We start from the raw sequence: 53266 nt of genomic DNA on the forward strand, positions 1-53266 counted from the left end.
GATCAATCGAGCCGGGCGTTTGGTGAATAATGCAGGCAAAGCTATTCTGGAGATCGGAATCAACCCAAAACTACTGGTAACCTTCCAGGCATACGAGCGATCCGCTCAAAACGCGGCGTAGTTTTTGTCACATTGAGGTTAACGATGGACTGCCTTGGCTTTGAATAATTCAAGCCGAGGTGGCAGAGTGCCAGGTAGAGTCGACGACTGGCGCGGTGACGAGTTGGCATATTGCCAAGATCTCCTCAACGCTCCTGCAGCTTGACCGGAAACTCACGTCAATGCATCTCGTGCTCACTCAACGACACCGAGAACCCCGGCACTTGTCGACGCCCGCTCTCAGTCACCCCTAACGCTATCAACAAAGCACAATCGACGACTCGACACACCGTGTCGAACTGTCTGATACCGGGCATCGAGAAAGGCATAGGGAGTCAAGCCCAGTGGCCGCTTTCGCTTGTTGATAGACCTCATCACGCCTAGCCATTAATTCAATGTCTTCTCCACGGTGACGCTGAGCGGGAGCAACAATCTTCAAGGCACTGTGCTTGTGCTTGTGCTTGTGCTTGTGCTTGTGCTCGTGGTTGTAGCAGTACATGAACTCGTTAACCCATTGTCGAGCAGCGTCCAGGCGTTCATGGGAATGGCGTGGCATTGCGTTGCTTCAACACCGCCCCCCCGGTGATTCCGGGTTTGGCGAGCAACTGTACTGACGTAAACACGCCTGTCATGAAAGTCGGGTATTTTCCCGAACTCTTTTACGACTCTGGTAACCGGTTTCATGGAACTCAAAGCACTACCGTATGCCTGCATGCTGGCACTGGCGGGAGTCACCGCCCTGCCCGCCAGCGCAGGCAGCACTGTTTTTCATTCTCAATTCGCAGATACTTACGATGAATACTGCGGTGAAGACAACGGCGACGAAGGCTGCGCGGAAATAGGCGCTTATGATGCGAGCTCCGGCCGGTTTTTCACCACCAATGCAGGCGGCAATGCACTGCGTGTACTCAGCATCAGCAGCGAAGGCAGCATCAGCGATGTTGCGAAGTTACCGCTCGAGAGTTACGGCGCAGGACCAAACAGCGTGGCCACGTTCAACGGCATGGTTGCCGTAGCCATTGAAGCTGACAACAAACAGATGCCAGGTTCTATCGTATTGTTTGATGCGATGACGCTGAACCTGCTGGCCAATATCACCGCCGGTGCTTTGCCGGATATGGTGACATTTACCCCGGATGGCAAGTATTTGCTGGTTGCGAACGAAGGCGAGCCTAGCGACGACTACACTGTCGATCCTGAAGGCAGTATCACCATCATCGATATGGCCACGTATGCCGCTCGCACCGCCACTTTTACCGCTTTCAACGACAGCTACGATGCTGACATCCGCGTGTTCGGCCCGGGCGCCTCTCTGGCACAGGACCTTGAACCGGAATACATAGCCGTCTCCAGAGACTCCGGCACAGCCTGGGTCAGCCTGCAGGAAAACAATGCATTTGCCATCGTTGACATCGCCTCAGCGACCGTTACCAGCGTTGTGGCACTGGGCAGCAAGGACCACAGCCTTGACATCAACGCGCTTGACAGCAGTGACCGCGTCGGTGGAGAACTGTGCGCCACAACGCTCGAAGATGACGAGCAGTGCATAAACATTGGCCCACAGCCGGTCAAGGGTTTTTATATGCCGGACGCGATTGCCTCGTATGCGGTTGATGGTCAGGACTACATTATCTCCGCCAACGAGGGTGATGCGCGCGATTATGACGGCTACTCGGAAGAAGCCCGTGTCGGAGATGACGAGTATGTGCTTGATGAGAGTATTGTCAATGCCGATCTGCTCAAAGACGACAGTGTACTGGGGCGCCTGAAAACCACAATCGCCAATGGCGATACGGACGGTGACGGTGATTACGACGTTATCTATTCGTATGGTGCTCGTTCATTCTCGATCTGGAATGCTGCCGGTGAGCTGGTATTTGACAGCGGCGATCAGTTTGAACGACAACTGGCGACACTGCAGGAGGCTGGTTTCGATGTCTGGACAGACAATCGCAGTGACGACAAGGGCCCTGAGCCTGAGTCAGTCACTATCGGAGAGCTTGCAGGAAAACCGGTAGCGTTCATTGGTCTGGAGCGAACCTCTGGTGTTTTTGTTTATGATGTCAGCACGCCGACATCACCGGCGTACCTCGGCTATATCGATACCAAGCATGCCGGTGACGTCTCTCCAGAAGGGCTGGTATACATCGCCAGAGACGCCAGCAATGGTGTGCTGGTGGTTACCAACGAGCTGAGCAACACCACGTCCACCTACAAGGTCAGCCTCTCCGCTGATGCGGATGCAGGCGGTTCCGAAGCGCCCATGATTGTCGGCAATACCATTCTGTGGGAATCTGACGACTATTACCAGGTGCAGACAGTCGGCGACTACCAGAGTGTCTGCGAAGGCAGCAATCTTGGCAGCTGTGAAGTCAGCAACGGCACATACAATGTCATCAACCTGACAACCGGTGAACGTTTTGAAAACATCGTGGTTGCCGGCAGCAGTCAGAGCGAACCACAGGTCTCCGGCAATGTGATCAGCTGGCAGTCCGCCGACTACTACCAGGTGCAGTCAGCCGACACCTACCAGAGTCTCTGTGAGGGTGCAGCGCTTTATCAGTGCACGGTAGCAACCGGCACATACCATGTCATCAACCATACCACTGGCGAGCGTTTTGAGAACGTTATTGTCGAGGGTGATTCCACTGGCGGATCCGATGCCTTTTCCTTGAAAATCCTGCACATCAACGATCACCATTCACATCTGGAAGCCGATGGTTTGACACTGGACATCAACGGGGTGGAAACGGATGTTGAATCCGGCGGTTTTCCTCGTGTTGTTGGCAAAATCAAACAACTGGAAAGTACCTCGGATTCTGTGTTGAAACTGCATGCTGGCGATGCCATTACCGGCTCTCTGTACTACACGCTGTTTCAGGGAGAAGCCGATGCCGCGCTGATGAATGAAGTCTGTTTCGATGCCTTTGCACTCGGCAACCATGAATTTGACGATGGTGATACAGGGCTTGCAGGCTTTCTTGATTTCCTCAACGCGGATGACTGCAAAACTGACGTACTGGCAGCGAATGTGGTTCCCGAGCTGGGTGTTTCTGCGCTGACGCAACACAGCGCAACCGACTATATCCAGCCTTATACCGTGAAAACCGTAAACGGGGAGAAGGTTGGAATTATCGGAATTGATATTGCCAACAAAACCAAGAACTCATCCAACCCGGATGAAACCACACAGTTTCTTGATGAAGCCACAACGGCTCAGCAGTACATCGATGAGTTGCAGGCCGATGGCGTCAACAAGATCGTATTGCTGACACACTACCAGTATGCCAATGACGTGGCACTGGCCGCAAAACTCAACGGCGTGGATGTTATTGTCGGTGGTGATTCGCACACGCTGCTGGGCGAAGGGCTGGCCGGTCTTGGCCTGAGTCCGCAGGGTCCGTACCCAACGCATGCGACCAGCGCTGATGGACACCCTGTCTGTGTTGTACAAGCCTGGCAATACAGCCAGATTGTCGGTGAACTGGACGTGGTGTTTGACAGCAACGGCCATGTTACTGCCTGTGACGGAATACCGCATCTGATGCTCGGTGATACGTTCGAGCAGGAAAACGACGCTGGAGAATCAGAAGTTGTCAGTGGAGATGCGCTGGCGGCGCTGCTGGCAGATATCGACGCAAGCCCGGAAATGTCCGTGGTCGAACCCGATGCAGACAGCGCTCTGACTCTGTCGATTTACGCTCACGCTGTTGAGGAACTGAGTCTGGAAGTCATCGGCACTGCCAATGATGATCTGTGTCTGGAGCGCATACCGGGACAGGGACAAAGTCAGATTTGTGATGTCAGTGAGACGTTCAGCCAGGGTTCGGATATTTCCAACCTGGTGGCACTTGCCTTCAAAATGAAAAGCAATACGTCCGATATCGCGATTCAGAACGCTGGTGGTGTTCGCATCGACATTCCGGCCGGTGAAGTCACGATTGCCGATGCCTACACGTTGCTGCCGTTTTCCAACACACTGCTGGAGATGGACATGACCGGTCAACAAATCATCGACACACTCGAAGACGCCCTGGATTTTGCATTGAGTGAAGACGGTTCCACCGGCGCCTATCCGTATGCGTCAGGTCTGCGTTGGAATATCGACGCCAGAGAGCCCAAGGGGTCTCGCTTCAGCGCCGTGCAAGTCAAGCTCAAAGACGATGCCGAATGGTCTGCAATTGATACCGATCGCATCTACAAGGTCGTTACCAATGACTTTATTGCCGGTGGGCAGGATGGCTACACCACTCTTGGCGAAATCAGCGATGACCTGAAAGTGGATACATTCCTGGATTATGCCGAGTCGTTTGTCAGCTATGTCAAAGAAGTCGGCACGATTGAAAGACTGCCTCTCTCAGACTACAGCACTCAGTCCTATATCAATCAGGATGGTGAGCTGCAGTAAGCTGCCAGAGCTGAACCGGTTTCCGGGAGGACGCAGCAGCACTTGCTGCTGCGTCCTCCCGGGCGCTGCGAAGAGAACATTCCCTGGGCGGCCTCTCATTCGCGCATCACCTACCGCTTCGAGCACACCCTGCTCAGCCTCTGCAAGAGCATGACCCGGAAAGCGGCAGCGTAGCTGCTCCAGACTGTTCCTTCAACGCTCTCGAATCTGCTGCATCGAAGCATCGAGCAACATCGTCACGGTCACAAGATCCGAGGCTGCGCACTCTCGGTATCGCCGAGATCTCCTACCAAGAGCGACACAAGTATGCGACGCTGATCTACGGTCCGGATACGTCCAAGGTGGTCTGGATCGGCAAGGGCAGAGTCCGAGACACGATAGACCGTTTCTTCACCGAAGCGCTCAGCCCCTGGCATCGCCAGCAGGTCCGTGCCGCCTGCTGCGAGGAGAGCCGGAACTCGGGATTGAGCTGATTGTTCCTGCCTTCGGATCAGGTTGTAGCAATACAACCTACACATCTCACGCAATTTGTCTCAATGCCTTGACTGAAACATGTGACTTCCCTTTTGCGGCAAGTGATACCTGTCAGTAACAGCGTCTGAAGTGGACGGTGCGGCTCTTTGGATGAACTGCCGCGCTGGCAGTTCAACACCGGGACCCACCTTCGACTCGGCTTCTATCGGCCTGACACTGCGCGAATTCAGTTGAGGGTTCAGTGCAGGCGAACCAGAGCCGCTGATTTGGGTATCTCCAGCATCTTGTAATTGTGTCATGGCTCGACAATCCTCCTTGTCACTGTGGCTGACATTCCCTTGGTGGTTTCTGATGTTGCTTGCCGCCATTGTTTATGCGATCGGTGTCTTTGGGTTGCCGAGCCTTCCGATTGAGCAGCCATTGCTGGCAGGACTGGCCAGCCGAATGCCATCACTGGCGAGGCCATTGTGTGTGGTGTTGTTGCTACTGAGCGCAGGTTCGGCAGTTCGCTCGATGTTCATGCGCCAGCAACGACGAAAGCTTCTGGCCCGGCAAAGCGGAATCGAGTCGATCCGCTCGCTCTCCTGGAACAAGTTCGAACAGCTCGTTGGAGAAGCTTACCGGCAGCAGGGCTATCGAGTGAACGAGAACGGACGGTCTGGGCCTGATGACGGCATTGACCTGATCCTGACGCGTGCAGGCATACGCACGCTGGTGCAGTGCAAGCATTGGCGCTCGAACAAGATCGGCGTACCGATTGTGCGTGAGCATCTTGGCGTCATGACCGCTTGTAAAGCAGATCACGGAGTCATCGTGTGCAGCGGGGAATTTACTGCTCCGGCAATTGCCTTTGCCGTCAACAACGGCATCGAGCTGATAGACGGGGCGGCACTGATCAAACTGGTCTCGCATGTGCAGGGCAAAACGCCCAGGGTAAATGCCGACAAGCCTCCAGTGCCCGCCAACCACTCGCAGTGCCCTTTGTGCAAGGCAGACATGGTAAGGCGCGTTGCCAGACGAGGACCCCGTGCAGGCAGCGCCTTCATGGGTTGCTCAACCTACCCTGCTTGCCGTGGAACGCGCGATATCAGAGTGGCTTGACAACTGCTAAGCGAGCTCGGTGAGCGAAACAGCCGCTGAGTGATCTTGGCGAAGTTGGTGGTCTTTGCATACAGGCCAGACGATCAATCGGAACCAGTCAGATCTTCAGCCAACATCATCGCATTTCCATCAGGGTCATAGAAGGTTGCAATACTCACCATACCTTCCATGGTTATCGTATCGCCATCGAATTTCACCGACTGTTTTTCTAGCGACGATCGAGCTTCGTTTATATCGGAGACACCAAATACCGGTACGCAGTTTCCTGGGGAAGCTTTGTCAGTGTCTCCCAAACCAAGGGTGACGCCTGGTACTGTGGTTTTCAGCTCCGTCCAGCCAGCCTCATCGATGGATACCATTTCTTCAAAGCCCAGGTGGGTGCAATACCATTCTGACGATCGAGCGCGGTCTGTAACCGATATCGACAAGGTTAGTTGATCATTGAGCTTTACAGTGGCCATCGTAGCTTCCCTCGGTTGATGGTTATAAGGTATAGTAACTATATAAAATGGTCAACAACGAATTCATACAACTCTGCTCAAGAGCCTGGGCGCTACGCATTCTGTCTTGTCTCGGACAGGGAGTTGATGCGCGTATCTCTCCTCTGTCGCACACTCTCTCGGCGGGTCGCACTGCAATCACTGCCTCAATGGAGTATTTGATTGAGCTTGGGTATGTGCAAAGAACCAGAGGTCATGGGCATCCACTCCGACCAGCGTTCGAACTGACCAGAAAAGGTGAAGTCGTAGCTGAATGGGCGATTGAACTGGACAGCATTCTCATACCGGAGAATTGGTTCATTGCCGCGCGAACCTGGTCTCTGCCCGTCATGCGACTGACTGATTCAACACCAAGATTCGGGGAGTTGCGATCGGAGTTGAAACCCGTGACAGACCGTGCCCTATCCCAGACGTTGAAAATACTGACGAAACACGAATGGGTAACCAGGGGTGTCAACACTGAAGCCGCCCCGCCCGAGGTGTCCTACGCGCCAAGTGGTATTGGCGAGATCTTGATACCGTGTCTGGAAAGGAGTTTTGATCTGTAGCGTGCTCATGCAGGGATGGTGCTGATGCGTACAGACTGGGCAAGCCCTTGCCTCTGCCAGCACAATGACGCGACCTGGTCAGGCCATGTGGCGTATAGCTGTTCAAACGCAGGTACAGCTGCTCCCTGAGTGACGTTCCACGTCAGAATAAGCATGGATAACGGTCACTGGCCAAGTATTGAAATGTGTCTCAGAAATAGCACAGTTGTTGTTGCCACTGTGCTCTGGAAAGATTGATTGGTTGATCAGGTAGACATTACGCACAACGGTTTTCAGTCAAGCGGTTTGGTTATTATCGAGTGCAGTATCAGGTAACTGGTTGCCCTGAACTATCCTGCTCAACGACATGCAAAAGCATACAGGTGAATATTGAAGGCTCCAGGTCGTCGGGCGTGGTTTCTACTTGAGTCACGAGCAGGATACAAGGTGAGCAGAACCCACTGATAAAGAGACTACGACTATTTCACAACCGCACACGCAATCAAAGGAAGGAAGGTAATGAGCAACAGGACTGCCCCGAACCAGGAAACTGAAGTGGTGAGTGAGGAACTCATAGTTCCCGTGGTTGCAGTCAATCCATTGTTCATCGGTCGAGTCATGTCACTGGTTGTGTTCGTCTTGATTCTGGCTAGCACGGTTTCCATGTATCTTGATAGTAAGTTGGAGGGGTATTCTGCAAGGCTGTTCCTTTTGGACAAAGAAGGCAATATTCCTACCTTGTATGCCGGCTTGTCACTGTTTTTCTGTGCAATTTTGCTGGCGATTGAATACTGGCTAGCGGTAAAACAGATCTCGCCGCAAAGATTCTACTGGTTAGGCCTGTCCGTCATTTTTTCGTTGTTCGCTGTTGACGAGATGTGCAGCATTCATGAAATATTTATTGCACTTCGACCCGTGTTGGGTACCAGTGGCTTTTTGTACTTCGCATGGGTCATCCCAGGGGCCTTGTTTGTCGTCGTCGTTGTTGGAATCTACTGGAAATTTGTGCTCTCATTGCCAGAGAAAACGCGGAACCTTTTTTTGATTGCCGGGGCTACCTATGTCTCCGGAGTGCTCGGTGTAGAGATGATCGGCGCTTATTGCGCACAGTACGGCAGCGAACATCTCGTATACCTCGCCATAACGACGATAGAAGAAACACTGGAAATGACAGGCATAATCATCTTCAGCTATGCGCTGCTCAATCACATATCATCACAACTTGATTCACTGAAGTTCAAATTGGTATTCGAGGAGTCCTGAATAGCATTGCTGCTCGCCCGCGCGCACTAAGTTCAGAATTTTGCAATTCCATGTATGAACCAATCCCTGACATTTCGCAATGTCAGTTTGTCATCAAATCGAGACTGTAAAGCAGTTTTTCCTGAATTCATGGGGGCCTTTTGAACGTTGAATTCTTGAGGGTGATAACCCGAGAAAAATGGTGTCATAGGTGTTCCCTTGCTGATACCTGCATCGAAGATTGGTCGCACTGAATCAATTCGAGAAATCGCGACAAACACAACTGGAACGCACGACGAGTGCGAGTCGTTGCATGTTCAGAAGTAGGCGAAAACATGATCTGGCAACTCGAACTTGCGATTTCTGACGATGAATAGATTTCAGCAGCTCATGGTCACTGGTTCGAGCTTGCACTTTCTATCTGAGAGTGCTTCGAACTCACCACCTGCTCTCTCTACTGATTGAACGGCGTGATCAGTTGAACATTCTGTCGAGTAGGGTCAATCGGATCGCTTGCCAGTAAACCGACGAAGCAATCGACGAACGCCGCGCCAGATGGCAGCGAGCAGTATCGTACCGCAGACAAACGCTGTGGCGACAATGTAACTGCTCTCGATCTGCACACCCAGCAAGCCAAGCGTTGTGAAGGAAACGGTTGCCACCAATGCCAGGATTATCGCGGTGTTGATGGTCAGGAATTTCAGCATGACTGTGCCTTCAGTTGGAATGTAGTGACGTTCGTAACGATCAGCCTCTTGCCTTCTGGTTCAGTGCATTCTTCCAGGTATGACCGACGATCGAGGATTGTTATTGGCAGTCGCGTTCTACCAGCAACTGCACAAACTTGCAATTGACTGACTTCCAAAGCGTCCGGGGCGTGCCTGCCATTTGGCTTCCCGCCACTTCTCCGCTATCATGTTGAGTCAGAGGCGTATCAGAACGCACCCGATCCGCGGGAAGGGCCAAGCCCATCTGAGGTCAGATTGCACACCATCGAACCACCTTCTTTCTGGTCCGAGGGCGCGGATACCGGATGATGGAAGGAGGAAACATGTCTGAACTCCCTGCACGACCCTCACTCGAGCACCTGAAGAAGCAGGCCAAACGGTTACTGGCCGCCGCCGGAGCCCATGATCGCGAAGCCTTGATGCGGATCGGTCCATATTTCGGCAAGCCAGACGACATCACGTTGCAGCAAGCCCAGCTCGTCATCGCTCGCGATCATGGCTTCTCCAGCTGGACTCGGCTGAAGCGTTATGTGGAATCCGGTGCTGGATCTGACGCATCAACCGAACAGCACGCGAATCGCTTTCTGGATCTGGTCTGTCTGCACTACGGTCCTGACGATCGAGGTCCTGCCCAGTTCGAGCAGGCCGCAGCCCTGCTCGAGGCGCACCCGGAGATCGCGTCGCATAGCTTGCACACCGCAGCCGCCGCCGGTGATGTGGAAGCTGTGCAACGCCTGCTGGCAAACCAACCAGACCAAGTGGATACGAAAGGCGGCCCGTTCCAGTGGACGCCATTGATGTACGCAGCCTATGCGCGCCTGCCGGGCGTCTCCACCTACCCTGCCGGCAGAGTCTTGCTGGATGCCGGTGCGGACCCGAACGCGCACTACTTCTGGGACGGCACCTATCGCTTTGCGGTACTCACCGGTGTTTTCGGGGACGGTGAAGGCGGCATTGTTCGACTGCCCCCGCACCCGGACATGGAAGCATTTGCCCGTGCCCTGCTGGATGCCGCGGCCAATCCCAATGACAGCCAGGGAGCTTACAACCGCTGCTTCAGCCCGGACGATACCCACCTGAAACTGATGCTCGAATACGGCCTGAAGGACAGCGACCCCTCGGACTGGTGGTTGCAGGATGAAGGGCACAAGCCGGAGGAGCACCGCACCATGCACTTCCAGCTGATCATCGCCTTGCGCTGGGGATTCGCCGATCGTGCTCGCCTGCTGATCGAGCACGGAGTGGACATCGATTCGCCGGACAATAATTATTATCCGACCTACACCGTAGGCCATACCCCCTATCAGGTGGCGATGATGCGCGGCATGCCCGAGATTGCCGAGCTCATCAAATCAAGGGGCGGGTCCGCCGAACCGCTGAGCGGCTACGAATCCTTTCAAGCCGCTTGTATGTGCGGCGATCTGGACGCGGCAAAGGCACTGGGAACCGATCACCAGGGGATCAAGCCAGAGAAGGATCGGGAGTTGTTGCGCGAGGCCGCCGGCAATGGCAACTGCGATGCCGTCAGAACGATGATCGCTCTCGGATTCGAACTCAGTCCGCGTGGCACATGCACACCTCTGCATGCCGCGGCATGGAAGGGCCACCTCGATGTGATTCGCTTGCTGGTCGAGGCCGGAGCTGACACGGCGCTTCGCGACCCGGACCATCATTCACCGCCGATCTCGCATGCCCTGTATGGCCACCAGACCGCCGTCGTGGACCTGTTGATGGAACAACCCATGGACATCTTCACTGCAGCTGCACTGGGACGCCTGGACCATCTGGAAATCACGCTCAACAACAATCCGGAACTTGTGAATGCCCGCTTTCGCAGCGTTCGTACCGGCTCACAGGAGCAACATCCGAACGACTGGGCCACACCTTTGTGGTTTGCCGTTGTGAATAACCGAATTGATACTGCCAGAGCTTTGCTGGCAAGAGGCGCGGAGCGAACGGTCAGCGATGCCGAAGGGCGCAGTATAGTCGATCTTGCCGTCATATCCGGGAATCAGGACATACTTGCACTATTGAAATCGTGATTCAACGGGCTGGGCAGTCATCACACGAGCGGACGCCGCCTTGCCATTGTCCGCTGCAATATCCACAAAGGTTTCGTAATCTGACAACCTGAGCATCTCGACTCCAATGTTGCTTGCCACGGATGGAAAACTCGTGCTGTCTTCCAGCGGCACAACGGATATAGATGTATCTTCCAGTGGTAAATCGGTAATCGGATCCGCCCCGGGAGCGGCCGGATCGACGGATGATCAATTACGCCGTTCAAGGATGATGCCGGCGTGCAAACGCAAGCTGGATGAGATCAGCCAGAAATCCATTCAAACGCTGAACCAATCACCAGAAACTTCCGTAACGCTGAGTGTCATTCAAATCGGTGGCACGCAGGCCCCCAAACACTCCTTGAAACGGACAGAAACCAACATGGCAAAACTCGTAGTTGTCGGCGGTAGCAGTGGTGTCGGGCTTGCGTGCGTGAAGGATGCGCTGTCGCGTGGGCATGAGGTCACCCTGTTTGCACGTTCCGCAAGCAGCACCGGGCTCTCCCACGAACGATTACAAGCCGTGGACGGCGACGCGCTGGTCAAGGCTGACGTGCTACAGGCTCTGTCAGGTGCGAACGCGGTGTTGCAGACGCTGGGCGTACCCTTCGACCTGAAACTCTTCACCGGTCCGATTACGCTGTTTTCAGAGAGTACGAAAGTGCTGTTGGATGCCATGGGTTCTACGGGAGTGTCTCGACTTGTCGCACTGACCGGTTTTGGTGCCGGGGATTCAAAATCTGCTGTAAGTGCGCTTCAACGTCCGGGATTCAACCTGGTGTTTGGCAAGGCTTATGCTGACAAGAGTGAGCAGGAGCGGATGATCAAGGCATCGGGGCTCGACTGGACGATGGCACGCCCGGGTGTGCTTCGCAACGGTTCGAAGACCGGCAAGTACCGTGTACTTGCTGATTCGGAGGAGTGGCGCAATGGTGTCATCCGACGTGCAGACGTCGCTGATTTCATGGTCGGGGCAGCAGATTCCAACGAGTATGTACATCAGGCACCTGTCCTGATATCGCACGGTTTGGTGCCTTTCACATAATCCGCAACGACAGATTATGGCCTTCCAAACCTCATCATCCGCTGGAGCCTCGTATCACGTTCCCGATTATCTGGGCAACCCCAGCTTCATTGACGACAACCGAGAGCTCCATACTTCTTTTGAACGTGAGTGGCACCGGCCATCCAAAGGTGAGGTTCTGAACAGGGCCACCCTTCAGAAGAACAAGCCCGTAGGGGTTGTCTTGAGTGAGCCCCAGGTTACTGGCCGCGGCAAAAGACAGATTCACCACGCTTTCCCCGTCAATTTCGAGCGATACGAACGTGAGGTCATTCGCCCCACCCTGTTTCGAGACATGTCCGGCTAGAAACAAGCCTGGCCCCTTTATCGATACCAGTTTGTGAGTACTTCCCTTCTTGATATTGGACTTGAGGCCCTGAACCCTTTGAGGATTGCACATGCCAACTGCGCAGTGCGTTCTCGATTCGTCGGATATTCTGGATTTGTCCGATTTGGTTTTCTTCTTGGTTGCCATTGTTTATCTCCTTGCGGTCTTGTCGCGTACGAAGACAGCGACCGCGTCTGGTCTATCCAATGACAACCCTACGCCGGAGACTTTCACAGGTAAAGTTACTGACGCCTATATTCGACCTATGCATAGTGGTTCAGATTTTTATCCATCGAAGCAATCAGGCGAAAGGCGATAGCTCGGTAAGCGCACAGCAGATCATCGTAGTCAGCAAAATTGAGTCCGCCAAGACAGCAATCGCTACACTGTGCGCCCCTCGCCGTCTTCCTCCTCCGTACGCCCGTCACGAATATGATAGAACCGCTTGGACGTCATGATGAACTTTTCGTCGTGTGTGACCACGATGTTCGGCTTGACCGCCAGAACAGGCAGCAATGGGACATTGTCGGCGACGTCCGGAATCAGAACGTGCTTGGCAAATATTGGCGCCCGGACCATGGCGGAGCTCTTGCCGACCTGGAATCCGATCAAGCCGAGTCTGACGGCCTGTTGCAGGATCATCGCCGGGCGTGTGTGCCGATTGGAATTGCTGGCCCTGGCGTACAGGCATGGCCGTTCTTTACCACTGGCAGCACAGTGTTTGACCTGCGCTGCCAGTTCCATTTCTTCAACGGGCCGGAGAAGGACCTGCCCTGAGCACGCTGTCCCAATCGGACCATGGCTTGTCGAAACTCTCGAGCTGACCATCATAGGCAAGCGTCACACGAGCGGACGTAGCATCGCCATTGTCCGCTTCTATCAGAACGCTGCTGCCATCCGACGCGGTGATACGCAGAATCCCGCTGCTATAGAACCAGTTTCGCGGGCTGTAGTTCAGGTCGTCGTAATCCAGCCGATCCGACTGCAGCGCTTCCACCGTTTGTACTTGCACGATGTAGTCTTCGGTCGTCAACGTGAAACCGCCGCTCATGTTGTGGGCGAAGCCGCCGTCGATTCGGTAGCTCGTGTTCGCATTGCTTATCGCAAATTCGATCTGGTCTTCGGAACTGACTGACCAGTTCAGTTCACTGGCGCCCCACCAACGTTCACTGCTGCCACCGTAGTTGTTGCCATCTCCATAGCCCACACCGCCAGAAAAGGATTTCGTACTACCTTCTCCCGTAATGGTCAGCCCGGACGAGACGACACTGATATTGTCGTATTCCAGTGTTTGAAACTCACCATCGAGCACCAGCGTGTCGTATTGGCAATTATCAAAGAACGCCTGGCGGTCGTTCAATATGACGCGTGAGCCACTCCAGCTCAACGAGATATTGGCAGAACCACCGTTGTCACACACTTCGGAGATAGAGGTGGAGCTGTCGTTGTAATCACCACCGATTTCCAGTGCCCGAAACCCCGGGTATGGCGGGAGTGCAAGTACTTCGCTGCCATAGGCAGCGCCGGTGAAGACAGCGAACACCTCATCTACGACCGAGTCGTAGTTTGATGGCGATAACATCGCGACTTCACCGCTGCTTGCCGCGGCAGGAACGCTTGAGCCGTCATCCAACTGCACAACGGCTGGAGAAGCCTCTTCCAGTGGTAAACCGGTAATCGGATCCGCACCGGGAGCGGTCGGATCGGCGAACGACTCATTGTCGGATTGACAGGCGACCAGGTTGCCAGCCAAAACAGTAGCGATTGCGAGAAACAGGGGTGTCTTGGTGTTCATGTATGTCCCTTGAGGGACTCCTGAAATAGGGTGATTGCCGGCCTCTGCCGGCGCGCGGATTATGCGCGATCGTGCGTGAAGCTCAAGGGGGTAAAACGTCTTTTTCGAGATATTTTTAACCCCGTGCCAGACACCCGCCAACGTCTCGGTGACGGTTGGGCTGTGATCTGAGCAATCACGCAGGGCTGTCTATCCAGCAACCCGGACAGCCATGCACACCTGCGAGAATACAATCTGACGACTTTGACCGACCCTCTCTCCTTCGGACCATGCAGATCCATGACCAATCTGACCAGACGCAGATCCTGTATGAGATTGTATGTATATAGCCTTGTCGGTGATGATCAGGCAGGCGGACCACGTAGCTCTGCAGCGCCTTTGATAGGCGGGATGACACAGAGCTTCATGAAGGAGTTTTCTGAGATGGGCGATACTGCAGTCTTCGAAGCCACTATTCCTACACTATCTCCAATGCATGAAGCGGCTTCTGACAAGGATATCGGACGAGCACGAACCGTTGCTTGAACAGCGACTCTCGACTCATGCGTTCACCGCGTCCGAGCACTTGCAGGCTGCGATTGGTTTCGTCCCTCCCAACTTTCTTTGCCACTTCTTCATGGTATTCACGATTTTTCGGCAAGGTGGTGCGAAAATCGGCAAGGCAGATTTCGACGAGCCACACCGCAACGCGGCTGACCTTCACATCCGACCAGATCTGCGAACATCTGCATCTCCCGTTCCCTATTGACGGTCCACTGAAAGTCCCTCAAGGCTCTCCCACAGCGCTGTTGCTACCGGACCGATGACAGGTCGAGGCTGCCGGAAGGCAAAGATCTTCGTCTCAGAGGGCAGATGCGTGTGAGGGAGGGAGATCTCCTGCAGGCCGTCTTCGGCAAGCTCATCGACAATCATGTGCTCCGGCAGGCGACCCCACCCCAGCCCAGCGACAAGGAGTGCCTTCTTGGTGTGCAAATCACTGACATACCAGCGACGCTGACCCTTCTGGACTCCGAGTTCGCGATTGAACAGTCCGGCGGCCTGGCCACTGTCGCGGACGATCACCTGAGTAAAGCGGCGCAGCTCAGACAGTCGTTCCGGTTCGTTCATCGAGTCGATCATCACCGGGGCAGCCACATTGCGAAGAATGACCTGGCCAATACGCATATGATCGAAGCCCTCCTCTTCCAGCATCACCGACAGCATCGGCGCAATGGCAAGTACGGCCTCTCCAGAATGCAACGCCCCGATAGCACCCGACAGCATCTCGGTTTTCAGCACCACCCGCGTTTCGGGAAATTTTTCTTGTAGTGCCGCCATCACTGGCATCAAGAGGGAGATATCAGTGCTCGCGTCAATGGCGATGGCGATTGTCTCCTCTTCGCCCCTCTCGAAATGACGCACCAGCTGTGACAGATCCTCTGCTTCCGCCAGCACGCGTAGCGACTGGAGATAGACTCGCTGCCCGACGGGGGTCAGTTCGAGTCGGTATCCAGTGCGGTCGAACAGCTCTGTTCCGGTCAGATGCTCCAGCGCCTTGAGTCCTTGGCTCACCGCCGGCTGTGTGCGGTTGAGCCGCTCGGAGGCTGCCTTGACCGAGCCGGTCTCGACGACGGCGCGTAGCACCTTCAATTGATCGAGCTTCATCCAGTCATCCTGTTAAGTGATTCTTATGATGATAATCGGAAAGTATAAATATCAATGCGACCGTTGTGTTCCTACTATTCGTCCCTACACCAGAAACAGACATCCTTCCATGACCCAACAGATCGCGATCGTTGGCGGCGGCTATATTGGCGCCGAGCTAGCCAGATCCCTCGACGCCAGGGCCGACGTGGTGCTGGTCGAACCGCGCAGTCACTTCGTCCACGCTCCGGCGATGATCAGAGGTGTCGTCGATCCCACCTTGATGAGCCAGGCACTCATCCCCTACGACAGCCTGCTGACTCGAGGCCGCGTGGTGCGCGCGCGTGCCGCATCGGTCGATGATGCGGGCATAACGCTTGGAGACGGTAGCCGAATCGTTGCCGATCAGGTGGTGGTTGCTACCGGTTCCGGCAATGCCACGCCCTTCAAACCCAAAGGGGATGACATCGCAGCCTTTCGCGCCGAAAGTGTCCGCATTCACGCACTGTTGACGGCCGCCGACAATGTAGCCATCGTTGGTGGCGGCGCCGTCGGTACCGAGCTTGCTGGTGAGATCGCCCATGCGATGCCCGGTAAACGGGTCACACTGATATCCGCTCAGCCCCGGCTGTTTCCCGACAAGCCGTTGGCCTTCGGGGATGCCCTGACGAAGAAACTCGAGCGGGCTGGCGTGCGGCTGGTACTCGGGCACAGGGCTCAGAACCTCCAGAGCCTGACCGAGCCCTTCGCAGGCAGCCTGAGGCTTCAGGACGACTCGGAGCATGAATTCGACCTGATATTTCCAGTCATCGGCGCGCGGGCCAACGGGGAGCTGTTGCAGGCCCTGCCCGGGACCGAAACCAGCTCGGCAGGTCGGATCAAGGTCGACGCCTGGCTGCGACCCTCTACCTCCTTTCCCAATGTCTTCGCCGCAGGCGACGTGGCAGATGCCGGTGATGCAATGACCATCGTTGCTACGAGTCGGCAATTGCCCTGGCTGAAGAACACCTTGCTGGGCCTTGGTAAAGGCAAGTCTATCGAGCGGATGAAGCCCTATGCACCATGGGGTAGCAAAGCCCCGATCATCGTGCCGCTTGGACCGGACCGAGGCAATTCCTTTCTTGGCTTCATGACTGTGGGCAATCTGATAACACGGAAGTTGAAAGGTGAAAACCTGTTCGTGCGCAAATACAGAGCATTGTTTGGGCAATCCTGAAGCTCAAGCGTGGGTCTCGACTTCTCTCACATCCATCTCTCTTGATGAGCTCAACCACGATACACTGCTCGAAGCTTGATTATGGCCTGCTTGTTCATCAGAAGAATGGTGGGGCCATCATTTCTGATTGACCAACACTTGGATGAATGGGCGAAGTCATGGTCTGTGACGTACTGCAGCGACACTGGTTTCCATGAAAAAAAGCGTCGCCATCCATTCAAGGCCAACCATTGATCAGGGCAACGATCATGATACTTCAAAATATCCCAAACACACGCTGCATCCAGATCATCAAGAGCCCATCGGCGTCCTATTTCATGCATGGAAAGTTTTGTTGCTGCACTGGTGGGACTGGCGTCAGGTTGAACCTCCTCAATGAGATTATCTGAATTTTTCAACTGGCTGACAATTGAATCAAGAAGCTCGTATCCCTTCTCGCCCTCAAGTCTTTGAAGCAGTTCCTGACGATGAGCTCCATGTGGTCGAAGCTCCTTGTGCTGTGCCAGAATCGAACCAGCGTCATAGTGTTCTGTGAGTCGGTGCACCGACACCCCCATATACTCGACTTGATCGACTACCTGCCAAATCAAGGGGTCTGCTCCTCGGTATGCCGGTAACAACGAGGGATGGAGATTGACCCCTCCAAATCGAGTTGCGTGTAGCGCCTGCACAGGTACCCAAGGGCATCCGGAAGTGATTACGAGATCAGGCTTCCAGCTGGCCAGAATGTCGTGTAGCGCTCGGTGTTGGCTCTTTTGAATGTTGGCGTAGAGCAGATTGTTTTCGCTGCATAAATGTGACAGTGACGCATACGCTCGTCGCCGAAGGCGGGCATAGAGAGGAGCGAGAAACCTCGATTTTTCAATGTACTTGACCAAGCCACCTGATTCCGCACCGTACCAGGAGACGATTCCGATCGGGTTTCCTTGCAGCTCCGCGAATCGATAGGTTAAAGGACGCAACCCATTGGTGATCAATACCAGCCGGGGAGACTTGCTTTCACTGGAAATGTCGGGAGTCTTCACTGTTGTGTTCAATTCAGCCCTGCCTGAACATGCCTATGCATCTCGCAACTTCCTCCGTAGTAAATATCTGATTACCAGAATGACTTTCTCGCACTTGCACAAGAACAACGGGAAGCTTACATTTCAACTTCAGTCTGCATTTGACAAAGTACGACCGAATTGTTTGCAAGGCATTCATTATAGCAATGGATCGATTACACAAGGAACGTTGTTTTGGCCGTTGTTACCCCCTTGAACAGCCGATCAGGTCAGGCGTTGGTGGCATAAATGCACAGCTGTGATGGGAGCATCAAGACAAGGGTGAAGCTTGCTGAGATCTGATGCAACTGGCCAGGTTCGGTCGTCTTTCTGTGGGGGCACTCTTCTGCCCACCTGACAGCACGTAGTCCGCTACCCCCTGACAACGCACGCAGGCCCTCACGACCCGAGTGCAAGTCAATGAAGCAATCACTTCAGTGGGTTTTCATCTTCGTGACGCGAACCGAGAATGGTGAAGATCAAGTGCCGAGTCGATTGAGCAATTGACTTGATCGAACTCAACAAGGTTTCCACGCGGAGTAATGTGAACGTAATCCCACTGATCGCTGCTTGTTAACCGCGCGCGCTAACCTGCTGCAAGCGGCGACGAGTTAACCAGAGTCTGCCGTCATGAACAACTTTCGAGTTGTATTACCAGAACCCTTGAATATACCAATACGCCACTATGAAACTGTTCATCGCTGTGACATTACTTGCCTTGTTTGTGACGTTCGGCAATACCTACGCATCACATGAAATTGTACAAACCCCGATCCAAAAAGATCCTGTTGATACTCATATTTCATGGCATGAGTTCAGGCACGATCTGGGATCCTATCCGAGTGTGAACGCAACCATGGATAGTAGCGGTATCATCACATTGTCAGGACATACAGACAGTGTTTATGAGAAAGCCCAACTGGGAAGACTGGCCATGCGTGTTCTGGGAGCTTCCGACATCAGAAACATGATCTTTACAGACTAGTCGATCTCCAGAGTCATGCTCGTAAAAAATGATCCTGCTGGCAAACAGGCAGGACCATGGGATTTTCGCAGTCTTTGCTATCACTCTGCTGCAGGCAAGGTACCTGCCGGGCGACAGAGCGACGCTCTCCACATTGACAGAATTTCAGAGTGCCCCGCTTTCACTTCATCCTCGTGTGGTTCGTGACTGGTGGGGCATCTGAATGATGATACCCCAACAGCCAGATTACTTTTCTGTTATCCGTGTGAACTGTCGAACGATGATCGCATTGCACATGTCGCTGCAGGAGTGATTGTCAGCAATTTGTAATCTCGCTGGAGCTGAAATGTAAGGTGATTGCGCCAACATCATTTGCCTTGCTATCGCCATGAGTTGGCAATGAGCAGCAGCCCTGACGGCGTACCCCTGAATCATCAAATCAGAAACCAAACGGACCCATATTCTTGACAATGCCTAAAAAAATTCCGATCAATTATTCAGGAACCGCGTTCATGCTCACACTGTCGATTTCCGCCTTCGGAACCTCGGGGATCATGCCCGTGTACGCGGACGCGCATGAACCAACACCGACCGCGTCTGGTGGGCTCGGTTATGAATCCTCCTTGATTGGTTACAGAACGCTGGATGGTGGCGAGCGTAGCAGCTGGAAGGAATCCAATGACACCGTGGGTGAGATCGGTGGATGGCGTAGCTATGCAAATGAGGCCTACCAGGCAACTCAGGCTGAGGCTAACGCGAAGAGCGAAGTCGAGGCGCATGTTGAGAGTGAGGCGATGGAAGCCGCTGTTGTAACCACCCCCATCCCCGCGGCAACTGCCAAGCGAATCGACTCCACTGACACGGCCTTGACGATGGAAACAGCGGTCAACAAGAATGCTATTGCACAACCAATGACATTGTCCTACCAGTCGGCCACAAGCGGTCATCGTTTTTATGATGACAACCCGCCTGGGGATTGGAAAGCCGCCAATGATCGCGTTGGTGAGATAGGCGGTTGGAGAACCTACGCGAAAGAGGCCTATGAAGCTACCAGGCGTAATGTTCAGAAGGATGCTGAAGTCGGGAGCCCGGAATGAACCTTTCACGGAATCGAGTTGTAAAACCACTGACCGTCGCATTCCTGACGACTACCGTATTGAGTGGTTGTGTCACCTTTGATGTGAATGAGTCGATTGCATGGACAAACGATGAGGCTTCGGTTTTCACGGGTGGAAATCTGGAGCTGGCGCGTACGAATCGCCAAAGGATTGCAAGATCTGACACTGCGAATGCCTTGTTGGCTGAACCACTGACACGCGACGGTGCAGTACATTTGGCACTTGCGAACAGCCCCTCCATCCAGGCATTGATCGCACGAGGATGGGAAAGTGGTGCGAGCGCTGCTCAGTCGGGTCGCATTCCCAATCCGATATTTTCATTTGAACGCCTTGTGTCAGACGATAATGCAACCAAGGATGTAGAGAAATTCATGGCTTTTGGTTTGTTGGACGTGCTTTTGCTACCGATGAAACAAGGTGCGGCGAAACGTGGTGTGGAGCGTGCTCGAATTCAGTTGACTGCAGATGTTGTGTCCGAAGTGACGGCCGTGCGACAGGCATGGACACAAGCTGTAGCGGCCAAGCAAGTCGCTGCATTTGCGGAGCAAGTCAGAACCAGCGCTGACGCATCGGCTGAGATGGGCCGCAGACTGGAAAGCGTTGGCAACTTCAGCCGTCTGGAAAGGGCTCGACAGCAAGTGTTCTATGCTGATGCCACAATGCAGTTGGCCACCGCACGGCACGAGGCTGTAGCGGCCAGGGAGAGGCTGGTCAGGGCTTTGGGACTGGATGATCTGCAGGCAGCTAACCTGAAGCTACCGGAACAGTTGCCTGAGCTGCCCTCCCAACCGATCCTGCCAGGAGAGGCCAGTGAAACACTCGGAGACAGGCGTCTTGATATCCGGATGGCAAAGGCAAGCCTTGAGCGCGTTGCCCGCTCAGAAGGTATTACCAACATAACATCGTTCACAGATATCGAGTTGGGCTACCGGCAGACAGAGGCAAGCGGTCCTGAAGAGTCGGAATCTCTGAGCGGTTACGAAGTCGCGGTGAGTCTGCCGTTTTTCGATTGGGGTGGCATGAAGCGGGAAGCCATGAGTGCCCGAACTCTGGCTGCAGCCAACGACTATGCGGCTACGCTGCGAAATGCCTCTTCAAGCCTTCGGGAGACCTACTCCGCTTATCGAACCAGTTATGACCTTTCGAGTTTCTATCGCGACGAGGTAGTTCCACTACGTAGTCTGATTTCTGAAGAGAACGTCATGCAGTACAACGGCATGTTGATTGGCGTGTTTGAACTACTGGCTGATTCTCGCACACAGATTTCATCGGTGATGTCCGCGATCAAGGCGTCCGAACAGTTCTGGATGGCAGATTCTGCCCTGCAGGCAGCCATGATGGGACAACCCATGAATGTCTCTGTCGGCGCCATGGCCGCCGCCGGTGGTGACGAAGGAGCGGGTCACTAGTGTGTAAACATTTGATCGACAACCTCATCGAGCCAGCTGTGCCTGACAACGTACACGGGATAGCTTGGACACCTTACCTGATTCACAGGACACCGATAAGATATGAGTTCAAGACGTGATTTCATGAAGTACGCCACCATGACCGGTGGAGCTGTGGCGGCAGGTAGCGTCAGCCGAAATCTGATGGCAGCTTTGCCAGAACCAGTGATGCAAACTGAGGTAACTACAATGCCTCCTTTGTATCCGGACAGCGGTCCTGACTACAATCCGGTAGTGACACCCAACAGCTGGACCCTGCCCTTTCGCATGCGAAACAATGTCAAGGAATTCCACCTGATTGCCGAGCCGGTTGTGCGAGAAATGACGCCGGGTTTCAACGCTAATCTATGGGGTTACAACGGACAAAGCCCGGGACCCACGATTGAAGTTGTTGAGGGTGACCGGGTCCGAATCTACGTAACCAATAATCTGCCTGAACACACGAGTATTCACTGGCATGGTCAACGCCTGCCCAACGGTATGGACGGTGTTTCCGGCCTCAATCAGCCGGCGATCCCCGCGGGCAAGACGTACGTTTACGAATTTGTGGCAAAGCGGCCCGGCACGTTCATGTACCACCCCCACGGGGATGAAATGGTCCAGATGGCCATGGGCATGATGGGTTCCTGGGTTACGCATCCAAAAGGGAAACACAAATTGATCAGTGATGTGGATCGGGACTTCTGCGTCATCATGAATGCCTATGACATTGTGCCCGGGGCTGCAACTCCGAAGATCATGACCATGCTGGATTTTAATCTGTGGTCCTGGAACAGTCGGATTTTTCCAGGACTTGATTCATTCAATGTGCGTCAAGGTGACAAGGTTCGTATGCGTTTCGGAAACCTGACCATGACCAACCATCCGATCCATTTGCACGGACATGAGTTTGTTGTAACCGGGACGGATGGCGGACCAACCCAAACCTCTGCCAGGCAGTGGGAGGTAACAACTGATATTGCAGTTGGTCAGATGAGGCAGTTTGAATTTGTCGCTGACGAGCCAGGCGATTGGGCCTTTCACTGTCACAAGAGCCACCATACGATGAATGCCATGGGGCACGATGTGCCCACCATGATTGGTGTCGATCATTCAGGCATGGCTCAGCAGATTGGCAGTGTCATTCCCGATTACATGGTAATGGGAGAGCGAGGCATGGCCGACATGACCGAAATGGAGATGCCCTTGCCTGATAACACGGCGAAAATGATGACCGGTGATGGCCCGTTTGGCTCGGTTGAGATGGGCGGTATGTTCTCCATGCTCAAGGTTCGTGCTGACCAGCCACGAGGTGACTATTCCGATCCAGGATGGTACGAGCACCCTCCCGGCACTATCGCCTGGGAATATACCGGAGAACTGGATCAGCCTGCACGCTTCAAATCTGAAGTGTCTTCGTCAAGTATGGCACCTTCCAAACCAACCGAAACTGTTGAATTTGATGTCAGAAAGCCTTCAAGACGACTCGGTTAGATACATGTATAAAGCCCACAATTCAGAGAAAAAAACTATGAAAAATACTGTATTGGCAGCGTTGACACTGATCGCGGTATCTTCAGTACCTGCTGCTTACGCACATGGTGACAAAGCCGGAAAAGACGACCACAACGCCAACATGGAAGTCGTGAAGGAACAGAAGCCCTGGGGTATCGCGGGAGATGCGGGACAGGTATCACGCACCATCGATGTTTCGATGTTGGACAGTATGACGTTCGTACCATCAATGCTGAATATCAAACAGGGTGAGACTGTTCGATTTACCGCGAAAAACGATGGGCAGGTATTGCACGAATTTGTACTGGGCACCACCGAGACCAACGACGAACATGCAGAAATGATGCTCAAGTTTCCTGGAATGGAGCACGATGAGCCCTACATGACTCATGTGTCCGCTGGAGGACAAGGAGAAATAATCTGGACTTTCAATCGAGCAGGTGAGTTTGATTTTGCATGCTTGATTGCAGGTCACTACCAGGCAGGTATGAAAGGCACTATTTCAGTCGAATCTGATAGTTGAATCAAAGGTTCAAAAATACTACAACTCACGTTCAATCAGGAATCATAAAGTAATGAAACTCCGTTCCATGTTATTACCCATCGCGCTGCTTGCATCAATTATCGTGACACCAGCAGCATTTGCCAGTGGAGATCATCCGATGACCGAAGGTGTCATCAAGAAAATCGATACGAGTACCGGAAAGATCACCATCAAGCACGGACCTATCGTGAATCTGGATATGCCGCCAATGAGCATGGTTTTCGGGGTTCAGGACACTAGCATGCTGGATGGCCTGGCGAAGGGAGACAATGTGAAGTTCTACGTGGTTGATCAAGGAGGAAAGATGGTTATTGAAGAGCTGGAAGCTGCCCACTGATCAACAACCGCTAGCAAGTATTTCTCGACATGCACATGAACGAGTTTCATACAAGTTCGTGTGCATGTTGCTTTTGAACTCGCCAGTTTATATCACGATGATAATTTCCAGATATTCGAGGACATGGTTACGCACACGTTCAGGTATGTTCTTTGCTGAATCAGTTTGAGTCCGGCGGACTCCCCTTCCTTGAACTGATGTGAATCCTGTCCTCTTCCACACGCCGCCGGCAAAGTTGAGCTGGTTTACAACGTCAAAATCACCATCGGTTCGATCGGTAGTATTGATTCAGGACTTGTGAATCGCCTGGGGCGGTTGATATGCCTCCATGAGTCGTAATAGTCCTTCTGGATCTGCCTCAGCCAGTTCCTTGAGTGCGAGTTCGGCACGCTGTTGCACAGACTTGCGATGCGCCCGCTTCGTTGATTCTACCTGTTCGGCAATTGTTTGCAATTCCTGTAGCGCTTCGCTGTCAGTCAGCTTGATGGTCTGAGCCAATGCCAGTACGACATCGGTCAATTCACCGAGCTGTTTTCCATACGTCGCCACTTCCGTGACAATTCTTTGTTCCAGTTCAGGTTCGCCAAGGCCTGTCACAATGATATTGGTTGAGAACCAGCTCGGCAGAATTTCCTGATCAACTTCCCCGTGCATGGGGTTGTTCAGGAACAGTTGCCAGAACTCGGTCGACCAGGGAAACAGCATGTAGTTGCCGGACATGTCCCACCTTTCGCTTGATCTGATGAACAGGCTGTCTATCCTTGCCCTCAGCCTTCAGCCTTCAGCCTTCAGCCTTCAGCCCTCAGCCCTCAGCCCTCAGCCCTCAGCCCTCAGCCCTCAGCCCTCAGCTCGCAGCCCTCAGCTCGCAGCTCGAACAGCCCTCGCAGCAAAGCTGCAAACCAGTTGAAGTGAACGCAAGCTAGCACGGGTCCTTGGCATCAAACAACAGCTTGCATAGAGGTTGCGACCAATGGCTAGTCAATGGTCGGAGCAATCCGGTTCATGTCATTCCTATTGTCGCGTCTCGCACAAGGGGCGCGCTTTGTAACCTGCGCATACAGCATTTCGATCCGGTAGTTCATCCTGTACAGAAGTGTAATTGTCTGTTGAGCCGGGCCCTCACCGCTTGTTTGCACTAGAGGATTATGCTAAAAAATTGTCGCCACACACTTTCTCTGCGAATCAGGCGACAAACAGAATGCGATCTGTCAATGCTCGAACGGTGATTGCCTTCACCGTTGCTGTTGCCGGGACTGCATCAGCACAACCGCTTCCGGAGTTGGAACTGGATGCCACCGGCACGACAGTTTCTGGTCTGTCCAGTGGTGCGTACATGGCGGTACAGTTTCATGTGACCTTTTCCCGAAATATTGCAGGAGCTGGTGTGGTTGCGGGTGGGCCCTACTACTGTGCACGCGGAAGTGTTCTGACGGCGTTGAACCAATGCATGCAAACACTGCCAGGTGGTCCGGACGATGCCGCATTGCTACAGGTAGCTCGGTCTCTTGCAGAAGATGAGAAAATTGATGCGCTGGCCGGGTTGGCAGAGGATCGACTCTATCTTTTCAGCGGTACGTCAGACAATACGGTCACACCTCCGGTGATGGACGCGGCGCGCGACTTTTATCGAGGAGCTGGTGTGGCGGCCCAGAACATGCGCTACGTGACGGATGTTCCAGCGGGCCACGCATTCCTTGCGGAAGGCGCGCCCAACAGTTGTGGCGTGACCCAGCCTGATTTCATCAACGACTGCGGAATCGATCAGGCCGGGGATATCCTGTCCTGGCTCTATGGTGATTTGAATGCGCCGAGAGCGCCAGACCCGACTCACCTGCGCGTATTCGAGCAGGATGAATTCCTTGCCAATTCGGAAGCGCACGGTATGGACCAGCTTGGATACGTGTACGTGCCGGAAACCTGTGCAGCGGGCGAATCCTGCAAACTGCATGTCGTGTTTCACGGCTGCCAGCAGACACTGGACCAGATAGGTGATCTGTATGTCCGCACCACTGGCTACAATCGCTGGGCAGAGACCAACGACATTGTTGTGCTCTATCCTCAGGCGCACATCGTCTCGGCATCGTCGACCGACCCCCTTGGTGGCAATCCGAATGGATGCTGGGATTGGTGGGGATACGACGACCCGGACTACGCCCTACGCAGCGGTCGGCAGATGGCAGCTGTTGCCGGCATGGCCGACAAACTCGGTGCACCGTTGATTGGTAACCCAGACCCAGATCCAGATCCAGATCCAGACGAGTATTGCGTGCGCCATGCGACCTCGAACTGGCGGCACTTTGTGGAAGGTCGAGCTGAATTCTGCGGGCTCTTCACGCTGTGTGCGATTGGCTCCGATGAGATAATTGGCGGCTTCTTCGGTGCTAGCATCCTGTTTGAAAGCCCGCAGGGAGAATTTGCGACAACGTCCTGTCAATCATGACGCCAAGAAACTACGGGGCAGACACCGGCCCGCATCAATATCGACTACCGATAGGCTCACCGGCTTGTATTACGTACGGTAGCGGCAGGGGCTGATTTTTGATTGAACAGAGCTTGGCTATCGTCGAACAGTTTTTTCACGAATGGCAGAATACCGGAGAGGTCAACAGCCATCGCAAGTCGAGCGTTCGAGGGACGCTCGACTTGCAATATTAAACGGAAATACTAGTTTCCGGTCGTCGCTTCGATGGCCGCTGAACCCGCAGATTCATTGGCAAGGTTATCGATTGCCACTACGCTATACGAGTAAGTGGTACCTGGACTCAGATCTTCATCGAAATAGCTGTTTCCCTGAGCAGAGCTGTGAAATTGTCCGTCGCGATAGACTGCATAGGCGACAACAAAGCCGTCAGTGTCCGTCGAACGGTCCCAGAACAATTCGAGTGCGCTGGACGAATACACCTGAGCTGACAGGTTCATTGGAACCGACGGTGCATCGCCATCCGAAGGTTCCATATCACCATGGTCATGCTCGTGCAGCTGACTTTTCAATTGCCCGCGTATAGCCCCATCGGGGTACGCCGGATTGTGTACATTGATATAAAATTGTTCCGGATTGTTCAGAATCCGTTGCACAATGCCGGCCTCTTCGGTCGGGAATTTGCCGGTCTCCCCTTCTGTCAGACAATCACCTGCATTGCCATCTTCCGGCCCTGCCAATGCCGCCACAACGGGGCCATTACTGTCACGCACACCTTCGTGAATATGTGCTGCCATCCCTTCTCCGACAGGTACGAGTTGTATTTTCTTGACTGTCAACACATAACACAATGTCGTTGTGTCCCCATCGATACCAAACACATAGGCTTCGCCCTTGCCATCGGGGTCGCCGACAAGCCGTTGAGACGGATCAGCGCCAACTTCCTCGCGTCCATCCAGTTCCGCTTCCAGTACTTCATTGGTGTGGCCTGCCCAGATACCCGTGCTTGCGCACAGGGCACCCAGTGCGGCGATGTTCTTGATAGATCTGTTCATCCTTTTCTCCCGTTGATGCCTCAGCATTTTGTCTATTCCGTGGGGATGTCTTCAAAGCACACTCTGCTGGTCGAAGATTGAGCTCCCACACAGAACCATACGTGGCACATGGTTGCAAAGATGCAAGAATGCAAAAATTATCGAGAACACCAATAAATCGTTACCTACCGGGAAAATTCTTCATCATGCGTATGCAAGAAACAACTGCCATTGCCATAGGGATGAAGGTCTACTGGGCAGTGATGACAGTCATCACCAACTTGCCATCCACCCGGATTGGACCGTCTTCCGTAGCGCCTAGAGTATATTCAAAGATACCTTTGGCCATACCTCCATCTTCTGCATGAACCATCAACATCAGCATATCTCCAGGTGCGACGGATTCTTGCAAGATGGCTGCAACATCGATATTTCCGCCCTTGCGGATCGGAGCGTAGCCCACAACGGGGCCAGGTTTCATTTCAGCGTCAGTACGATGCACAACCATCCAGCCGTTTGCGTCGGCATTGACCATCCTCGCACTGACAATACCGTTCGAAACGTCCTGATCTGTCGCTTCCACTGTAGGGCTCATGGAATGGGCGCCAGCAAAGACCAAACTTGACGTCATTGCAAGAATGGCGACTGTAATGGTAGAGATTTTCATTGTTTTAATCCTGAGTTTGCTTGTCGTTCAATGGATATACGCAGCGCGCAGGAAAAAAGTTGCAATGGCATTTCTCCAACTTTGGTTGTTTGGGCTTTCTTGAATGTGACGCACAGAATTCGATCGGGCTGACAGGGTGAATGAAATGATGGAGGTAATTGCGGATGAAGCCTGCAATGAGAATTCTCCCTGTGTTGAAGCACGGGTCGGAGCGCCAGGTTACCCGCGTTGCTCAACTGCGGACCGAGATCTTCTCCGGAAGTACTCGCATCTGACGTAGTTCAATCCGGTACAATAATACCGTCCTGAGAATTCCAGTTGCTTTCCACGCCAATAAGCAAGATTTTCACTGTGCTATCGCGTAGGCTATCGGTATGCCCGACTGGATGCGGTTTTCTCTGCTATGTCTGATCATCGTCTGTCCGACGTCTGTATCGTCGGCGGATGAGAAGCGGTGGCGTATGAACAGCCTGTTGCACCCCCACCTCTTCGGGGAGTCCGCGCGTGTCTTTGCTGACGAAGTCAATGCCTTGGCAAATGGGGAACTTCATATCGAGGTGCATGATCAGCTTGTTCTTGATGTGGATGCCTTCGAGGCGCTCCATTCGGGCCTTGTGGATGCGGTCTGGGGTTCACCAGGACATCACCATCGCGAGGAGCCGGCACTGATTCTCTTCGGGGGTTTTCCGTTCGGACCTGATCCGGATGAGTTTTCCGCATGGATGAAGGAAGGTGAAGGCGCCAGTGCACTTGACGAGATATACTCACATCATGGGCTGCGGAGCATCTACTGCGGCGTCCTGCCCGAAGAAGCTGGAGGATGGTTTCGCTTTCCCATCAATACGACGCATGATCTGAATGGTCTGGCCATGCGAAGTTTCGGATACGGCGCTCAGACGTTGAGAAACCTTGGTGTTACGACCTATGAACTCCCGGCGAGCGACATTCGTCCAGCCTTTGAGAATGGGGTGATCGATGCGGCTGAGTTCGCGATGCCGTCGATTGATTCCCTGCTGGGATTTCCGGAATATGCACCGTATCTCTACATCCCGGGTTGGCAGCAGCCTTCCACAGCACTTGAACTGCTTGTACTGGAAAAGACATGGCTTGCGTTGTCGGAGAGCATTCGTGGCTCGATCGAGCGTGCCTGCGATGAAGCTCTCCGTTGGACGCGTGATATTGCAGTTCAGCATCAGGACAATGCGATTGCTGATTTCCGCGCGCGCGGGGTGAAAGTCCTCGAGTGGCCCCCTCAGCTTCTTGATGCCCTGGAGCTTTCGTGGACGCAAGTGATCAAGGCCGAAACTGCCGCAGATCCGAGAGTCGCCATGGCTTGGAAGAGTTACCTCGATTTCAAAGGCGATGGAGCCCAATCCTCGGGGCGATAATCGAGACGCAGCCAAACCGATGTCGATTTCTGCTGGTATCTCGATGAACCATCAAGGATCAACCCGGCATTCCCGCCAGTCTCAGGCCGTCCAGTACTGTATCAAGAGCGCCCTTGTCAGCTAGCCGGTTCAGCGAAACTGCCACACCTTGCAGTGTTCGCTCGGGCCGTGAAATTCGTGCTTGCCTGACCACTGTCGACGCTTCATCGATCCGACCTGCATGAGCCAGGCTTGCTGCCAGAAACCATCCGGTGTAATCACGCATTCCAGAGAACGTACCGGCCCCGTGAAGGCGTCCGAACTCTTCAACAGCCTTTGACGATTCGCCCGCTACGAGATAGATCAGTCCCGCAATTTCCCGATACCGGTCTGGCGGCGTCGCAAGCGCTGCGAGCGGCTGTTCAATCAGCGGAATTGCGTCTTCAGCGTGCCCATTGGCCAGGAGAGCATCGGCAAGGATCATCTGAGCATTGGGATCGACTGGGTCGAGATGGATCGCGGCTTGCGCGGCCGCAAGCGCATCTACTACAGACCTGGCATCGCGGAACGGCGCATCGAGCCGCACTTCGGCCAGCGTACGATAGGCAAGCGCTCCCCCGCCAAGAAGAAGCGAGCGTTCAAGCGCTGACAGCGACAGTGCAAGCTCACGGCGACCACCGCCCCACGCGCTGTGCTTGACCTCCAGCCAGAAGGTGACACCCAACTGCGCCCATGCATCTGCATTCCGAGGGTCGGATACCAGAGTATCCTGCAACTCCGCACGCAAGGCATCGTTGGCATCCCGCTCGCGCCAGTCCTGGCCCCTTGGATCTACTCGTGGAGCGTCATGACTGTCGGCCACCTCCTGTGTCGCCATGTAAGTCGCCTTGGGGCTCATGGTTGTGACGAACAAGGAGATCGACAGTACGGCAGTAATTGCGACCGATACCACTGCCCGAACCACCCATGCTGGTGAAGCGGGATTCGACAGGATCTCAGCCTCCGCCTCCGCCTCGAGCACATAACCGCGTCGTGGCACCGTACGCAGCAGTTTCGCGTCATCCTTTCCTAGAGCACGGCGGATATCGCTGATGCATTGTGACAGCGATTCATCTGTCACTACCGATCCATTCCACGCCCCAGCGATGAGGTCGTCCTTTGAAACCAGCGCGCCTCTGTGTTCAGCCAATATCTCGAGAACTCGGTAGGATTTTGGCCGAAGGTGGCACATATTGCCATGTCGATCCTCCAGACACCCCAGGCGCTGGCTCAACGTGAGATGACCGATGCTGATTCTGGATGCGTTCATCTTCGACTCCGCCCAGGATTCAGGAAATATCAACCGAATTTCCAACTTCTTTCAGGCTTCTTTCATGACTCCACTGTAGCAGCGTTCGATGCTCGTGACGACACATCCTCTTCACGAGAATCGTCATGCTCAATGCAATTTTTTGCAGAATTCTGGCGACCTGCGTCCTCTCAGCCGTCTCTGTCATCGCTTCCGCGGAACAGCGCACGGGACCGACATTTCTTGATTTCACCGTTCTATGGCTGGACTCGCATTATCAACTTGGAATTCCGACGTCCCATCCGGACATCATTGCACTGCCACAGTCTGAGCTTGTCGCACGGCGATATGGTACAGAGGCAGACGAGGCTCAAGTTGAAATCGTAGCCTTGTACGACAAGGAGCTGCGCGCGATTCTTGTATCCAGTGAGTGGACAGGCAAATCACTCGCGGAGCTTTCCATTCTCGTTCACGAAATGGTGCACTATCTACAGGATGAATCAGGGACGGTTTTCGCCTGTCCTGCCGAGAGGGAAAAACTGGCTTACCGGGCGCAGAATGACTGGCTGAGACTTTCCGACGAGAGCCTGGAAAGCACTTTCGGTATCGATCCAGCTCTGATTCTGGTAGCTACCGCCTGCATCCACTGAGGTCTGGTAACTGGATCGTGCAACGTAGCGCTTGACACGATATTGGCGGCTGAATCATATGAGTACGCACGGAATGTCTGTACTCCTGTGACTGGAGCTGCGGTTGTAGATCCGTTTCCGCACTACCGGAACCTGATAAGTGCGATCGGTCTTGCCGCCTGAAGCCGGACCTCTCGCCAGGAAGCTGGAGTATTCCGAGTGTTTCAAGTACTTCGTTTACAACTGCAGCGCGGTCAGTGCTGCGAGTTTGCAACTTGCAGTCCCGCCTCTTTCCAGCCCTTCATGCCGCCTTCGACTACCGTTGCATCATAGCCCATTGTATTCAGCGTCTGTGCAGCCAGAACGGCGCGTCCGCCCGAGGCGCACAGCACATGGACCTTGAGACCCTGCGCCTTCGCAATAGTCAGCGCTTCTTCGGCGGTGTCGGTTTCAGGATCGGCCTTGAACTCCAGCAAGCCGCGCGGCACGTGTATGCTGCCCACTGGCGTTCCCACGGACGACAGCTCTGCAGCTTCCCGCACATCAAGGATGATCGCGTACCCGGCGTCCGCATCAGCACGGGCATCGATCGGCATTGTGGCTGGAACGGTCTTTCTCGCCTCGTTGACAAGGCTGTCTGCCGTGCTGGTCATGCGCCATCTCCCTTGAAACGGTTCAGCGGAATTGTCAGCGATGGTTTGTCGCCGCTGGGCAGTTTGCCTGCTCTCAGGTTCACCTGCAAAGCAGCAAGCATTCTGTCTGGAAGACTCAATGTCTTGTCACGTTCACGCCGCAGCGACAGAAACTCTTCCATCGACGTGTCAGCAAGATGCACATTGCCTGACTTGTGTTCCGCCACCGTAGCTTCCCACATCGGCTCGTCTCGCTCGTCACTGCAATAGTCGTGACCGACGAACAGCCGGGTTTCGTCTGGCAACGACAGTATTCGCTGGATGGAATTCCAGAGCTCTGTGGTCGACCCACCCGGAAAATCAGAGCGAGATGTTCCAGTGTCAGGGAACATCAGCGTGTCATGAACAAAGGCAGAGTCCCCGACGAGATAGGTAACAGACCCCAGTGTGTGTCCCGGTGATAGCCAGACTTCAACGTCGAGATCACCGATCTTGAATGTATCGCCCTCTGCGAGGAGTCTGTCAAAATCAGCTTCCGGATCGAATGCGTCGGGAATGCTGTATATCTCTTCCCAGAGATCAGCAATTTCTCTGGTTTTTTCGCCTATGGCGTTGGGTGCCCCGGTCTTCTCTCTGAGATAAGACGAGGCCATCAGGTGATCCGCATGCGGATGAGTGTCGAGAATATGCACGATTTCAAGCTCTTCGCGCTTGACCAGGTCGAGCACCTTATCGGCTGATTCGAACCCGGTTCTCGCAGACGCCGGATCATAGTCCTGCACGATGTCAATCAGCGCCGCCTGTTTCGTATCCGGGTCGGCGCAAATGTACTGGATCGATCCTGTTGCCGATTCATAGATGCCCCAGATGTCTGGACTGTTGTTGCCCTGCGACTCACTGTACTTTATCGTCGTCATTTATCCTCCTCCTACAAAGCACACGTTTTATCTCTCGGCAACTCTACGGTAGTCATACCTGCATGTGAGAGGATTGTATGAATGAGTGAGGACTGAACATCTCCGACATGCAATGGTGTGAACCCTCACAGGACCTTCGCCGAAATGGTCGGGAAGGCGGAAGGTTTCATCTCTTGACACGCTGGTTCTCCGAGTCGGAATAAGGTACAGCAGTTTTTCCGGACGCCTGGGGTTGACTCCACACTGGAATCTTCTCGGGGATGGATACCATCGGGCCTTCGCGCCTGGCTGCGGTGAATAACCACTCATTGACACCTGGTCGCGAACGCATGATCCTGTCACTCTTTCGAGAAACCGATCCGTAAATCGGTACCTCAGCGGCTGGCCTGCCGGAACCAAAACACCACCGCAAATTGCCGTAGGTCGCGGGATCTCTTCCATCCAGACTGAATCGATCATTCAGGTAGCAGGCAGTGTCCCAGGCCGCCTCAGGCGTTTCGGTCCACTCAATCAGTCTTTTGCCCCAATACATGCGCAGGTTGTTGTGCATCCAGCCATCGATCAGGAACTGGCGTTGCGCAGCGTTCCAGGTTTCATCGTCCGTCTGTCCATGAACAAGAGCATGCAAATCGTATTTTACCGGTCGAGGATCCGATGCATGCAAGGCAAGAGTCTGTCTTGCCCACTCTGGAAAATTGCCAAATGCCGTGGGGTCGTCAAACCTCAGGGACGTGTGATGAAAGAACTCTCTCCACACGAGCAACTCATCGAGAAACTTCCATTGGTCGCGCGGCGCTTCTATCTGGGATGCCACCCCAACCACATCCTGCGGGCCCAGCACACCAAAATGCAGGTAAGGGGAAAGACAGGTCGTACCATATACAGCTGGATTGTTGCGATTTGATGCATAGCCGGGGATGACCTTGCTACCAGCCCAGTACAATTGCTGCAGACCAGCCTCTCGAGTTCCCGTACACCAGGACGCTGCAGGCAGGGAGTGATCGATATCGCACTCTCGAATCAGTGTGGAAATTCCTTTACGCCAGTTGTGTCCGAGAGCATCGTGTCTGGATGCCAGCTCGTTTTCAAAGGGTGCCACTGACGCCTCTATACTGGCGTAATCACCACTCCACTCTTCACGCAAGTCGCCGACTCTTGCGCGGAACTGGCGAGTAGTAGGGCAATCACAGCCAATTGCCTGTTCAGGAACCAGGCGTGCGGCATCGACTGCTATAACCGCAATGTCAAGACGTTTGGCTACTCGCATGGCCTGCCATCGGCCGACGAAAGCACTCAAGTCATCGATCACTAGGGCAGCAGCAGCTGTAGCGAGGCGATAAACGAGGCCTTTTGCGGGTTGCTCCTGACGCTCCACGACACGCAGAAAACGCAACCCGCGATCGTTGACATCCCGTTCGAGTGAGTAAGATGCCTCCAGAATGAACTGGTGAAGTCGGTCAGATGCATGTGGATAGTGCTGACCGATTCCATGATAGACGACCACCGGAAGATCAAGGGAGTTACCCAGCGCAATTGCGGCATCGATGACTGGGTTTGCTGCTCCACGAAGGGTCTGCTGTAGCCAGCACAGGACATACTGACCATCGTCGCGCCCTATCGGCGCTGAGTTCAAGCGACGACATCGAGAGGTCAATTGGCGTTCGATGTCGCTTTGGAGTTTGTTGCTCACGCTTCTTCCTGTTTCATGCAGGAATACCACATCGTCATGCCTTGCAACCGTGTCAGGACCGAATTTCAAAGCTCGGGACATCGACTGGACAGTCGAACAGTACCCTGCGTCAACTGGAATCTTGCCGAAAGCGGCGCTACCTGTCTTCCACGGAATATTCGAAGTATAGCTTCGTCTCCTTGCAAAGTTTCTTGAATGCCTGCCATTCGGCAGTACACATCACGGCCTCATCTGGCTGTTCGATTGCATCGCGATCGCTTCGGAATACGCGACCACGAGTTTTCTTGGTCAGAGCCTCTTCGATCTGTGGCAGAGGATGCATCCAGGGTTTCGATTTGCCGAGTGCCCAGGGTGTGTTTGCAGGAATCATTGCCACGAAGTCGTCTGCGAATTCGCCTCTTGCCATCCAGCCCAGGTTGGCATGGTCGTCGGCACTGGTGCCGTTGAGGGTGGCGTTGTGTGAGCCATGGTGCCCGACCTTGTACAACACGCAGCGAGCAAGCAGATCACGTACGGTTGTCGTCCTGTTCTCATCGTCGGTCCATTCGAGGTCCGACCAGCCAATCCAGCTTCCCCGTTGTGCATCACCGGTGAAGAGAAGCACCTTGCCTGTCTTTGGCAGCTGAAAGGCAAGAACCAGACTGGTATTGTTGACCTCATTGTTCAATCGGAGTGCCAGACCCTCTGCGGTACCGAGCCATTCTTCGTCAATGCGGCGCCAGTCTGTCGCCTCATCGTTTTCATCAGGACCCGTTCCGCCATAGACTTGTCGCAGATAATCCAGTCGCGCTTGCTGCGATGACTGGGCTCCTGCAGACGCGTTCGGTAGGGTACGGGTCAGTATATCGTCCTGAGGTATGCCGTGACGTTTACTGAAGGGCTGAAATTCCGCGTTCGTAGCCGTGTCAGTCGCGACTGCCTGTGCGAAGCCCCGTGTGTCTCCTCCCAGATTCCGGTTACGCCCGGATAAACCCAGGTGGAATTCTTCATCGCCTACCGGGTCGAGGTCGACCAACAGGGCTTCGTTTCGCGGTGGACCCAGTGTGTAGATCCGAAGGTCCTTCACGAGAGGAATCGATGCAGGAGGAGAATCAGGACTGAGATACACTGTCGATTCCTCTGATCGATTCCTGAGGTATTTGATGGCATTCTTGTTCGTGATACCACGAACCGCTGATGCTGCCAGTTCGGATGTTGTCAGGAACGGGTTGGCTTTCTTCTCCATCCGGAAGGCCTCCAGAATTCCCCGCCCCTCTTCCCCTGGCTTTACTGGACGACCATCATCACCTGTCTCGGTACTCAACAGGTCCGATAATCGAGCGGCCAGGTCGCTGTCCTTGTTCCGCGATTCAACCTTCTCCTGAGCGTAAGCCAGAGTGACCAGGGTGTCGCGGAACCTCTCTCGCAGTGCGTTGGCCAGTTCATCCGACCCATCTTCCGTCCAGGCCAACCAGCACTGTCCAATGGTGATCTTGTCGAACAGGTGTTTGCGATTCTTCTTTTTCGCAAAGCCGTTGACGTGGTCTTGATGCTCATGCGTAGCGATCACGATATCGACATGCCCGTTCGTTGCATCGTGGATATCGTTGATCACCGCTTCGATCTTCTGATCGTTGACTTCGGAACCGGGTTTCAAGCCACAATCGATCAGCACGTAGACAGTTCGCTTTCTTCTTCCCTCGCGGCCAGCGAAAGCGAGTAGAAAGCAGTCTCCATGTCCTTGCCGATACATGCGCACCTTGACACCACTTGTCGGGGAGCTCATCCTGGCCATCAGAACCGACCTCTCTCGACATGTCGGTGCAGTTCTGCAAAGGCGTTGCACGTTCCCTGGCCATCTGTGGGGTCATCGAAGGCATTGCGAGCCTGCCACGTCGAACCTTTGAGAAAGCGCCGCATTCGCTCCAGCCCTTCATCCTCATCTGCACGATATCTGGTTCGAATGACACGGCGTATTTCAAAGCTCTTCGTGTCGATCAACAAGGTACAGCCGCAGCGATACAGGAAATCACGCCGGTAAGGCTTTTGACCATGCAACTTGCGCCACGCCCGAGTGATTGCTGTCCTGGTTCCCTTGTCCGCAAGTGCCTGAATCTGTCGATCGAGGAAACCATCACGCGACTGGATGATCTCGACTACGTATTCGCTCTCTGTCTGGCCACGTTTGCCAACCCGGTTGGCCATTCTGACTGAGCCCACCTGGAAGGTCGGCAGCCCGGTAATCTCTGATCGACTGATCGTATTCGGCGCATCATTCTCCAGCGTAATGCCGATCATGTGCAAGAGTTCGTTATCCTGCTGACCTGATATGATTCCCCAGAAAATCAGGGAGTAGAATTCCCGCGCCAGGAAGACCACCGCGCGATCATTGGAGAATTCCGATCCGAGCAGGTTCCTCTGCAGCACGTCATTCTTGCTGAATGCTCTGAGGCTGCGCCTCGCCGATGTCGTTTGTGTCGAACTTTCCTGTTTTTCCTGCAAGCGATGAACGAGCCTGTCTTTCAGTGACTCCAGTTCCCTGATCAGCTCGCGGCCTGCATTGTCTCGCATGTCGTTACGCCGTTTGAGTTCCTTGAATATTTCATCAGGACGAGAAATCAAACCGCGAAAGTCGGCTTCCAGGGAATCGATATCATGCTCTCTTTGATGATCCGCTGCGGCTTCACGAAATTCCGGCCAGATGAGCGACCTCTCAGTGATCACCGGGGTGCCTTCAGGAACAATCCCCCATGCGGTGAAGGCTTCGATGAAGGCCCTTCGGTAGTGGTAATCATCTTCCGGGTAAAGATCGTGATCGGCAGTGATGACAGCCCGAAGAAAGCAGCCAAAATCGACGTTGACCGGTGGCACGTAGTCCATGGCCCGAATGCACATTCGGAGGATGTGTTGCGCGGACGTCGCCGCCTCGTGGGCAAGCCGCTTTACCAGATCCGGGTCTATCTCGCCGTCTCGCAGAATGCCGCTACCTCCGGATGCGATGCGCAGGAGGTCTGCAACGCGAGCGCGATATATCGACAAGAAAGCGCGGAAGACAGCTGCCACCAGTATCGCCCCTCTGGCATGAGGACCAGCCAGATGGTCCAGGGTTTCATTATCGGGTTCACGGGGCTGCCATTTGCCGTCAACATACTGCCCAAGAGCATCCCGGAGTGCCCCTGCATGTCCAATGGCCTGGCCAAACTCCTGTGCCAATGCCCCCAACAGGCTTTGTCTTTCAAGATCACCTCGCGTGCGGGCTATCTGGTCCTCCAGCACTCGAGGGTGGGAGAAATGCTGAAAAACTGCAACGATATCGGCAAAGGCTTCATGCAGTGCCAACATGTCCCGGTTGCTGTTTTCCACATAGTGGGGGTGCATGCCGTCCAGGATGGCGTGGCACGTTTCGTGGACCACGATATCGTGAGACAAGCAGGTAAAGACAACCGAATCAGGTGGTGCTGATCGACTGAAACGGCCCGCCGTGAAATACCCGAACAACAGTGCAATCCTGTGAGGGTCATAAAACGCATTGGCTTCTCGCAGAGCGTGCGGATACACACGAAGCTTGCCGACGTATCGATCCTGATCGGGATGGTCTGGATCATGTCGTCGTGGTGCCCAGAGCACAACCCTGCCCAGCGCTCGCTCGAATACCGAAATTGTGTTCATCGCGACGGCATACACCATCTGTTGATGAAAAAACGGATTCTCTTCAGACGGCGAAAGGCCGTTGTTATGAAGTACTTCGGGGTCATTGAGATCAATGGGTTCGTAAAAGAGACCACTTGCCGGATCAAAGTCAACGATCTGCAGATACTCGCCATCCGGACCGATGAAGGCTTGGTCACGAGGAATCGGATCAAGCTCCCAGGGAATCGATATCGTCATCTCGCGAATTCTGCGATTGGCATGACGATTGCCGGTGGCCGGGTCGAAAGCGAAGACTCTCAGCTTCCTGGGCGGTTGAAAGGACACCGATCTATTCATGGATAAGGCCGGAGAACAAGCTACCCGGAAAAGGTTTGATCAATTGTATGAAGAGTGTTGCTTGCGAGGCGACGGGTCGGCCGTTTGGTTTGCTTACACACGACGTTCGACATCCGCTTTGCCGAAGTTGAATGTCCCTGGCTTGCTTGCCTGTGTCCAGCGTGGATTCTGAAAAAACGCTCTTCATGAGAAGCCCCATGACCAAGCATCCAATGTATAACTGTCTTTCGAATATTACGACTGCCAATTCGGGTAGTGAAAGCCCTGGAAGGTTCGTGAGGACTCGACGCCAAATCAGAACGATGTCATTACTGGCCATGTCGATGGCGACCTTGGTACTGTTCATCCAGTTTGGTCGCAAGGCGTTCACTCACAGCGTCTCGAGCTATCTGATATCCAGTTATGGCGTATTTCCCGAGTGTTGCGACAAGTCACTTGCCTGCGCGAGGTTTGCACTAGTGTCAGATTGGCTTTCGGTGTAAGGTGGCTGTTATACGATCGCACTGCAGGGACAGCAAGGCTGTCCGGGGTAAGCGGTGAGTCTTTCGTGAGGAGACAACAATGATTTGTTTGTTTGACTTTCGAAGAATTCCAACCGGACGTCGGCATTCATCAGCAGTCATGAACACAGGTCGCTGCTTGCCTGTTTCGATTGCCGCGTATTTCCTTACGGCCTCGCTCGCTTTTGCCCAGGTGGGATTGAACTGTCCAGTTGCATCGCTTCCAGCGAATATGGATAGTTATACAGAAGATTGCCTGAACGATCTGGATGAAGTCTTGAGTCTGGACAGTCAGCCTCGCAAGACAAGAAACGGTCTGCTCTGGCGTCACGATCGGGCTGATCAGACACTGGTCATCGCTGTCATGTATTCCAGGTACTGCAGATTGTTGGAAGAGCATGCGACCAATCAGTCGCGATCGGAAATGGCGTCGTGGCTGGAAAGGGTGCACGACGAGCTCTACGAGAAGGAAGTACTGTCGCGAATCATCAGTGACTCGAGGGATACAGCAAGTCTGCCCATACATATTGGGCCCGCCAGAGCATTTCGTGTTCGTGCAACAGGTCAGTTCATAACGGTTGCCTCCAGAAAGGATGCAAACGCACCGCCTCCCCAGCCTGCCGGGCGAATGACTTCCACCAGCCGCTCCGAGCTTTATCTGCGCGATAGTCCCTACGTCGTGAACAACAACAACAAGTATTTCGTTCTGGTAGCTTCTGTATTCTCGGCGTCGGATGCGGCCAGGGAAATCGATCGGCTCAAGAGCAAGGCACCGCAATATGATTTCGTAGCCTATGCACCGTACCAGGGAAATCCGGCCTACGCCATCATGATGGCCACCTGGGTTTCGAAGGAAGTGGCTTACCAGGCGCTCGAAGAAGCGCGTCGTGACGTGGCTGGCGATGCCTTCGTCTGGAAGTGTCCTCAATCGGGTGAGATAGGCACTTGCTAGATGAAAGCACGAATTCAAGTGGATGTATGGGACGTTCTGGAATAACCTGCCCGTTGCCCGTTGCCCGTTGCCCGCTGCCCGCTGCCCGCTGCCCGCTGCCCGCTGCCCGCTGCCCGCTGCCCGCTGCCCGTTGCCCGTTGCCCGTTGCCCGCTGCCCGCTGCCCGCTGCCCGTTGCCCGTTGCCCGTTGCCCGCTTCATCCTTCACCCTTCACCCTTCACCCTTCACCCTTCACCCTTCACACCAAACACCAAACACCAAACACCAAACACCAAACACCAAACACCAAACACCAAACACCAAACACCAAACACTACGCCACACGCCGCAAACACTCTGTCCTGGCCTGAGACCCTCTATTGCAACGATTCGAGCACCCGGCGCATTCTGTTGATTGAAAAGTCCAGTTGATCCTGATACGTGTCAGGTTCCAGTTGTTGTGCCATTCGATAGTGATGAATGACTTTCCGAGCCATTTCAGCTCTGCTTTCCAGATCGTCGTCGTCACTGTCTTGCGTGGATATCAGTTCATCCAGCGCCCTGCCCAATCGCGCATGAGCATCCGCGAAATCCGGATCACTGACTAGTGCTGCTTCGAATTTACGGATGGCTTCCCGGTAATTTCCCTTGCCATCCAGGTTCATTCCCTGAGCGAACAATCTTCCCGTCATGGCCGTGACCAGATTCTGGTCCTTGGCAATCGCTGCCGAGAACTTCTCCTCTGCCTCTTCATAACGTTTGATATTGAGCAGGACATTTCCCCAGTTGTTATAGGCAAGAGCAAAATTCGAATCCCCTTCGATGGCGGATTTGTACTTCTCGATGGCTTCGATGAACTGTCCTTCCGATGCCAGCGACATTCCCCAAAGATTATTCGCCCAGCTATCATCTTCCCGGTTCTCATTCTCGAAACACATCTTGAGCAACGCTACGAATCTTTCACGGCCTTCCTCGGTCTCGACGCCGTTTCGGGGGTCGTCAAGTCCCCTGCCATAGAGATAGGCAGCCAGCAGGAACGGATTGACGATCTCCATGGACTTCTCTGCTCCCTCGTCAAGCAAACCATCAATGCTGTCGCTGTCCAATGGCGTTATCATCCTGAAGCTGGCACCGTCGATATATCTCAGATGCAGTCGGTAACCGGTGTCGGTTCGAACGATGTCGCCGCTTACGGAAGCCTCGGACATACCCAGGCTTTCCCTCAAGACTCTCCCTATGGTTTTGACCGACAGACCGGAGCCGGGCATCTCGATATCCAGTCTGGACGCGTCGGGGATGAGGTTGCGACGACTGATGCGAGTATTGGCCAATACCTGGATGGTCTGCATACCATCGACGATCAACTGCGCAGCAACCTCGCCCGTGTACCCCTGACTCTCGAGTTGGGAGGGAACGTTCAGCGCCTTGACCACGAGCGTATCACCGGTAAGTTGCCGCATGACGATGACAGACAGAGCCATGATCACTGCCAACAGGACAAGATTGATCACCATGGAAAACAGCTGTGCGAGATGCTTCGAGCATCCTTCGATATTCATCGGTTGTCTGGAACCGTTTTTTCATCTGTTGCAGAGGCACGACGAGACCAGGTTTCAAGAAGTCTCAGGATATTTTCGCGATTCCCCAGAGGGGCGCCGTGGTCCAGATATTTTCTGAATGCCTCTTCCGCTTCCACCAGGGTTTCGCGTTCGGTGAGGGCGCGTAACGATTGTGCAAAGTAGTAGTTCGCGGGAATATGGTTTGGCGTGATTTTCAATGCGCATCGCAGTTCATTGACAGCGCGCTCGAGTTCTCTGGTGGATTCGTTGGGCAAGTCATCTCTTTCATACAGTATCCTCCCCATGTAGTAGCGGGCTTCAGGGAGCTCGTTGACCTCCTCGTCCTCTTCAATAGACTGGTCGATTGCTCTCTGACTGAGCGCATATTCGCCCAGTGCCGCCAGTGCTATTCCGAGGTTGAGGTTGGCTCTTGAGGATTTGCCATCGTATCGTTCTATCAGACTACCGAGCAGCCTCACTGCTTCCTTGATCGGCTCCTGGCGAGTTTGCTCATATACCTGTCTGTGAATGCCCTGCTCTTGTTGAGGAGAGCTGAAAATCATTTCCTGTAGATTTTCTGCCAACAAGAAGGGTGTCAATTGGCCCAGTTTCCTTTCGACATCCGATAAAAGCCTGGTGTAAGTGAGCTCTTCGAGCTTTGCCTCTCCCAGTGAGTCCACCAGGGCATGGGTCAGCACACCGTGAATACAGGGAGGCTCTGTTGCCAATGCCTGCATGGCAGCTTGCATGAAACATCCGCCAGTTTCGGTGTCGAATTCGGCTTCCACCACCGTCTCGCCTCCATCACCGGGAGGCATGCCGTACAGGGATTGCAATGAAACATGAAAGATCGATACACGGCCAATCCTTGTACCTTCGATGAAGCTGGTCACCTTGTCGCGTTGCGGGCCCCAGGACAAATCAGTTTCTCGGTAATCCTGTGCATGTCCCCTGTCTGGAGTCGCTTCCCGCAGACCCCGGTTGAACGGTCTGACACTGGACCGAGGCAGGAAGCGACTTCCCCATGCTCGGCCCCAGGGCAATTGCACACCTCGTTGCCAACCGGCATCGAGGATTGTCACGAGATTTGTCCCCTTAGCCTTCGCAGCCAACTCGGAAAAGGTTATATCAACCGAGTGATCGGCCAGTCCATGATCGGCCGGAACGAGTGTCGGATCACCCTCCGTCGTATGTGACCCATAGCCGGCAAAATAGAACAAGGCTGGTTCATCCGTCGCTCGTTGTAGAAGCCTGGTGAGATGTCGTTCAATTGCGTCTCGGCTTGCTTCATCGTCAAGTAGCAGTGTCACATTGTCAGCCGCGAAACGGAACTTTTTCACAAGCAGGTGTTCGATCAGTCTTGCGTCATTGCACGCACCGCGCAAATTGGTCGCTGCCGGATACCTGTCTATCCCTACCACCAGAGCATGCTTGCATTGATTGCCCAGGTTCTGCATGATCTCGAGCGGCACCTTCAGATTCTCCTTGATTGCCGTGTCACTTCCGGCGTATTCCTGAAGACTGCTTCTGGCCCCACGGTAATCCTGAGTGTGAAGTTTTGCCATGGACAGGTACAGATCAGCTTCTGGTAGTGCCGAGCCGTGCTCTACAGACACACCCAGACAAGCTTCAAGGGCGCGGTGAAACTGTTTTTTCTCGAGCAAGGCTCTTCCATAGCTCAGTTCAAGTTGAGGAAAGGAGCAAACCTTGCCAGTTCGAATTCGATCAAAACCATCCAGGATTTCTCTGACATCAAGATCAGCATAACTCTGACGCATACTGAAGGCATGCGCATCGAGAAACTCATCAAGGTTGTCTGCATTCTCAAGCAGCGGATCGCTGAAGTTCTCTTTGACGTCGATGAAAATGGGCTCCTGAACATTGGGTGCCTGAATCAAGGCATCGGTAACACCCTGCAACACACGCGCAAGTGGTGTCGTCGGCTCATGTTCGGCGAGCCGAGTCACAAGTGCATGGGTAAATTGCCCGACGACCTGGGCGTCGGTATCCAGGCTCTCGTAGGCGAGCATTTCCGGACTGGTTCCGAGCATCAGTCGATAGCGCGCGTCTCGGTTGGCCAGAACCACAAAGCCTGCGGTTGCATGCGAATCGACAATCACAGTGGTTTGAGCCTGTTTGTCGGCAGCTGCGTTGGCGAAGTCGTGCAATTGTCTGGCAGAGATGCAGCCGGGATGATTCTGCTGGTAATCGTAGGGAATGAGGTATTGCTCTTTTTCGTCTCCTTGATGAGCATGGCCGGAGAAATAGAAGAGCACCTGATCGCCGGCATTTGCTTCTGAAGCAAGTCGAGCCAATGCCTTCATGATGGCTTCCTGGTCTGCATGCCTGTCTTGCAGCGTTTCAATGCAAGTCGAAGGAATCTGATAGTGATCACTCAGTAGGCTCTTCCAACGGCGGATATCATTGGCCGGACCTTTCAATGTCAGTTTTGAATCCGCATACTCGCTGATGCCGATCAGCAGAATTCGAATCTGTCTGGAACGCTGACCGAGACTGGCGATCCGTTCGATGAACAGTCGTATCCACTGAGCGTCCGGACTTGCTGGTCGCAATGCCAGGAACTGTCTCAGCGAGTTTATTGCACGATTGTTCCTGCCCAGTCTTGCCAGAGAGAGGCCCAGATGAAAATGAAGTTCCGGTAAAGACTGGGCTTCGTCGTCCTCGATCCCGCGCCGAAAGGCGGCAGCCGCTGCATCATGATGCCCGAGAGAGGCGTCCGCGAGTCCCAGTTGAAACAGGGCCTCGGGCATCTTCTCGCGGTACCGATGCGCAGTGGCCAGTGCCTCTTGCAATCGTTCCTTGGCATACTCGAATCGTTCCGGTTCGTTCAGTAGCCAGCCCAGCTGATTCAGGCAACATCCCAACCGATAGTCTTCTCGGGCATTGAGCCCTCCCACGATGGCCAGTGGCAGATCCCGATCAAAGTCATTGTTGCCGATGACAGGATGCTGCCGTTCTCCGGTTTCCCGGATGACTTCCCGACGCACGTATTCAAACAGTACACCAACGGGGACCACGCCGTTTCTTTGCGCCTTGCCTCGCAGTCCCTCCAACAGGAAATGAGTAAAGACTCCATGCCCGCCTCCCCAGCGCTCTGCCTCGAGGGACGACTCATTGGTTTCCGCCGAACTCAGCAACGCGAAGCTTTTCGTGGACTTGCCGAGCTCATCCAGGTAGGCATTGACGATAGCAGCATCGCCGACACCTCGTGTCAGATGATCCCCTCCCACGGCAGCACTGTGGCAGGTATCGGCGATCAGCACGACGCGCTCGGCGTGCAGGTTGTCTGACAGTGCGATCTTGATCGAACTCATGGGTATCGCAGTTGCTGCTATGTCGGCAGGGTCGGTGTCATGACCCAGCAGATAGACAACGTTTCGGCGATCAGGATCCGGTGCCCCATGACAGGCAAAATAGATCAGAACCAGATCTTCCTTTGCTGGTTTCTTGAGAAAGCTGCGCAAGGCGGCCAGGATATTGTCGCGTGTTGCCTCCTTCGCCGCGGGAAACCTTACCGGATTGGTCAGCAAGCAGATGTTGTCTGGTTCGAATGCTCCGCCGGCTGGCGTCAATAGCAGGTTGTAGAGTTCCTCCGCGTCCCTGTGCGCATAAGCAAGGTTCAGGCTCTCATCCTGGTATTCCGTGATGCCAACGATGATCGCCCAGCGATTGCGTTCAGGATGTCGCTGCGATGGTGGACGAAACGAGCTACCGGAAACTGACATGATCTGGTCGAATCCTCTGTAAACCAATCCAGCGAATATTCTGCGAAGTAGCCCGTAATGCCCGTCTCGCAGGTATCTACCAGCGAAGCTTGCCCAATGCGGCAACCCCGTAGCTGGAAACGAAGTAATTCATGTGGTGACATGGAACCGTCTGTTTGTAGGTGGTGGCATGTTCGACCACACTCTGTATGCTGGCAACCTCGACGGCAATATCATGTGGAGCGTCCGAATAGAGCTGACTGAACAGGTAACCCTGCCCTACCTTGTTCACGAGTCGCGCGACCCAGCCATCAGTTTCCTCGTCGTATTGATAGACATCACCTGCAATTATCGAATAGGGAATGCCCGGGTCGGGCGACTGTGCCAGCCTGGCAAGGAATGCTGAGCCGGGTTGCATCTGTTCCAGAGTGGGTGTGAGCTTTCGGGTGACATTCAGGCTGTACAGTACCGAGGCAAGGAATGGTGCTGTCGCAGGAAAGGTCGACATTGTCAAGGAGCCCAGCATCGATGCCACGGAGCGAACCGAGCCGACGTGACCAAACGGTGAACCACTGTTTGGAGTGCCGCACATGACGAGATGATCGACGACCTCATTGCCGCCTGACTGCTCGATGAACCAGCGAGATATCAGTCCCCCCATCGAGTGGGACAGAAGCGTGACGTTCACATGGTCGTCCTTGTGCAGACCCGCATTCTCGAGCAATGCTCCGAGAGTGCTGGCTGTTGATTCCAGCGGTGTATTCAGGTTCTCGTAGTCGTAGGTCAGCACGGCATCGAAGGTATCTTTCAATGTGCTGTCGCCTACACTGATATGCGGCAAGGCTTCGGCCATGTTTTTCGTATCGCCAATGATGCCGTGAATCAATACGAGCACCTTTGTCTTGCCGTCAAGATGTTCGCGAACGCCTTTTTCGTGTCGAGTCACTTTGCCGTCTGCCAGGAATTCCACCCAGCTCAGTTTGTTCACACTCTCCTTGCCCAGAACGCACTTGAAGAAGTAGAGTTTGAGCGCTTTGCCAAGACTCCGCTTTCTGTTGGGTGTTTCGGGTATATGATCGAGTTCGACGAGAACATTGCCCTGCTCGTCTTTCTGCGGTTGACCGGCGATTATCATGTTCTCACCGTCGAACACCATGGGGAGAATGAATTCGTTGCGCGCAAGCTGCGTATTCAGTTCAATCAGAAGCGGGTTTTCCCGCAAGTCGGCATCGTTTTCGATGGCAGACAGTTCGAGAACGCTGCAGTCCTCTCCACGAGTACGACTGAAATTGAGCAGTGTGGAGCCGGTTTGTTCCAGAGCATGAGTGAACCCTGTGTCGGATGATCCAACACCGCGTGTGGCAGGTTCCGCAGCTTCCAGTGCCACATTGGCGCGAAAGTCAGAATGACTGGTGATGGTGATCTGACCGTCAGCCAGTTGCAGTGGTTGGTTGCGCCGTACTTCGTCAACTGCTCGCACAAGGCGGACAGTGATCGTTCTGGTAAACCACTCGTTGGCAAAGACCTTCTTGCGCCTTGGCGGTGGTCCGAAAGAGCCTCCTCGTGCCGACTTGCTACCAGTGTCAGAAAATTCCTTGATACTGCCCAGCCCATCCAGTGGTGACCTTTCAAGAATCGGATGATCGATACGTTCGGTACTGACGAGCAATTTGTAGAAGAAGGTCTGTTCCCGCTTCTCCTCAGGCAATACCGGATAGATGTAAGGGGAATCCTCCAGTTCGCCTGACGAGTCTTCCTTCTGCATGGGATAGACGAATTCGAAGCTGGCATCGGTAGGTTCAATGGCCTCATTGAACGGGATATACACTGCATAGTCTTCTTCCATACCGAGCAGCGCAAAGTGCAACTCCTGATCGGATTGGTTGCTGGCAGTGAGTTTTCCTCGAAAATACGAGCCCCCGTTGCCGCTGCCGTGCACATTGAAGACGAATTCATCGCCATCCACCGTGGCCTCCACGCCACCTTCAGGGCATTCCGTCAATCTGAAATCGACGACCGCCGGATCCATCTCCGTACTGTCGTTCTGCAATTGCAGCAGTCGTTCCCAGTCAGCAATATGATTCAAGCCATTCAGTACATGCTCGGCGGATTTTTGCTGATCGCCGCTAGCACCCAGAATGAGGCTGCCGTTTGCCTGTCGTTCGAGACGCCATGTGCCAGCATCAATGCGCAGGACGTAGCGAACCGATTCCGAGGTATCGCGCAATAGCTCGAACTCGCGCAGCAGATCTTCATTGTCTGTCAGTAAGCCATCTATTGTTGCCGCTTCGTGTTCGCCTCCTTCGACGATCAAGCCGACCGGCATGCGCAGTACCGGCATGCTGGTCAGCTCGGCCTCGTATTGCACCTGGTCGTCGGGAATGAAGCCTTCGATATCCACCATGCTATGTTGTGCAGCAACTTGTGTCGTGTGAGCGTGCCCCAGCTTCTGTTGCGAGTTCGGCGCATAGAGCTCCATTTCCGTTGGTTTGTCCGGTGCTGTCGGCAAACCGAAGATGGCGCCTCTGTCCAGTTGCCATTGGCCTTTCCGACATTGCACGAACAGGCGCCTTCCGCGAGCGGATGCAGTGTGGCCCAGAAAGCCGTCATAGGCACGAAAGCCACCCATGGTCTCGAATTGTGGTTCCTGATTGCTGGTGCGGTTCCTGACCAGTTCGCGGCAGCGAACAAAGACATTGGCATAGGCCAGATCCTGATCCTTGCCACGCAACACTTCGAGGAGTGCCTGGCTGAACACACCCTGATGATCGTGTCCTTCCCATGCTTTCTGCTTGCGTTCGCATGCGGCCATGAGGATGTGTCGACTACCGGGTCGACGAAGCGGTTGGCCCTTGTCCAGCAACTGCTGGTAATAACCATCCAGATACGACTCCAGTGGCCTTGGGTCGTTCACCTGATGGGTCTGTCTGACCCGATTCAGCGCGAAATCATCCATGCTTCGAGTTGCTGTGCCTGAATGGCAGCAATCCAGCAGCACAGAGATGTTCGCTTGCTGGCGGCCCACTTCCGAGAGCAGGATGGCAAGTTCCTTGTCTGCCAGATCGAAGCTGTTGCCTCCGCGACTATCGAACAGGACCAGGCCTTCGTCCCAGCCGCCCGGGTTCCACTGTCTGAATTCAGGTGCGGATCGCCAGCGAGCCCCATGGCCCGAGTAATGAAACAACACCTGATCATTCTCCTTCGCCTGACACAGGTGTTCGCGAAAGGCCGTGATTACATTGGCGCGCGTTGCGTCTTCATCCAGTAGCTGCACTGCCTCCACCGAGTTTCCAGAACACTCGGACAGATAATCGCGGATGTTGTGGACGTCATTGACACAGCCCAACAAGGCACCGACCTGGGGAGAATAGGCGTTGATTCCTACCTGCAAGACGAATAGTTTTGACACGATGTCTCTCGAGAGCTCGGAACACACCCAAGGGTCGCAAATTGTCGCCCTCTGGCGGAGTCATTTGAGTTGAACTTTAGTCGAGTCTGCCAAGCTGTCCGAGAGTTGATCGCTGCCCTGTTGGTGGACCTGTGAGCTACAGATGTCGTCACTCATCCGAATCAGCAGGTCAGAATGCCCTGAGCGGCGAGCTGAAATCTCCCGTAACAACAAGTGAATAATCCTGATTGGGAAACAGGATGTTTCTGGCCTGTACGAACACGCTGTATCGGCCCTTATCGGGTGTCTGAATGCGGACAATCTGTACATTATTGACACTGTCTGGGCTGACAAGCTGCGTAACACGCTGCGCATTGCTCAACAGCTTCTGTCCATCGGGACGTTCAACGAACAGGCTGAGGCCGTTCTGGCAACTTCTTCCGGGGTGATCGGTATAGGTCAGACACACGCGCAACTCACGGGTGTCATCCACATCGATTGCAAACCGGTTCCTCGCTCCGGAGCGTGTAAAGCCTTCACCAGCGGATCTTCGCAGGTCGATGAACTCCAGATCGAAGGGTTCGACGTCTGGTACGGTTGTCTGATAGTTCAGTGCCCCGAACCCCTGATGAGGATTGGGAAAGGCTTCCTGCCACAATGTACCGCTCTCGCCTTGCAGTCGTCGTGTGCCGTTGATCAGGGTGGCTTTCAGTAATGCGGCTGTAGGCTGGTGGCCTCTGCGTTCCACATAGTACTGCCGCACCAGAGTAGCCATACCTGCGGCCAGGGGGGATGCCATGGAGGTGCCGCCCAGATAAGCGTATGATCGGTTGTCGTGATTGCCCCAGTAGTTCCGATCAGGCGCCGCAGCGGAGCGGGCGGACACAATGTCCGTGCCGGGCGCTATCACGTCGGGCTTGATACGCGTGCTTTGCATGGGGCCGCGACTGCTGAAGCCTGCCAGCTTGCTGTCATCGCCGCTGATGGACTCATCACGAATGGGAGCATCTGGAAAGCTTCGTGGCCAGAACTCGCCGTAGGTCAGGGATGCCCGCCCGCCCTCTCGCCGGCTTGAGCGAGACGCACCGACGGTCAGCACATTCTTTCCGGCCCCCAGTGAACCCATGGAAAGCAGATCGACCATTCCGGCCGGTTCATTGACACCCCCGGCAGAAGCGTTGTTGCCGGCTGATGTGACTATCAGCATGTCGGGGTTCTCGAACACGAACTCGTCCGCTTCCCTGGCATCAAGAACATACTCTGCATCAACCTTCGCCCCCCAGCTGTTGTTGTGAATCCTCACCCCATTGTCGAATGCTTCCTGAAAGAGGTCCTGCAAATCCACCGGCAACCCTTTCAACCTTCCTCTGGCATCCATCAGTGACTGAAACACGAAACGAGCTTCGGGAGCGACACCCTTGAATCGACCTCCGGAGGCGGCACCGGATCCCAGCATCGACCCTGCTACATGCGTTCCGTGACCGTGTAGATCCGAGCTGTCACCCTGTCGACCACGAGCGATGGCCGTGATCAGGCGATCGTGGAAATCCGGGTGCGTGTCGTCCAGTCCGGTATCGGCAATGCCGACCGTTTGAGACGCTCCGGTCAGGCTTGCCTGAAAGGCATCGGTGCTGACGCTCATGAATTCCCGTGCCACGTCATTGTGCAACTGAGGTTCCGTGTAATCCGCCAACTGCTCTACCAGATCCGTTTGATGTCGCAATGTGCTCAGCGCTGGGCTGCCCGCAGGAATTTCGAACCGAATCTTGCGCCGACCAGTCCCGATGATGCTCAGATCCAGCTCATCGAGCAGGTCACGTGCCGCGTCCATATGTACCGATGTTCGGACAATCATGTCCATGGTCAGAATCCCTGCTGACAGAGCACGAGACCTGGACTCCCGGGTACCCTCAGAACCTGTTGCCAACGGCTCGACTTCACGCACTGCACTGACAAAGGACAACGCTCGAACAGATCCGACCTCATGCACCGGTAAACGCGCCAGATAGCTGTCAGCCCCCACTCGTTCCAGAATTGTCACAGTGTGCCGCGCGAGTATGTCGCGCCATTCGCTGGTCAGGGTGTCCGGGATGACAAGATAGAACTCCTCAGCGCCTCCTGTTCGTTCGATGGCAGGGTTCTGGAGTTCGGAAGACGATGCCGACGAGGCGTTCAGGTTCTCCAGCTGTGAAGGTTTACGGGCAGTGCCTCTAGGCAAGGGTTGGGCTGGTTGGTCGAGAACCTCGACAATCAGCCCCTGCGCCTCGAGATTATCTATCTGCGCGGGTTCGAGCTCACCGACCTGATAGCTGTCGGTAACAGCGGTCGTGGCAGTCAGGGCAGTCGCCGCTATTCCTTGCTCTCGTTCGTGGAATGTGTGGACCATGACTCTGGTCATATCGACTCTCCAAATGCAACCATGGATGGAAACTACTGTCTGATGAAGATCGCTACCCCCTTTGAACCTGTCAATGGCAGCGTCAATTCATTGCCCTCCAGGCTTGCGATGCCCAGCTGTGCCATCGGCTTCGACAGGTCCAGTGGGAACTCAGGCCGCTCACCCTCGCATCCGCGCTGGGACCGTATCAGTGGTCGAGAAGATGAGAGATCTCCACCAAAATGGTTGCACCCGTCAAAACCGGAAATACGTGTGCCTTGCAGTTCGAACCAGAGCTCTGATCCGGCATTGTTCTTCGTTGTGTCGGTTGACAACAGTGTCCAGCGACCTTGCAGGGCGTCAATGTCCAACAGGCCCTCCTGAGCTGACAACAGGCCCGGCAAGGTGGCTGGGAGAAGAATCAGGCATGTAAATGCAAGCCTGCAAGCTTCCTTGATCGATTCCATCAGTGTCGTGGAGCCGCTTCAGCAATGATCGGGTATGGTTTCACAAGCCTCATCCACCAGAGAACGGATATTCGATTTTGTCGTGTAAGTGCTGTTTTTCGAAAAGCGGGATGCTCCTTGCAGTTTGACCGTATCTGAAGTGAAACCCCAACTGGTGGTGGCGACAACCTGATTGGGGAGATCGTCAGTGGCAGGTGTCCCGCCAAAGGAAGAGTTCACCCCGAAGTTCTGCAGCCAGGGACCGCCGCTGGAGCCGCCGGTCTGGTTCGAGCCGATGACAACATTGCCGGGAGAGTCCTGATAGCCAAGAGAATCGGTCCTGATCATCTTGTCGCCATCGAAATCCGCCGATGGATATCCCAGCTGTGTTATCTGAGTGCTCTTCTCTCCCAGAAAATCGACATAGCCGTAGCCGTTACCGTCGACTCCGTCATTGAAGTCGTACATGCCGGTGATATCGCCAATATACGTTCCCTGCTGCGGCGCGATGGCGATCACTGCGACATCATTCTCACAGACAACCCCGGGTGCTTCAGGCAGGCAGGTATCGCTTCCATCGAAGTAGGACTGTGGTATCCACCATTGAGATGCCGTCCATGTGCCAAATGGTCTTGCAAATTCGTGGCGAGCGGGTTCGAAGGTCAACGCGTCGGCAAACCCCGCTTCCTCCTGTCCGAAGTTGTGCACACAGTGGGCTGCGGAGACCAACAGACCCTTTCTGATGACTGATGCGGTGCAAACGAACTGGCTATTGCCGAAGGTCATGAACAACTTTCCGGTTGCGCTCCAGGGATATTCGTCAGTCGGAGAGTGGCTGTCCATTGCACTGGCTCGCTTGGTGGTAAACGGATGTCCGGCGTCACCAACTGCGTCGACTCCCGGCCCCATGCCGAGCGCACCCTGGATACCTTCCGACAATTGGTCTTCCGTCAGGTTTCGATCTGTTGGAGGACCGGCTTCGGCAGTTGATTCACTGCTTGCCGGGGTAACCGTAGCGGCAGGATCAACTGCGATGTGGCGTACATTCTCATTGGCGCTGGCAGGCGTCATGCATGAGAGCAATGCGAAACCCATGGACAGGAGTCCGGTAATATTCTTGTGCAATGGGCGAGTGTTCGGTATGTCCCCTTTTCTGGTGTTCACGGTGGCTTTCTCCCTTGGTGGTCTTGGCAGTATCCGAACGGAGTGCTGCATACTGATGACTCCGATCATCGTGCGCTTTGGTCATGTCTGCCTTCAAGTCGCAACCCACTATAACCTCGGAATGGCAAGCATGGAGCTCGATTATCCCAATGGATAGTTGGAATGCTGAACGTATCGAACAGCCACCCTACCCTGGTCAGATCGACCGTGATTTCTGCAGTAATTGCATGGCAAATCGATTGGAAAAGCCCTTTCGCTGTCCGATAAGCTCACGGTTCCTTGTTCCTTGTTCCTTGTTCCTTGTTCCTTGTTCCTTGTTCCTTGTTCCTTGTTCCTTGCTCCTTGTTCCTTGTTCCTTGTTCCTTGTTCCTTGTTCCTTGTTCCGTGTTCCGTGTTCCGTGTTCCGTGTTCCGTGTTCCGTGTTCCGTGTTCCGTGTTCCGTGTTCCGTGTTCCGT

42 protein-coding genes are annotated in these 53266 nt (G+C 54.3%); 20 read left to right on the top strand and 22 right to left on the bottom strand.

Going from position 1 to position 53266, the window contains the following annotated elements; all coding sequences use genetic code 11:
- The first annotated feature begins 781 nt into the window (after positions 1 to 781).
- From nadN to ACUNV4_RS26255, 4 genes are all read left to right on the top strand, one after another.
- Positions 782 to 4507, top strand: a complete 3726-nt coding sequence (nadN, locus tag ACUNV4_RS26240; RefSeq protein ID WP_430881624.1) for an NAD nucleotidase — start codon at positions 782 to 784, stop codon at positions 4505 to 4507.
- A gap of 42 nt (positions 4508 to 4549) precedes the next feature.
- Positions 4550 to 4681 carry a transposase family protein gene (locus ACUNV4_RS26245; protein ID WP_430881625.1) on the top strand — a complete coding sequence of 44 codons (132 nt, stop codon included), beginning with the start codon at positions 4550 to 4552 and terminating at the stop codon, positions 4679 to 4681.
- Positions 4682 to 4779: 98 nt separating this feature from the next.
- Positions 4780 to 4980 (top strand): transposase, encoded by a 201-nt coding sequence (locus ACUNV4_RS26250; RefSeq protein ID WP_430881734.1) that lies wholly within the window; start codon positions 4780 to 4782, stop codon positions 4978 to 4980.
- Positions 4981 to 5278: 298 nt separating this feature from the next.
- Positions 5279 to 6082 (top strand): restriction endonuclease, encoded by an 804-nt coding sequence (locus ACUNV4_RS26255; protein ID WP_430881626.1) that lies wholly within the window; start codon positions 5279 to 5281, stop codon positions 6080 to 6082.
- An 83-nt stretch (positions 6083 to 6165) separates the two neighbouring features.
- On the opposite strand, the gene ACUNV4_RS26260 is transcribed toward ACUNV4_RS26255, so the two are convergent.
- Positions 6166 to 6543, bottom strand: a complete 378-nt coding sequence (locus ACUNV4_RS26260; protein ID WP_430881627.1) for a VOC family protein — start codon at positions 6541 to 6543, stop codon at positions 6166 to 6168.
- Positions 6544 to 6731: 188 nt separating this feature from the next.
- On the opposite strand from ACUNV4_RS26260, the gene ACUNV4_RS26265 reads away from it, so the two are divergent.
- On the top strand, positions 6732 to 7130 hold the full coding sequence (locus ACUNV4_RS26265) for a winged helix-turn-helix transcriptional regulator (RefSeq protein ID WP_430881628.1): 399 nt from the start codon (positions 6732 to 6734) through the stop codon (positions 7128 to 7130).
- A 498-nt stretch (positions 7131 to 7628) separates the two neighbouring features.
- A complete protein-coding gene (locus tag ACUNV4_RS26270; RefSeq protein ID WP_430881629.1) occupies positions 7629 to 8372 on the top strand; it encodes a hypothetical protein in 744 nt (247 codons plus the stop codon).
- A gap of 479 nt (positions 8373 to 8851) precedes the next feature.
- Here ACUNV4_RS26270 and ACUNV4_RS26275 read toward each other — a convergent pair whose 3' ends face one another.
- Positions 8852 to 9058, bottom strand: coding sequence for a hypothetical protein (locus ACUNV4_RS26275; RefSeq protein WP_430881630.1), 207 nt, complete (start codon positions 9056 to 9058; stop codon positions 8852 to 8854).
- Positions 9059 to 9402: 344 nt separating this feature from the next.
- On the opposite strand from ACUNV4_RS26275, the gene ACUNV4_RS26280 reads away from it, so the two are divergent.
- Positions 9403 to 11121 (top strand): ankyrin repeat domain-containing protein, encoded by a 1719-nt coding sequence (locus ACUNV4_RS26280; protein ID WP_430881631.1) that lies wholly within the window; start codon positions 9403 to 9405, stop codon positions 11119 to 11121.
- A gap of 106 nt (positions 11122 to 11227) precedes the next feature.
- A complete protein-coding gene (locus ACUNV4_RS26285; RefSeq protein ID WP_430881632.1) occupies positions 11228 to 12184 on the top strand; it encodes an NAD(P)-dependent oxidoreductase in 957 nt (318 codons plus the stop codon).
- 34 nt (positions 12185 to 12218) lie between these two features.
- On the opposite strand, the gene ACUNV4_RS26290 is transcribed toward ACUNV4_RS26285, so the two are convergent.
- From ACUNV4_RS26290 to ACUNV4_RS26300, 3 genes are all read right to left on the bottom strand, one after another.
- Entirely contained in the window at positions 12219 to 12677 is a 459-nt protein-coding gene (locus tag ACUNV4_RS26290) for a hypothetical protein (RefSeq protein WP_430881633.1), read from the bottom strand.
- Positions 12678 to 12911: 234 nt separating this feature from the next.
- The gene (locus ACUNV4_RS26295) at positions 12912 to 13172 is read right to left on the bottom strand and encodes a hypothetical protein (RefSeq protein WP_430881634.1); all 261 of its coding nucleotides are present in this window, start codon (positions 13170 to 13172) and stop codon (positions 12912 to 12914) included.
- 106 nt (positions 13173 to 13278) lie between these two features.
- Entirely contained in the window at positions 13279 to 14325 is a 1047-nt protein-coding gene (locus ACUNV4_RS26300; protein WP_430881635.1) for a hypothetical protein, read from the bottom strand.
- A 475-nt stretch (positions 14326 to 14800) separates the two neighbouring features.
- On the opposite strand from ACUNV4_RS26300, the gene ACUNV4_RS26305 reads away from it, so the two are divergent.
- On the top strand, positions 14801 to 15073 hold the full coding sequence (locus ACUNV4_RS26305; RefSeq protein ID WP_430881636.1) for a DUF1993 family protein: 273 nt from the start codon (positions 14801 to 14803) through the stop codon (positions 15071 to 15073).
- On the opposite strand, the gene ACUNV4_RS26310 is transcribed toward ACUNV4_RS26305, so the two are convergent.
- Positions 15067 to 15969 carry a LysR family transcriptional regulator gene (locus ACUNV4_RS26310; RefSeq protein ID WP_430881637.1) on the bottom strand — a complete coding sequence of 301 codons (903 nt, stop codon included), beginning with the start codon at positions 15967 to 15969 and terminating at the stop codon, positions 15067 to 15069. The two genes, ACUNV4_RS26305 and ACUNV4_RS26310, sit on opposite strands and share 7 nt — an antisense overlap.
- Positions 15970 to 16078: 109 nt before the next feature.
- Between ACUNV4_RS26310 and ACUNV4_RS26315 the strand changes: the two genes are divergently transcribed.
- Entirely contained in the window at positions 16079 to 17164 is a 1086-nt protein-coding gene (locus ACUNV4_RS26315) for an NAD(P)/FAD-dependent oxidoreductase (protein WP_430881638.1), read from the top strand.
- A 50-nt stretch (positions 17165 to 17214) separates the two neighbouring features.
- Here the strand turns inward: ACUNV4_RS26315 and ACUNV4_RS26320 are convergent, their stop codons facing one another.
- Positions 17215 to 18189 (bottom strand): formyltransferase family protein, encoded by a 975-nt coding sequence (locus tag ACUNV4_RS26320; RefSeq protein WP_430881639.1) that lies wholly within the window; start codon positions 18187 to 18189, stop codon positions 17215 to 17217.
- Positions 18190 to 18892: 703 nt separating this feature from the next.
- On the opposite strand from ACUNV4_RS26320, the gene ACUNV4_RS26325 reads away from it, so the two are divergent.
- The 6 genes from ACUNV4_RS26325 to ACUNV4_RS26350 all read left to right on the top strand — a co-directional run bounded on the left by ACUNV4_RS26325 (position 18893) and on the right by ACUNV4_RS26350 (position 24112).
- Positions 18893 to 19192 carry a BON domain-containing protein gene (locus ACUNV4_RS26325; protein WP_430881640.1) on the top strand — a complete coding sequence of 100 codons (300 nt, stop codon included), beginning with the start codon at positions 18893 to 18895 and terminating at the stop codon, positions 19190 to 19192.
- 443 nt (positions 19193 to 19635) lie between these two features.
- On the top strand, positions 19636 to 20268 hold the full coding sequence (locus ACUNV4_RS26330; protein WP_430881641.1) for a hypothetical protein: 633 nt from the start codon (positions 19636 to 19638) through the stop codon (positions 20266 to 20268).
- Between the two features lie 428 nt (positions 20269 to 20696).
- A complete protein-coding gene (locus ACUNV4_RS26335) occupies positions 20697 to 21698 on the top strand; it encodes a TolC family protein (RefSeq protein WP_430881642.1) in 1002 nt (333 codons plus the stop codon).
- A 102-nt stretch (positions 21699 to 21800) separates the two neighbouring features.
- Complete coding sequence (locus ACUNV4_RS26340; protein ID WP_430881643.1) at positions 21801 to 23210, top strand: multicopper oxidase domain-containing protein; 1410 nt, start codon at positions 21801 to 21803, stop codon at positions 23208 to 23210.
- A 37-nt stretch (positions 23211 to 23247) separates the two neighbouring features.
- The gene (locus ACUNV4_RS26345) at positions 23248 to 23754 is read left to right on the top strand and encodes a cupredoxin domain-containing protein (protein ID WP_430881644.1); all 507 of its coding nucleotides are present in this window, start codon (positions 23248 to 23250) and stop codon (positions 23752 to 23754) included.
- A gap of 52 nt (positions 23755 to 23806) precedes the next feature.
- On the top strand, positions 23807 to 24112 hold the full coding sequence (locus ACUNV4_RS26350) for a copper-binding protein (RefSeq protein ID WP_430881645.1): 306 nt from the start codon (positions 23807 to 23809) through the stop codon (positions 24110 to 24112).
- A gap of 288 nt (positions 24113 to 24400) precedes the next feature.
- On the opposite strand, the gene ACUNV4_RS26355 is transcribed toward ACUNV4_RS26350, so the two are convergent.
- The gene (locus tag ACUNV4_RS26355) at positions 24401 to 24832 is read right to left on the bottom strand and encodes a hypothetical protein (protein ID WP_430881646.1); all 432 of its coding nucleotides are present in this window, start codon (positions 24830 to 24832) and stop codon (positions 24401 to 24403) included.
- Positions 24833 to 25334: 502 nt separating this feature from the next.
- Here ACUNV4_RS26355 and ACUNV4_RS26360 point away from each other — a divergent pair.
- Entirely contained in the window at positions 25335 to 26552 is a 1218-nt protein-coding gene (locus ACUNV4_RS26360; protein ID WP_430881647.1) for an extracellular catalytic domain type 2 short-chain-length polyhydroxyalkanoate depolymerase, read from the top strand.
- A 224-nt stretch (positions 26553 to 26776) separates the two neighbouring features.
- Here ACUNV4_RS26360 and ACUNV4_RS26365 read toward each other — a convergent pair whose 3' ends face one another.
- Positions 26777 to 27586: a CHRD domain-containing protein gene (locus tag ACUNV4_RS26365; protein ID WP_430881648.1), complete on the bottom strand. Its 810-nt coding sequence runs from the start codon at positions 27584 to 27586 to the stop codon at positions 26777 to 26779.
- Positions 27587 to 27815: 229 nt separating this feature from the next.
- Entirely contained in the window at positions 27816 to 28232 is a 417-nt protein-coding gene (locus ACUNV4_RS26370; protein ID WP_430881649.1) for a DUF7282 domain-containing protein, read from the bottom strand.
- A 461-nt stretch (positions 28233 to 28693) separates the two neighbouring features.
- Here ACUNV4_RS26370 and ACUNV4_RS26375 point away from each other — a divergent pair, with 461 nt between their 5' ends.
- Entirely contained in the window at positions 28694 to 29620 is a 927-nt protein-coding gene (locus ACUNV4_RS26375; RefSeq protein ID WP_430881650.1) for a TRAP transporter substrate-binding protein, read from the top strand.
- A 58-nt stretch (positions 29621 to 29678) separates the two neighbouring features.
- On the opposite strand, the gene ACUNV4_RS26380 is transcribed toward ACUNV4_RS26375, so the two are convergent.
- Positions 29679 to 30908 carry a winged helix-turn-helix domain-containing protein gene (locus ACUNV4_RS26380; RefSeq protein WP_430881651.1) on the bottom strand — a complete coding sequence of 410 codons (1230 nt, stop codon included), beginning with the start codon at positions 30906 to 30908 and terminating at the stop codon, positions 29679 to 29681.
- Positions 30909 to 31033: 125 nt separating this feature from the next.
- On the opposite strand from ACUNV4_RS26380, the gene ACUNV4_RS26385 reads away from it, so the two are divergent.
- Positions 31034 to 31537, top strand: a complete 504-nt coding sequence (locus ACUNV4_RS26385; RefSeq protein ID WP_430881652.1) for a DUF6647 family protein — start codon at positions 31034 to 31036, stop codon at positions 31535 to 31537.
- A gap of 233 nt (positions 31538 to 31770) precedes the next feature.
- Here the strand turns inward: ACUNV4_RS26385 and ACUNV4_RS26390 are convergent, their stop codons facing one another.
- From ACUNV4_RS26390 to ACUNV4_RS26410, 5 genes are all read right to left on the bottom strand, one after another.
- On the bottom strand, positions 31771 to 32169 hold the full coding sequence (locus ACUNV4_RS26390) for a rhodanese-like domain-containing protein (protein ID WP_430881653.1): 399 nt from the start codon (positions 32167 to 32169) through the stop codon (positions 31771 to 31773).
- The gene (locus ACUNV4_RS26395; RefSeq protein ID WP_430881654.1) at positions 32166 to 33065 is read right to left on the bottom strand and encodes an MBL fold metallo-hydrolase; all 900 of its coding nucleotides are present in this window, start codon (positions 33063 to 33065) and stop codon (positions 32166 to 32168) included. The genes ACUNV4_RS26390 and ACUNV4_RS26395 overlap by 4 nt, the downstream gene beginning before the upstream one ends.
- Positions 33066 to 33231: 166 nt before the next feature.
- Positions 33232 to 34755 carry a hypothetical protein gene (locus ACUNV4_RS26400; protein WP_430881655.1) on the bottom strand — a complete coding sequence of 508 codons (1524 nt, stop codon included), beginning with the start codon at positions 34753 to 34755 and terminating at the stop codon, positions 33232 to 33234.
- A 136-nt stretch (positions 34756 to 34891) separates the two neighbouring features.
- Positions 34892 to 36520, bottom strand: a complete 1629-nt coding sequence (locus ACUNV4_RS26405; protein WP_430881656.1) for a hypothetical protein — start codon at positions 36518 to 36520, stop codon at positions 34892 to 34894.
- Between the two features lie 8 nt (positions 36521 to 36528).
- Positions 36529 to 38721 carry a hypothetical protein gene (locus ACUNV4_RS26410; RefSeq protein ID WP_430881657.1) on the bottom strand — a complete coding sequence of 731 codons (2193 nt, stop codon included), beginning with the start codon at positions 38719 to 38721 and terminating at the stop codon, positions 36529 to 36531.
- A 732-nt stretch (positions 38722 to 39453) separates the two neighbouring features.
- Between ACUNV4_RS26410 and ACUNV4_RS26415 the strand changes: the two genes are divergently transcribed.
- Complete coding sequence (locus ACUNV4_RS26415) at positions 39454 to 40173, top strand: SPOR domain-containing protein (protein WP_430881658.1); 720 nt, start codon at positions 39454 to 39456, stop codon at positions 40171 to 40173.
- A 355-nt stretch (positions 40174 to 40528) separates the two neighbouring features.
- Here ACUNV4_RS26415 and ACUNV4_RS26420 read toward each other — a convergent pair whose 3' ends face one another.
- From ACUNV4_RS26420 to ACUNV4_RS26445, 6 genes are all read right to left on the bottom strand, one after another.
- Positions 40529 to 41710, bottom strand: a complete 1182-nt coding sequence (locus ACUNV4_RS26420; protein ID WP_430881659.1) for a tetratricopeptide repeat protein — start codon at positions 41708 to 41710, stop codon at positions 40529 to 40531.
- Positions 41707 to 45456, bottom strand: coding sequence for a caspase family protein (locus ACUNV4_RS26425; protein WP_430881660.1), 3750 nt, complete (start codon positions 45454 to 45456; stop codon positions 41707 to 41709). Before ACUNV4_RS26425 ends, ACUNV4_RS26420 begins: the two co-directional genes overlap by 4 nt.
- A gap of 76 nt (positions 45457 to 45532) precedes the next feature.
- Positions 45533 to 48844 carry a caspase family protein gene (locus ACUNV4_RS26430; protein ID WP_430881661.1) on the bottom strand — a complete coding sequence of 1104 codons (3312 nt, stop codon included), beginning with the start codon at positions 48842 to 48844 and terminating at the stop codon, positions 45533 to 45535.
- Between the two features lie 169 nt (positions 48845 to 49013).
- Positions 49014 to 51221 carry a S8 family serine peptidase gene (locus tag ACUNV4_RS26435; RefSeq protein ID WP_430881662.1) on the bottom strand — a complete coding sequence of 736 codons (2208 nt, stop codon included), beginning with the start codon at positions 51219 to 51221 and terminating at the stop codon, positions 49014 to 49016.
- A 32-nt stretch (positions 51222 to 51253) separates the two neighbouring features.
- Complete coding sequence (locus ACUNV4_RS26440) at positions 51254 to 51571, bottom strand: META domain-containing protein (protein WP_430881663.1); 318 nt, start codon at positions 51569 to 51571, stop codon at positions 51254 to 51256.
- 114 nt (positions 51572 to 51685) lie between these two features.
- Positions 51686 to 52810: a trypsin-like serine peptidase gene (locus ACUNV4_RS26445; protein ID WP_430881664.1), complete on the bottom strand. Its 1125-nt coding sequence runs from the start codon at positions 52808 to 52810 to the stop codon at positions 51686 to 51688.
- Positions 52811 to 53266: the final 456 nt, after the last annotated feature.

The organism is Granulosicoccus sp. 3-233 (assembly GCF_052681095.1).

Excerpts from the sequence above, each read along its gene's own strand:
- ACUNV4_RS26275 (WP_430881630.1), bottom strand. The coding sequence starts at position 9,058 with ATGCTGAAATTCCTGACCATCAACACCGCGATAATCCTGGCATTGGTG.
- ACUNV4_RS26405 (WP_430881656.1), bottom strand. The coding sequence starts at position 36,520 with ATGAGCTCCCCGACAAGTGGTGTCAAGGTGCGCATGTATCGGCAAGGA.
- ACUNV4_RS26435 (WP_430881662.1), bottom strand. The coding sequence starts at position 51,221 with ATGACCAGAGTCATGGTCCACACATTCCACGAACGAGAGCAAGGAATA.
- ACUNV4_RS26325 (WP_430881640.1), top strand. The coding sequence starts at position 18,893 with ATGAAACTGTTCATCGCTGTGACATTACTTGCCTTGTTTGTGACGTTC.
- ACUNV4_RS26315 (WP_430881638.1), top strand. The coding sequence starts at position 16,079 with ATGACCCAACAGATCGCGATCGTTGGCGGCGGCTATATTGGCGCCGAG.
- ACUNV4_RS26310 (WP_430881637.1), bottom strand. The coding sequence starts at position 15,969 with ATGAAGCTCGATCAATTGAAGGTGCTACGCGCCGTCGTCGAGACCGGC.
- ACUNV4_RS26285 (WP_430881632.1), top strand. The coding sequence starts at position 11,228 with ATGTTGCTTGCCACGGATGGAAAACTCGTGCTGTCTTCCAGCGGCACA.
- nadN (WP_430881624.1), top strand. The coding sequence starts at position 782 with ATGGAACTCAAAGCACTACCGTATGCCTGCATGCTGGCACTGGCGGGA.
- ACUNV4_RS26355 (WP_430881646.1), bottom strand. The coding sequence starts at position 24,832 with ATGTCCGGCAACTACATGCTGTTTCCCTGGTCGACCGAGTTCTGGCAA.
- ACUNV4_RS26255 (WP_430881626.1), top strand. The coding sequence starts at position 5,279 with ATGGCTCGACAATCCTCCTTGTCACTGTGGCTGACATTCCCTTGGTGG.
- ACUNV4_RS26260 (WP_430881627.1), bottom strand. The coding sequence starts at position 6,543 with ATGGCCACTGTAAAGCTCAATGATCAACTAACCTTGTCGATATCGGTT.
- ACUNV4_RS26270 (WP_430881629.1), top strand. The coding sequence starts at position 7,629 with ATGAGCAACAGGACTGCCCCGAACCAGGAAACTGAAGTGGTGAGTGAG.
- ACUNV4_RS26265 (WP_430881628.1), top strand. The coding sequence starts at position 6,732 with ATGGAGTATTTGATTGAGCTTGGGTATGTGCAAAGAACCAGAGGTCAT.
- ACUNV4_RS26365 (WP_430881648.1), bottom strand. The coding sequence starts at position 27,586 with ATGAACAGATCTATCAAGAACATCGCCGCACTGGGTGCCCTGTGCGCA.
- ACUNV4_RS26380 (WP_430881651.1), bottom strand. The coding sequence starts at position 30,908 with ATGAACGCATCCAGAATCAGCATCGGTCATCTCACGTTGAGCCAGCGC.
- ACUNV4_RS26370 (WP_430881649.1), bottom strand. The coding sequence starts at position 28,232 with ATGAAAATCTCTACCATTACAGTCGCCATTCTTGCAATGACGTCAAGT.
- ACUNV4_RS26280 (WP_430881631.1), top strand. The coding sequence starts at position 9,403 with ATGTCTGAACTCCCTGCACGACCCTCACTCGAGCACCTGAAGAAGCAG.
- ACUNV4_RS26340 (WP_430881643.1), top strand. The coding sequence starts at position 21,801 with ATGAGTTCAAGACGTGATTTCATGAAGTACGCCACCATGACCGGTGGA.
- ACUNV4_RS26420 (WP_430881659.1), bottom strand. The coding sequence starts at position 41,710 with ATGAATATCGAAGGATGCTCGAAGCATCTCGCACAGCTGTTTTCCATG.
- ACUNV4_RS26395 (WP_430881654.1), bottom strand. The coding sequence starts at position 33,065 with ATGACGACGATAAAGTACAGTGAGTCGCAGGGCAACAACAGTCCAGAC.
- ACUNV4_RS26375 (WP_430881650.1), top strand. The coding sequence starts at position 28,694 with ATGAACAGCCTGTTGCACCCCCACCTCTTCGGGGAGTCCGCGCGTGTC.
- ACUNV4_RS26335 (WP_430881642.1), top strand. The coding sequence starts at position 20,697 with ATGAAACAAGGTGCGGCGAAACGTGGTGTGGAGCGTGCTCGAATTCAG.
- ACUNV4_RS26295 (WP_430881634.1), bottom strand. The coding sequence starts at position 13,172 with ATGATCCTGCAACAGGCCGTCAGACTCGGCTTGATCGGATTCCAGGTC.
- ACUNV4_RS26345 (WP_430881644.1), top strand. The coding sequence starts at position 23,248 with ATGAAAAATACTGTATTGGCAGCGTTGACACTGATCGCGGTATCTTCA.
- ACUNV4_RS26410 (WP_430881657.1), bottom strand. The coding sequence starts at position 38,721 with ATGAATAGATCGGTGTCCTTTCAACCGCCCAGGAAGCTGAGAGTCTTC.
- ACUNV4_RS26385 (WP_430881652.1), top strand. The coding sequence starts at position 31,034 with ATGCTCAATGCAATTTTTTGCAGAATTCTGGCGACCTGCGTCCTCTCA.
- ACUNV4_RS26300 (WP_430881635.1), bottom strand. The coding sequence starts at position 14,325 with ATGAACACCAAGACACCCCTGTTTCTCGCAATCGCTACTGTTTTGGCT.
- ACUNV4_RS26390 (WP_430881653.1), bottom strand. The coding sequence starts at position 32,169 with ATGACCAGCACGGCAGACAGCCTTGTCAACGAGGCGAGAAAGACCGTT.
- ACUNV4_RS26425 (WP_430881660.1), bottom strand. The coding sequence starts at position 45,456 with ATGTCAGTTTCCGGTAGCTCGTTTCGTCCACCATCGCAGCGACATCCT.
- ACUNV4_RS26415 (WP_430881658.1), top strand. The coding sequence starts at position 39,454 with ATGGATAGTTATACAGAAGATTGCCTGAACGATCTGGATGAAGTCTTG.
- ACUNV4_RS26290 (WP_430881633.1), bottom strand. The coding sequence starts at position 12,677 with ATGGCAACCAAGAAGAAAACCAAATCGGACAAATCCAGAATATCCGAC.
- ACUNV4_RS26305 (WP_430881636.1), top strand. The coding sequence starts at position 14,801 with ATGAAGCGGCTTCTGACAAGGATATCGGACGAGCACGAACCGTTGCTT.
- ACUNV4_RS26350 (WP_430881645.1), top strand. The coding sequence starts at position 23,807 with ATGAAACTCCGTTCCATGTTATTACCCATCGCGCTGCTTGCATCAATT.